This window comes from Gemmatimonadales bacterium, from assembly GCA_036500345.1.
Lineage (GTDB): Bacteria > Gemmatimonadota > Gemmatimonadetes > Gemmatimonadales > GWC2-71-9 > Palsa-1233.
In genome coordinates this window covers 227,502-284,096 of record DASYCE010000007.1, presented here as the reverse complement: position 1 = coordinate 284,096, position 56,595 = coordinate 227,502, and the positions used below count along the sequence as shown (strand labels likewise).

The 56,595-nt window shown below is 66.9% G+C and carries 58 protein-coding genes (2 of these 58 running past the window's edge); 36 read left to right on the top strand and 22 right to left on the bottom strand.

What is annotated here, in order from left to right; genetic code table 11:
• The 5 genes in view from VGM20_03965 to VGM20_03945 are tightly spaced (at most 23 nt apart) and all read right to left on the bottom strand, a layout consistent with a single transcriptional unit that may run on beyond the window.
• On the bottom strand, positions 1-710 hold the 5' portion of the coding sequence (locus VGM20_03965; GenBank protein HEY4100015.1) for an ABC transporter permease. It extends 262 nt beyond the left edge of the window; only the first 710 of its 972 coding nucleotides appear in the window; it begins with the start codon at positions 708-710; its stop codon lies off the left edge, out of view.
• 1 nt (position 711) lies between these two features.
• Positions 712-2,379 (bottom strand): peptide ABC transporter substrate-binding protein, encoded by a 1,668-nt coding sequence (locus tag VGM20_03960; protein HEY4100014.1) that lies wholly within the window; start codon positions 2,377-2,379, stop codon positions 712-714.
• A gap of 23 nt (positions 2,380-2,402) precedes the next feature.
• Positions 2,403-3,158, bottom strand: a complete 756-nt coding sequence (locus VGM20_03955; GenBank protein ID HEY4100013.1) for a hypothetical protein — start codon at positions 3,156-3,158, stop codon at positions 2,403-2,405.
• Entirely contained in the window at positions 3,155-3,748 is a 594-nt protein-coding gene (gene coaE / locus VGM20_03950) for a dephospho-CoA kinase (GenBank protein HEY4100012.1), read from the bottom strand. Before coaE ends, VGM20_03955 begins: the two co-directional genes overlap by 4 nt.
• Positions 3,748-4,359, bottom strand: coding sequence for a thymidine kinase (locus VGM20_03945; GenBank protein ID HEY4100011.1), 612 nt, complete (start codon positions 4,357-4,359; stop codon positions 3,748-3,750). Before VGM20_03945 ends, coaE begins: the two co-directional genes overlap by 1 nt.
• A gap of 174 nt (positions 4,360-4,533) precedes the next feature.
• On the opposite strand from VGM20_03945, the gene VGM20_03940 reads away from it, so the two are divergent.
• Entirely contained in the window at positions 4,534-4,824 is a 291-nt protein-coding gene (locus tag VGM20_03940; GenBank protein HEY4100010.1) for an HU family DNA-binding protein, read from the top strand.
• Positions 4,825-4,882: 58 nt separating this feature from the next.
• Here VGM20_03940 and VGM20_03935 read toward each other — a convergent pair whose 3' ends face one another.
• Complete coding sequence (locus VGM20_03935) at positions 4,883-6,334, bottom strand: DbpA RNA binding domain-containing protein (GenBank protein ID HEY4100009.1); 1,452 nt, start codon at positions 6,332-6,334, stop codon at positions 4,883-4,885.
• A gap of 107 nt (positions 6,335-6,441) precedes the next feature.
• On the opposite strand from VGM20_03935, the gene VGM20_03930 reads away from it, so the two are divergent.
• From VGM20_03930 to VGM20_03900, 7 genes are read left to right on the top strand one after another with little or no spacing between them, the layout of a single operon-like run.
• Entirely contained in the window at positions 6,442-7,656 is a 1,215-nt protein-coding gene (locus VGM20_03930; GenBank protein HEY4100008.1) for a pyridoxal phosphate-dependent aminotransferase, read from the top strand.
• The gene (locus tag VGM20_03925) at positions 7,656-8,159 is read left to right on the top strand and encodes a hypothetical protein (GenBank protein HEY4100007.1); all 504 of its coding nucleotides are present in this window, start codon (positions 7,656-7,658) and stop codon (positions 8,157-8,159) included. Before VGM20_03930 ends, VGM20_03925 begins: the two co-directional genes overlap by 1 nt.
• Before the next feature lie 9 nt (positions 8,160-8,168).
• Positions 8,169-10,100 carry a hypothetical protein gene (locus tag VGM20_03920; protein HEY4100006.1) on the top strand — a complete coding sequence of 644 codons (1,932 nt, stop codon included), beginning with the start codon at positions 8,169-8,171 and terminating at the stop codon, positions 10,098-10,100.
• Between the two features lie 3 nt (positions 10,101-10,103).
• Entirely contained in the window at positions 10,104-11,279 is a 1,176-nt protein-coding gene (locus VGM20_03915) for a metallophosphoesterase (protein HEY4100005.1), read from the top strand.
• Positions 11,280-13,694, top strand: coding sequence for an SMC family ATPase (locus VGM20_03910; protein ID HEY4100004.1), 2,415 nt, complete (start codon positions 11,280-11,282; stop codon positions 13,692-13,694). It abuts the gene before it with no gap.
• On the top strand, positions 13,681-14,643 hold the full coding sequence (locus VGM20_03905) for a GNAT family N-acetyltransferase (protein ID HEY4100003.1): 963 nt from the start codon (positions 13,681-13,683) through the stop codon (positions 14,641-14,643). Before VGM20_03910 ends, VGM20_03905 begins: the two co-directional genes overlap by 14 nt.
• Before the next feature lie 56 nt (positions 14,644-14,699).
• Positions 14,700-15,440 (top strand): DNA polymerase ligase N-terminal domain-containing protein, encoded by a 741-nt coding sequence (locus tag VGM20_03900; protein ID HEY4100002.1) that lies wholly within the window; start codon positions 14,700-14,702, stop codon positions 15,438-15,440.
• 21 nt (positions 15,441-15,461) lie between these two features.
• Here the strand turns inward: VGM20_03900 and VGM20_03895 are convergent, their stop codons facing one another.
• On the bottom strand, positions 15,462-15,755 hold the full coding sequence (locus tag VGM20_03895) for a hypothetical protein (GenBank protein ID HEY4100001.1): 294 nt from the start codon (positions 15,753-15,755) through the stop codon (positions 15,462-15,464).
• A gap of 124 nt (positions 15,756-15,879) precedes the next feature.
• Here VGM20_03895 and VGM20_03890 point away from each other — a divergent pair, with 124 nt between their 5' ends.
• The gene (locus VGM20_03890; GenBank protein HEY4100000.1) at positions 15,880-19,260 is read left to right on the top strand and encodes a hypothetical protein; all 3,381 of its coding nucleotides are present in this window, start codon (positions 15,880-15,882) and stop codon (positions 19,258-19,260) included.
• Positions 19,261-19,316: 56 nt separating this feature from the next.
• Here VGM20_03890 and VGM20_03885 read toward each other — a convergent pair whose 3' ends face one another.
• On the bottom strand, positions 19,317-19,481 hold the full coding sequence (locus VGM20_03885; GenBank protein HEY4099999.1) for a hypothetical protein: 165 nt from the start codon (positions 19,479-19,481) through the stop codon (positions 19,317-19,319).
• 293 nt (positions 19,482-19,774) lie between these two features.
• Between VGM20_03885 and VGM20_03880 the strand changes: the two genes are divergently transcribed.
• The 3 genes from VGM20_03880 to VGM20_03870 are packed head-to-tail and all read left to right on the top strand — an operon-like array spanning position 19,775 to position 21,490.
• A complete protein-coding gene (locus VGM20_03880; GenBank protein HEY4099998.1) occupies positions 19,775-20,188 on the top strand; it encodes a 6-carboxytetrahydropterin synthase in 414 nt (137 codons plus the stop codon).
• A complete protein-coding gene (locus VGM20_03875) occupies positions 20,185-20,877 on the top strand; it encodes an SDR family oxidoreductase (protein ID HEY4099997.1) in 693 nt (230 codons plus the stop codon). Before VGM20_03880 ends, VGM20_03875 begins: the two co-directional genes overlap by 4 nt.
• Positions 20,878-20,917: 40 nt before the next feature.
• A complete protein-coding gene (locus VGM20_03870) occupies positions 20,918-21,490 on the top strand; it encodes a hypothetical protein (protein ID HEY4099996.1) in 573 nt (190 codons plus the stop codon).
• 224 nt (positions 21,491-21,714) lie between these two features.
• Here VGM20_03870 and VGM20_03865 read toward each other — a convergent pair whose 3' ends face one another.
• The 3 genes from VGM20_03865 to VGM20_03855 are packed head-to-tail and all read right to left on the bottom strand — an operon-like array spanning position 21,715 to position 24,322.
• On the bottom strand, positions 21,715-23,502 hold the full coding sequence (locus VGM20_03865; GenBank protein HEY4099995.1) for a long-chain fatty acid--CoA ligase: 1,788 nt from the start codon (positions 23,500-23,502) through the stop codon (positions 21,715-21,717).
• A complete protein-coding gene (locus VGM20_03860) occupies positions 23,499-23,870 on the bottom strand; it encodes a hypothetical protein (GenBank protein ID HEY4099994.1) in 372 nt (123 codons plus the stop codon). Before VGM20_03860 ends, VGM20_03865 begins: the two co-directional genes overlap by 4 nt.
• Positions 23,867-24,322, bottom strand: a complete 456-nt coding sequence (locus VGM20_03855) for a tetratricopeptide repeat protein (protein ID HEY4099993.1) — start codon at positions 24,320-24,322, stop codon at positions 23,867-23,869. The genes VGM20_03860 and VGM20_03855 overlap by 4 nt, the downstream gene beginning before the upstream one ends.
• A gap of 177 nt (positions 24,323-24,499) precedes the next feature.
• Here VGM20_03855 and VGM20_03850 point away from each other — a divergent pair, with 177 nt between their 5' ends.
• Positions 24,500-25,009 carry a phosphoribosyltransferase family protein gene (locus VGM20_03850; protein ID HEY4099992.1) on the top strand — a complete coding sequence of 170 codons (510 nt, stop codon included), beginning with the start codon at positions 24,500-24,502 and terminating at the stop codon, positions 25,007-25,009.
• On the opposite strand, the gene VGM20_03845 is transcribed toward VGM20_03850, so the two are convergent.
• The 3 genes from VGM20_03845 to VGM20_03835 are packed head-to-tail and all read right to left on the bottom strand — an operon-like array spanning position 25,003 to position 28,408.
• The gene (locus VGM20_03845; protein ID HEY4099991.1) at positions 25,003-25,566 is read right to left on the bottom strand and encodes a 4-vinyl reductase; all 564 of its coding nucleotides are present in this window, start codon (positions 25,564-25,566) and stop codon (positions 25,003-25,005) included. The genes VGM20_03850 and VGM20_03845 overlap by 7 nt on opposite strands.
• Positions 25,567-25,604: 38 nt before the next feature.
• Positions 25,605-27,623 (bottom strand): NAD-dependent DNA ligase LigA, encoded by a 2,019-nt coding sequence (ligA, locus tag VGM20_03840; protein HEY4099990.1) that lies wholly within the window; start codon positions 27,621-27,623, stop codon positions 25,605-25,607.
• Positions 27,620-28,408, bottom strand: a complete 789-nt coding sequence (locus VGM20_03835) for a hypothetical protein (protein HEY4099989.1) — start codon at positions 28,406-28,408, stop codon at positions 27,620-27,622. The genes ligA and VGM20_03835 overlap by 4 nt, the downstream gene beginning before the upstream one ends.
• A 43-nt stretch (positions 28,409-28,451) precedes the next feature.
• Between VGM20_03835 and VGM20_03830 the strand changes: the two genes are divergently transcribed.
• Together VGM20_03830 and VGM20_03825 are read left to right on the top strand one after the other, a co-directional pair.
• Entirely contained in the window at positions 28,452-29,786 is a 1,335-nt protein-coding gene (locus VGM20_03830; GenBank protein ID HEY4099988.1) for a thymidine phosphorylase, read from the top strand.
• Positions 29,787-30,035, top strand: coding sequence for a hypothetical protein (locus tag VGM20_03825; GenBank protein HEY4099987.1), 249 nt, complete (start codon positions 29,787-29,789; stop codon positions 30,033-30,035).
• A gap of 72 nt (positions 30,036-30,107) precedes the next feature.
• Here the strand turns inward: VGM20_03825 and gyrB are convergent, their stop codons facing one another.
• Genes gyrB through VGM20_03805 form a run of 4 tightly spaced genes read right to left on the bottom strand, consistent with a single transcriptional unit; the run spans position 30,108 to position 34,241 of the window.
• Positions 30,108-32,036 carry a DNA topoisomerase (ATP-hydrolyzing) subunit B gene (gene gyrB / locus VGM20_03820; GenBank protein HEY4099986.1) on the bottom strand — a complete coding sequence of 643 codons (1,929 nt, stop codon included), beginning with the start codon at positions 32,034-32,036 and terminating at the stop codon, positions 30,108-30,110.
• Between the two features lie 21 nt (positions 32,037-32,057).
• Positions 32,058-32,372, bottom strand: a complete 315-nt coding sequence (locus VGM20_03815) for a DUF721 domain-containing protein (GenBank protein HEY4099985.1) — start codon at positions 32,370-32,372, stop codon at positions 32,058-32,060.
• Positions 32,369-33,451, bottom strand: coding sequence for a DNA replication and repair protein RecF (recF, locus tag VGM20_03810; GenBank protein HEY4099984.1), 1,083 nt, complete (start codon positions 33,449-33,451; stop codon positions 32,369-32,371). The genes VGM20_03815 and recF overlap by 4 nt, the downstream gene beginning before the upstream one ends.
• A gap of 4 nt (positions 33,452-33,455) precedes the next feature.
• On the bottom strand, positions 33,456-34,241 hold the full coding sequence (locus tag VGM20_03805; protein HEY4099983.1) for an enoyl-CoA hydratase-related protein: 786 nt from the start codon (positions 34,239-34,241) through the stop codon (positions 33,456-33,458).
• A gap of 40 nt (positions 34,242-34,281) precedes the next feature.
• On the opposite strand from VGM20_03805, the gene glpK reads away from it, so the two are divergent.
• Genes glpK through VGM20_03780 form a run of 5 tightly spaced genes read left to right on the top strand, consistent with a single transcriptional unit; the run spans position 34,282 to position 39,315 of the window.
• Positions 34,282-35,775 carry a glycerol kinase GlpK gene (glpK, locus tag VGM20_03800; GenBank protein HEY4099982.1) on the top strand — a complete coding sequence of 498 codons (1,494 nt, stop codon included), beginning with the start codon at positions 34,282-34,284 and terminating at the stop codon, positions 35,773-35,775.
• Positions 35,776-35,803: 28 nt separating this feature from the next.
• The gene (locus VGM20_03795) at positions 35,804-36,229 is read left to right on the top strand and encodes a cytochrome c maturation protein CcmE (protein ID HEY4099981.1); all 426 of its coding nucleotides are present in this window, start codon (positions 35,804-35,806) and stop codon (positions 36,227-36,229) included.
• Between the two features lie 7 nt (positions 36,230-36,236).
• Positions 36,237-38,276 (top strand): cytochrome c-type biogenesis CcmF C-terminal domain-containing protein, encoded by a 2,040-nt coding sequence (locus VGM20_03790; GenBank protein HEY4099980.1) that lies wholly within the window; start codon positions 36,237-36,239, stop codon positions 38,274-38,276.
• The gene (locus VGM20_03785; protein ID HEY4099979.1) at positions 38,273-38,878 is read left to right on the top strand and encodes a cytochrome c-type biogenesis protein CcmH; all 606 of its coding nucleotides are present in this window, start codon (positions 38,273-38,275) and stop codon (positions 38,876-38,878) included. The genes VGM20_03790 and VGM20_03785 overlap by 4 nt, the downstream gene beginning before the upstream one ends.
• A complete protein-coding gene (locus VGM20_03780; GenBank protein HEY4099978.1) occupies positions 38,875-39,315 on the top strand; it encodes a zinc ribbon domain-containing protein in 441 nt (146 codons plus the stop codon). Before VGM20_03785 ends, VGM20_03780 begins: the two co-directional genes overlap by 4 nt.
• Positions 39,316-39,339: 24 nt before the next feature.
• On the opposite strand, the gene VGM20_03775 is transcribed toward VGM20_03780, so the two are convergent.
• From VGM20_03775 to VGM20_03760, 4 genes are all read right to left on the bottom strand, one after another.
• Positions 39,340-40,581, bottom strand: a complete 1,242-nt coding sequence (locus VGM20_03775) for a hypothetical protein (protein HEY4099977.1) — start codon at positions 40,579-40,581, stop codon at positions 39,340-39,342.
• A gap of 117 nt (positions 40,582-40,698) precedes the next feature.
• On the bottom strand, positions 40,699-42,369 hold the full coding sequence (locus VGM20_03770; GenBank protein ID HEY4099976.1) for a hypothetical protein: 1,671 nt from the start codon (positions 42,367-42,369) through the stop codon (positions 40,699-40,701).
• A gap of 37 nt (positions 42,370-42,406) precedes the next feature.
• Entirely contained in the window at positions 42,407-43,162 is a 756-nt protein-coding gene (locus tag VGM20_03765) for an ABC transporter ATP-binding protein (GenBank protein HEY4099975.1), read from the bottom strand.
• Positions 43,159-44,706: a transglutaminase-like domain-containing protein gene (locus tag VGM20_03760; protein ID HEY4099974.1), complete on the bottom strand. Its 1,548-nt coding sequence runs from the start codon at positions 44,704-44,706 to the stop codon at positions 43,159-43,161. Before VGM20_03760 ends, VGM20_03765 begins: the two co-directional genes overlap by 4 nt.
• Before the next feature lie 80 nt (positions 44,707-44,786).
• Here VGM20_03760 and uvrA point away from each other — a divergent pair, with 80 nt between their 5' ends.
• The 16 genes from uvrA to VGM20_03680 form a co-directional block, all read left to right on the top strand.
• Positions 44,787-47,681: an excinuclease ABC subunit UvrA gene (gene uvrA / locus VGM20_03755; GenBank protein HEY4099973.1), complete on the top strand. Its 2,895-nt coding sequence runs from the start codon at positions 44,787-44,789 to the stop codon at positions 47,679-47,681.
• Between the two features lie 9 nt (positions 47,682-47,690).
• Entirely contained in the window at positions 47,691-47,906 is a 216-nt protein-coding gene (locus VGM20_03750; protein ID HEY4099972.1) for a hypothetical protein, read from the top strand.
• Between the two features lie 2 nt (positions 47,907-47,908).
• The gene (sdaAB, locus tag VGM20_03745) at positions 47,909-48,574 is read left to right on the top strand and encodes an L-serine ammonia-lyase, iron-sulfur-dependent subunit beta (GenBank protein HEY4099971.1); all 666 of its coding nucleotides are present in this window, start codon (positions 47,909-47,911) and stop codon (positions 48,572-48,574) included.
• Positions 48,574-49,458, top strand: a complete 885-nt coding sequence (sdaAA, locus tag VGM20_03740; protein ID HEY4099970.1) for an L-serine ammonia-lyase, iron-sulfur-dependent, subunit alpha — start codon at positions 48,574-48,576, stop codon at positions 49,456-49,458. Before sdaAB ends, sdaAA begins: the two co-directional genes overlap by 1 nt.
• 98 nt (positions 49,459-49,556) lie before the next feature.
• Positions 49,557-49,814, top strand: a complete 258-nt coding sequence (locus VGM20_03735; protein ID HEY4099969.1) for a hypothetical protein — start codon at positions 49,557-49,559, stop codon at positions 49,812-49,814.
• 3 nt (positions 49,815-49,817) lie between these two features.
• Positions 49,818-50,105 (top strand): hypothetical protein, encoded by a 288-nt coding sequence (locus VGM20_03730; protein ID HEY4099968.1) that lies wholly within the window; start codon positions 49,818-49,820, stop codon positions 50,103-50,105.
• Positions 50,102-50,386 (top strand): hypothetical protein, encoded by a 285-nt coding sequence (locus VGM20_03725; protein HEY4099967.1) that lies wholly within the window; start codon positions 50,102-50,104, stop codon positions 50,384-50,386. Before VGM20_03730 ends, VGM20_03725 begins: the two co-directional genes overlap by 4 nt.
• Positions 50,383-50,661, top strand: a complete 279-nt coding sequence (locus VGM20_03720) for a hypothetical protein (protein HEY4099966.1) — start codon at positions 50,383-50,385, stop codon at positions 50,659-50,661. Before VGM20_03725 ends, VGM20_03720 begins: the two co-directional genes overlap by 4 nt.
• Positions 50,658-51,038 (top strand): hypothetical protein, encoded by a 381-nt coding sequence (locus VGM20_03715; GenBank protein HEY4099965.1) that lies wholly within the window; start codon positions 50,658-50,660, stop codon positions 51,036-51,038. Before VGM20_03720 ends, VGM20_03715 begins: the two co-directional genes overlap by 4 nt.
• On the top strand, positions 51,039-51,386 hold the full coding sequence (locus tag VGM20_03710) for a hypothetical protein (protein HEY4099964.1): 348 nt from the start codon (positions 51,039-51,041) through the stop codon (positions 51,384-51,386).
• A gap of 55 nt (positions 51,387-51,441) precedes the next feature.
• The gene (locus VGM20_03705; GenBank protein ID HEY4099963.1) at positions 51,442-51,828 is read left to right on the top strand and encodes a hypothetical protein; all 387 of its coding nucleotides are present in this window, start codon (positions 51,442-51,444) and stop codon (positions 51,826-51,828) included.
• A 2-nt stretch (positions 51,829-51,830) separates the two neighbouring features.
• Positions 51,831-52,595 (top strand): PspA/IM30 family protein, encoded by a 765-nt coding sequence (locus VGM20_03700; protein ID HEY4099962.1) that lies wholly within the window; start codon positions 51,831-51,833, stop codon positions 52,593-52,595.
• A complete protein-coding gene (locus VGM20_03695; GenBank protein ID HEY4099961.1) occupies positions 52,592-53,668 on the top strand; it encodes a DUF1611 domain-containing protein in 1,077 nt (358 codons plus the stop codon). Before VGM20_03700 ends, VGM20_03695 begins: the two co-directional genes overlap by 4 nt.
• A gap of 13 nt (positions 53,669-53,681) precedes the next feature.
• A complete protein-coding gene (locus VGM20_03690; GenBank protein ID HEY4099960.1) occupies positions 53,682-54,173 on the top strand; it encodes a hypothetical protein in 492 nt (163 codons plus the stop codon).
• 78 nt (positions 54,174-54,251) lie between these two features.
• A complete protein-coding gene (locus VGM20_03685; GenBank protein ID HEY4099959.1) occupies positions 54,252-56,450 on the top strand; it encodes a hypothetical protein in 2,199 nt (732 codons plus the stop codon).
• Positions 56,447-56,595, top strand: partial view of a carboxypeptidase-like regulatory domain-containing protein gene (locus tag VGM20_03680; GenBank protein HEY4099958.1) — the start only. It continues 1,003 nt past the right edge of the window; only the first 149 of its 1,152 coding nucleotides appear in the window; it begins with the start codon at positions 56,447-56,449; the stop codon falls past the right edge of the window. The genes VGM20_03685 and VGM20_03680 overlap by 4 nt, the downstream gene beginning before the upstream one ends.

The following is a 56,595-nucleotide window of genomic DNA, read 5'->3' as shown; positions in this document are numbered from 1 at the left end:
CACGCGACCAGCGCCGGCCGGACGCCTCGCGCCCGTGCCGCGGCCACCCACGGTTGCCCTGCCGTCGCGAGCGCGCTGGTGCGTTGCTGACGAAGCGGTACCGCCAGCGTGGCGATGACCAGCGCGGCGAGCGGCAGCGCGATATGCCGAGCGCGGTCGGCGAGGACGGCCATGATTCCGGCCGATGGCGACAACAACGGATCGCTCACACCGCTCGGCGGGAACCATCCAAGTTTGACGGCGAAGATCCACACCAGCACGAGGCCGATGACGAAGGCGGGGAGTGCGTATCCGATCACAGTGAGCGCGCCGACCAGTCGCGCCCGGATCGATTCGGGATGAAGCGCGGACCAGACGCCGAGGGCGAGCCCGATCGTGAAGTCGACGAGCAACGTCAACCCGGCGAGCAGCAACGTTGCGGGGAGCCGCTCGCCGATCACCGTCAACACGTCGCGCTGCTCGGAGACCGACACGCCGAGATCGCCGTGGAGCAGGCCACCGCCGAAGGCGATCAATGATTGCCAGATGGTGCGGTCGGTCCCCCAGCGATGGCGCAGGGCAGCGACAACTGCCGGATCAGCCGGGTGATCGCGCAGCACCGCGGTGAGCGGGTCGCCCGGCAGGAGGTGCAGAAGGATCACGAGCACCACGAACGCCAACGCCGCGGTGAGCGCGGCTTCGGTGGCGCGGCCGGCGATCCAGCGAATCACGTCAGCGGTCGCGCGGGAGCGCGTCGGCGGGTCGCACGCGCCATTGCCAGAGCGACAGCCAGGTGCGCGACGGCCAGACGATCACATTGTCGTAGCGCCGTTGAATTGCAATCGGCGTCGTCGACGCGGCGAAGAAGATCGCGGGGCGCTCCTCCGCCATCCGTGCCAGCACTGCACGCCACGCCGCCGGTTGGTCCTTCGCCGTGGTTGCCGTGGTCACCAGCCGGTCGAAGGTCGAATCGCACCAGCGCGCGTAGTTCGTCGACCCGGCGCGGTGGGCCGCACTGCACGACCAGCTCTGCACCAGCGAACTTGGCGTCGGATCTTCCCCCACGCGATTGACGATCACGTCCCATCGGCCGGTTGGCAGCCGCGCGCCAAAGACCGGTCCTTCGACGCGATCGAGATCGACCGATGCGCCGATCGCACGCCACATCTGCTGCGCCTGCAGTGCCGCGGTGTTGCGGATGGCGCTCGACGACGGATAGAGGATCGAGAAGTGGAGCGGTACGCCATCCTTGGCGAGCACTCCGTCACCGCGGGCATCGCGCCAGCCGGCCTGCGCGAGGAGTGCCCGCGCGCGTGCCACGTCGGGTGCGGGATGCGGCGCGACGCCCGGTGTGATCCAGCTCCAGATCGCCGATTGCGCCGCGTCGGGAGCGGTCGCGCCGGGATCGAAGATCGACCGCGCAATCGTGGTGCGATCGATCGCCAGTGTCAGCGCCTGGCGGACGCGCGGATCATTGAAGATCGGATGCGGTCGCGCGGTGTCGGCCGGTGACCGGGTGTTGAAGACGAACGAGATCAGGTCATTGGATGGCACCGCGATCAGCCGGGCATCGGCGCGCGTACGGATCTGCGCCATCGCCGGCTCGGGGATCACGTCGAGAATGTCGGTTTCGCCGGTGAGAAAGAGCGTCACCCGCGCGTTGGCATCTTCGACATACCGGAAGATCACGCGCGAAATCGTGGGACGGCCAAGAAAGAAGGTCGAATCGGCGTCGAGCTCGAGCAACTGTCCCGCCACCCGGCGGCCGAAGCGAAACGGGCCGTCGCCAATGGGACGGCGCGCGAAATCGGAAGTAGTGATTCCCTCGGCGGCGACGCGCTCGAGGAGATGCGACGGGAGCGGCTGCATCAGGAAACCGAAGGTGTACACCTGCTCCGCAGAAGCGCGCTTGAAGCGGACCCGCACGCTGCGGTCGCCCGTCGCCTCGACCTCGGCGATTGGTTCGAGCCGGCTCTGATCGCTGCCAACCACCGGATTGTTCGCCAGCTGCCAGGTGAACACGACGTCGTGTGCAGTGACCGGCGCACCGTCCTGCCAGCGTGCGCGAGGATCGATCTCGAAGACGAGCGTCAGCGGATCGACGCGCCGCCAGCTTCGGGCGAGGGCGGGGATCATGGCGTGATCGCCGCTGACGCTGCCGGTGGGCCCGTAGCCGACCAGGTGGAGAAAGAGCTGATCCGAAACGTCGTCGTTGGCTTGCTCATTCCGCGTGAAGAGCGGAATCGGAATTGTCGGCTCCTTGCCGACGGCGTAAACGATGGTGGGGTTGGTCGCCGGGCGCTGTGCCATCGCGGCTGGTGCGGCGATCGTGGCAAGGATCAACACGCCACACGCCACTCGGGGCGTGCCACGGCGGCGCAATGAGTTGAAATCCGGCATCACGACCTCGGGGTATGCGGCGCTCAGCGGCGCCAGGTCCACAACGGATCGCGAAACTGGTCGGCGTGCGACGCGCTGGCTTCTTCGGCCCACGCCACGAGTCCGCCGGGGATCTCGCAGCCCCCCTCGTCAAACCAGCGATCAACGATCGCCCGGGCGAGGGTCGCATGATCCGGGAGGTTCCGCCCCTCCCGTGATCGATCGACCGACCCGGATGGCAGCCGGAATCGTGCCAGCGCGCCGCCCCGGTCGGCGCGGGCGATGGCGCCGTGCTGCAGGATCGCCCCACCGATCAACGCCTGGGCGCTGCCGATCGTTTTCCTGCCGTCAACAAGGACCTCGCCGCCGACGGCCAGGTCGAAGCAGCTCCCCGGGGCGAGCGTCGGCCGGTGCGCCCGGGGCGCGATCGTCGCGGCGAGTCCGATCGCGGCAAGCGCCGCGGCGAGCTGTTCGTGAATCACGCGATATGCGAGACGGAGCCCGCCGAGGGTCGCAGCCGGTCCGGTGACCGCGTAGGTCAGGTCGTCGGCGTCGTGCCAGACGCCTCTCCCGCCGGTCGGCCGGCGGACGCAGGGGATTCCGGCGTCGTCGAGCGCCGGCCGGTTCCAGGTGCGGCAGGCCTGTTCGTTGGCGCCAAACGAGACGCTGCTGGTGCTCCACCGGTAGAGCCGGAACACCACTGCGCCGTCGCCCACGGCACGTGCCGCGAGCGCACGGTCGATCGCCATCTGCTGCCACGCCGGACGCGAACGGTTGTCGTTCCAGATGAACGACGTCACCGCGGCAGCTGGTCCCAGACGTGTCGCGCGCGCGCGCGCAGGACGTCGCGGCTCGAGTCGTTGTCGATCACCCACGTTGCCCGGGCGCGCTTCGCCGCGGCGGGAAGTTGCGCGTCGAGCAGCTGGTCAGCTTCGCGCGGGGAGAGTCCGCGGTCGTCAATCAGGCGCCGTCGCCGCTCGGCGACGGGTGCGTCGACGACGATCACGCCGTCGTATGCTGCGGGGTCGGCGACTTCGAAGAGGAGCGGAATATCGGCGACGACGAGTGGCTCGCCGCGGGCCCGCGCCGCATCAAGCCACGTGCGGCGCCGCGGTTCGATCGCCGGATGCACGATCGCTTCGAGTGCGTGACGCGCCGCCGGATCCTCGAGAATACGCCGGCGCAGTGCCGCGCGATCGAGCTCGCCATTGGCGGCAACGATCGCCGTGCCGAACGCCGAGACGATCGCGTCGTACACCGGCTCACCGCTCCGTTGCAGATCGCGGACGACGGCATCGGCGCTCAGCACCGGTGTGCCCCACTCCTCGAAAAGCGCACCAACACTGGATTTGCCGGCGGCCACTGATCCGGTGAGCGCGAGGACGCGCATCAGAGGAGCGCCACCTGATCCTCGTCGTGGCGTGGGATCTGGAAGCAGCGCCGGCACCGCGCTTCGTAGCTCTCGCTGCCACCGACCATGACAACCGGTGAATCCCACTTCGCGGGACGTCCATTGACCAGCCGCTGGTTGCGACACGCCAGATCGCCACACACGACGCAGATCGCCTGCAGTTTGGTGACCTCTTCGGCGATGGCCATCAGGTGTCCCATCATGCCGAACGGTTCGCCGCGAAAATCGGTGTCGGTCCCGGCCAGCACCACGCGAACGCCGCGTTCGGCGAGATGCGTCGCGACCTCGACCACACCCACGTCGAGGAATTGTGTTTCATCCACGGCGACGACATCGACCACGTCGGGATCGGCAATCGCCCGCAGGATTTCCTCGGCACGATCGATCGGCTCGGCCTCGACCGAGATGCCGGTGTGGCTCGAAATCCGGTAGACGCCGTCGTAGCGTTCGTCGAGATGCGACTTGAAGACGCGCACCCGGTGCCTGGCGATCAGCGCGCGTCGCACGCGCCGGATCAATTCCTCGCTCTTGCCGCTGAACATCACGCCGGCGACGACTTCGATCCGGCCCGGACGGTGGTGAACGGTCATGGGCGTTTCGTCAAGGGGTACCCGCCGGGAATCCGCCAGCCGTGCGGGATGCAGCGGCGCGCGCCCGGGAATGTCAAGGATCTTGCGGACTTGCGGACGCGGACCGCATATTGTCGCCAGTCCGGGCCGACTGGTCCGCGATCCGATCCCACAGTCAAACCCAAGGAGCAACTCATGAACAAGATGGAGCTCATCGAGGCGGTCGCGAAGGCCCGCGAAACCTCGAAGGCAGATGCCGGCGACATCGTCGACCTCTTCTTCTCGACCGAAGGTCTGCTCGCCAAGGAGTTGAAGAAGGGCGGCGCCATCGCGATCACCGGGTTCGGGAATTTCGAAGTCCGCAAGCGTGCCGCGCGTGAAGGCCGCAATCCGCAGACCGGCGCCACCATCAAGATCAAGGCGTCGAAGGTCCCGGCGTTCCGCCCGGGCAAGGGTCTCAAGGATCTGGTCAACAAGGGCAAGTAAGCGTTTCGCCAGTCTCCACAGGACTTACGGGCCGCCCCGCTGGGCGGCCCGTCGGCGTTTAACGACCGCCGCCCCGACCGCGGTCCACCCGCGCCGAGAGCTTCCGCTTCCGGATGGTGACGCCCACAAGACGCTGGGCAATCGCCTCGGCATCCGCCGCCGGAACTTCGACCAGCGCAAAGGTATCGCGCAGGTCAATACGACCGATCTGGGTGCGGTCCATCTTTGCTTCGCGCACCAGGATGGCGACGAAATCCCCGACCGTCGCCTCGTCCTTCTTTCCGGCACCGATCCACAACTTGGCGACCCCGCTCGCGGCGCTCGTCGCGGCCGTCACCGTCGGTGGCTGAGACGGCGCGCTGCCGCCGCCGCTGCCGGCCGACGAATCCCGGGTTCGCTGCCACATCGAGAAGAGTGCGGCGGCGACGAGCTGCGGATCGTGGCGATCGAAGAGCGGACCCAGCGCATACAGCGCCCCGGCGTCGGCACCCGCGGCGATGCGCCCGGCGATGTCGCTCCGAATCGATTCGTCGCGGTCGATCACCGCACGCAGCGGAGATGTCGCCTGCAGCGGCTGACGGCTCGGTGCGATCGATTCCACATACGCCTCCGTGCCGGGGGCCATCAGCAACGTGACCGGTCCGGCCTGTCGCAGGGCCGCAAGCTGGCCCTCCGAAGGAAGGTCGTAGCACACCGTCTCGCCGCCACGGGGCACGTCTCGCGCCGCGAAGCGCCATGACGCCGGAAGCGACCCGAACGCGCGGCGAATCAGCGACTGGTCCCGTGTATCGGCGGTCCAGATCGTCACCGGATCGCCGGTGATCCGGTCGGCGATTGCGGCGAGCGCTGCCGCCCGCCCGTTCCACGATGCGGGCACGCTGCGCACCGGCGCCGGCGGCTTCGTATCAATCGCCGGCCGGGGTGATTGCACGACGACCGCCTTGCGGGCATACCGTTCGACGACGCCGTCGGCGGCGCTGGTCTGGTCGGACCGGCTGGTGATCATCAGCCGTTGGGCGTCGCGGGGACAATCCTGGAGGATGGCGCTCACCGCTTCGTCGGCGTTCCAGCTTTCCGGCCAGACGAACACGATCGCGCGAAATTGTTCGGGACGAAGGGCGGACTGGGCGTGGAACGCGAACGCCGTCGCCGGTGTGGCGATCACGATGTCGGGTGTTGGCGCGAGTGGTCGCGACGAGGCGCCTGGCCGGAGGACATCGACGAGCAGCGGCGTACCCTCGATCAGCGCTCCGACGGCGGTGACCCATTCGTCGAGGAGGGCTGGGCCGGCGAGCATCAGAACCGTCCCGCTCTTGTCGGGCTGCCCGACGAGCCCTCCGACGAGGGGAACGGCCCACGCCGGCGAGGGCGGCAGGACCGCCACGACGTTGGTGCCACGGAGCGCGGCGGGGACGGCGTCACGCACCTCGGGATCGCCGGCCTGCCAGCCAAGCCGCTCCAGGCCGGCGGCGACCGCCGGCATCATCTGCCATTCCAGAAACCCCGACACTCCCACCTCGATTGTCAAAGCGACTCGATCAACCATCGACGACGTCAACTTAGCCGGGTCGAAAATCGCGCCGGGCCGGTGCGCGGGGAAGGTGGGTATTTTCTAGGATGACCTTCCATCGCTCACCCAATCTCCAGTATCTCAAATCGTCGGAAACCGTGGCGATCAGCACCGAAGCGCAACGGCGCAAGGCTGCCGGCGACGACGTCCTCGATCTCGGCGCCGGCGAGCCCGACTTCGACACCCCCGCTGCAGTGGCGGAAGCCGGGATCGACGCGATCCGCTCCGGGAAGACGCGCTACGCACCGAATGTCGGCACGGTGGAATTGCGGCGGGCAATTGCGTCGGCTCTCTCGCGGATGAGCGGCGGACGTGCCGTTGATCCCGATCGGGTGATGGTGAGCAACGGGTCAAAGCAGTCGCTGTTCAACGCCTGCTTCACGCTCTTCGGCCCGGGCGACAAGGTGCTGATTCCCTCACCGGCGTGGGTGTCGTATCCACAGATCGTGCACCTGGCCCGCGCCGAACCGGTGATGGTCGCCGGAGACCCGGAATGGGGACTCAAGGTCAGCGTCGACGATCTGGAGCGCGCACGCGACGAGCACACCCGCGGCGTGATCCTCTGTTCACCGTGCAATCCGACCGGCTCGGTGTACACCCAGGCTGAGCTGCGCGCAATTGCCGATTGGGCGGCTGCGCACGGGATCTGGCTGCTCAACGACGAGATCTATCGGCGAATTCACTACGGCGCCGGCCCCGCTCCATCGCTCTTTGATCTCGACGACGGTGTCCTCGAGCGCGCGCTCGTCTTCTACGGCGCGTCGAAGGCGTATGCGATGACCGGCTGGCGGATCGGCGCGTCGTACGCGCCCGCCGAAGTGACCCGGGCGATGGCGGCGCTGCAGAGCCACATGACCACCGGCGCCAACCAGCCGGCGATGTGGGCGGCGACGAAGGCGTTTGGCGATCCGGCGATCGACGCCGACGTGGAGCGGATGGTCGCCGCGTTTTCCCGCCGCCGCGACTACCTCGTCGCCCGGTTCGGCGACCAGTTGCCCGGTGTGGAATTCGTCGAGCCGCACGGCGCCTTCTATTTCCTCTTCCGCGTCGACGCGCTCGCACCGGGGCGCGGTATCGGCGGCGCGGCGTTCTGCGAGCAACTGATGAAGGATGCCGGCGTGGCGCTCGTCCCCGGCGTCGCGTTTGGCGATGACCGCTGGGTTCGCCTGTCATTCGCGGTGTCCGATGCGCAACTCGAAGCGGCGTGCGATCGGATCGTGCAGTTCGTTGCGCGTCTCGGCGTGCCCGCGCTGAGTGGTTGATGGCGTTGGAGATTCACGTCCTCGCGCAGCCCGGTCCGCTCCCGACACTGCAATGGCGTTGGGATCCCGAGACCGACATTCTCACCGGAACGATCGATCCGCCGGCGACTGGCGCGGGGTATACCGGCACCGTCGAGTTGAACGATGACGACGGATCGATTGCCGTCCTCGACATCAGTGCCGGAGTGCTGTGCGGCATCGACATCGTGGTGTGGCCCGACATCACGACCCTCGCGGGGCTCGCCGCACCGGTGGAGGCGCGGCGCGGCCAGGTGCTGGTCCCGTCGCGCACGGCCAAGCGTGGCGTCGCGGCACTGGAGTTCGACACCACACTGACCGTCTCCGCCGACCCCGACGAAACCACCTTCCATCTCCGGATCGGCACCCGCCGCCCGGTGGAAGCGATTCGGGTCGCCGATCACTTCCTCGTCGAAGTCGACGGCGCGCAGCGGCTCGCCGGCTTCTGGCTCGAGCACGTCCCGCAGCCACCAGGATTGGAATGACCGGTCGTCGTGACTGAATCGATCGTCGGGCAGGTCGTCGCGACGGAAGAGCATCCCAGCACCCCGCACCAGTTTCATTTCTGGTCAGGTGCCGACGCGTCATGCGGGATCGGTACGATCGTTCGCGTCGACGCCGAAGGGCGAACCGTCTTCGGCGTCATCGTCGAGGGCTTTTCCTATCTCGATCTTGCCCGTCCGCTCGATGCCGTCCTCGCTGCCGAAGGCAATCCGGCGCGCAGCGCACGATCACGCACCGCGATTCGACTCTGGACCGTCGCCGTCGTCAGGCAACTCCCGGCCGAACCGATGCAGCCCGCGCCGTTCGGCGCGGTGGTCCTCGCGTCGGCGGAGGACGTTCGCGTCGCATTGCGGATGGAGACGTACACTGGCGGTGACGCGTCGACCGGGATTCCGATCGGACTCCTCGCCGGCGGTGCTGTCGATGCGCCGGTGTATCTCGATGCGGACTTCCTCGTCGGTCCCGAGGCGGCGCACTTCAACATCAGCGGCGTGTCGGGTCTCGCCACCAAGACCAGTGCGATCGCCGTGCTGCTGAGCGCGATCTTTCAGACGTTCCCGAAATCGAAGGGGAGCGTCGCCGCGCTTTGCTTCAACGTGAAGGGCCCCGACCTCTGCTTTCTCGACCAGCCGTCGGTCCTGAGCAAGGAGGACCTGGCGATCTGGCATCGACTCGGATTGCAGGCGGTGCCATTTGCCGATGTCACCGTCTACGCCCCCTTCAAGCCAGATGGTGTCAACCTCAACACCCTGCGCACCAATCCTGAGATCGCCGGCGCGGTGCAGCCGCTGGTGTGGGGGTTGCGCGAAGTCCTCGACTTCGCCGAAGTGGTCCTGAATCGCGACGACATCGACGCCAAGGCGGATGCGCTCCTCGATTTTCTCGCCGATCGCGTGGTCGGCAAGCGCTATCAGGCGCCCGAATTGCAGGAAAAGCCGTTCGAGGTGACGAGTCTCGCCGACCTCGACCACTTCTTCCGTTCGATCTTCGACTTCCTCGAGACCCAGCGTGGCGCCGAGGTCTGGCGGACCCACCACGCGGCGACGATTCGAAAGGTCCGCAACCGGCTCGGCAACATTGCCACGCGTTCCAAGGGGCTGGTCACCGATGACGCGCTCGTCAGCGATCTCCCGTGGGGAGCGTTCCGTGATCGGTCGGTGCACGTGGTCGACATCGCGGGCGTCGATCCGCTGGCCCAGGATCTCGTTTTCGCCCGCCTGATCGCCCGGGTTCGCGAACACCTCGAGCGGCGCGATCTCGGCGTCGATCATGTCATCGTCTTCGTGGACGAACTCAACAAGTACGCCCCCGCCGACGGTCCCGACACGTACGTGAAGCGGATGTTGCTCGATCTCTCCGAGCGGGGGCGCTACCTCGGCCTCGTGCTCTTCTCGGCGCAGCAGTTCCGGTCGCAGGTGATGCGGCGAGTCACCGGCAACGCCGGCACCAGCGCGTACGGGAGAATGGACAGCGACGAATTGGCGATGCCGGGCTACGCCACCCTGTCGCCTGCGGTGAAGGCCAAGCTGGCGTCGCTTCCCAAGGGCGAACTGATGCTTCGCCATCCCCACTTTACCCAACCAGTCTTCATCCGCTTTCCGCGCCCGGCCTCGCTTTCGGGGCGCGAGGGGGTTGATCGCTTTCCGCCGGTTCCCGACGTCGCCTTCGAGGACGGGGTGGTTCAGCGGCTCAAGCGACTCGATCCGGCGGTCAGCGCCGACAGCATCCGGAGCGCGATCGACGGGCGCCCCGAGCAGGAAGTGCTCAAGGCGCTTTCGGCGGTGGCGCTCCGGGCACCGGACGACGTCCTGGCCTTTTTCCGTGGATGTCTCAGGCGGACCATCGTCGCGCAGCCGGTCGAACCACGGCGCGGGGTGGCGCCGCTGGTGCGCGACGACCAGGACCCGTTCACGCCATATTAGAGGATGCGTCTGGCGCATCTGGCCGATCCGCATCTCGGATTCCGGCAATACCATCGGTTGAACGAGAAGGGCCGGAATCAGCGGGAAGTCGACGTTGCCAGCGCCTTTGCGTCTGCCATCGACGGCGTGATCGCGGCGCGTCCCGACGCGGTTGTCGTCGCGGGTGATCTCTTTCACAATGTGCGGCCCACCAACTCGGCCATTCTCCATGCCCTGCAGCAATTCGTGCGGCTGCAGCGCGCGCTGCCGCAGGTGCCGGTCGTTGTCATCGCGGGGAATCACGACACGCCGCGGTCCAGCGACACCGTGTCGATCTTCGGCGTGCTGCGCGAGGTCGGGGTCTACGTCGCCGCCGATCGCGCGCAGCGATTTCCGTTTCCCGCGCTCGACCTCAGCATCCTCGGTGTCCCCCACCAGGCGCTGATCGAATCACCTCGTGCGGCGTTTGAGCCGGGCGGCACCGAGCGGCACCAGGTGCTGCTGATTCACGGCGAGACCGAAGACCTTTTCCCGCACGACGCCGAAAACCTCGAGCCGGGCGGTGCGCGGCTCATGGCGGCGGACCTGCGCGACGACTGGAGCTACATCGCGCTGGGGCACTACCACGTGCAGCGTCAGGTCGGCGCGCGGCAATGGTACGCCGGGTCGCTCGACTACGTGTCGACCAATCCCTGGCGCGAGCTGCGCGAAGAGCGCGACCTGCACGTCCGCGGCAAGGGATGGTTACTGATCGATCTGGAGACGGGCGCCGTCACGCGGCAGCCGATCGCCGCGCCGCGCCGGTTCCTCGATCTTCGCTGGCTCGATGCAGAAGATCTTGCCGCGGCCGAGATCAACCGGTTGATCGCCGACGCCGTCGCAGAAGTCCCCGGCGGCATTGCCGGCGCGGTGGTCCGGCAGGTGTTGCGGGGAGTGCCCCGCGCCGTCGCTCGCGAGCTCGATCACGCACGGATCCGATCGTGGAAAAACGAAGCGCTGCACTTTCAGCTTGACCTCCGGCCGCCCGAGCGACGTCACGCTGTCGCGTCCGGCGCGCCGGGTCATCGGCAGACGCTTCCCGACATTGTCGAAGCATACCTCGGCGAACGCCAGCTCCAGGCGGGCCTCGATCGGGCGCAATTCGTTGCCGCCGGGCTCGAGTTTCTCGCCGCTGCCGACCATGCACCGGGCGAGGGGTGAGTGGAAATCGTCCGCCTGCGCCTGATCAATTTCCGGCAGCACGAAGCCACCGAGCTCACCTTCGATCGCGGTCTCACCGGCATCGTCGGACCGAACGGATCGGGGAAGACGACGCTGCTGGAGGCGATCGCCTACGCGTTGTACGGTGTGCCGGGGACCCGAGGCACCCGCGACACGCTGCGTCGCCGCGGATCGCCGGCACGGTCGAAATTCGAGGTGACTCTCGAGTTTGTTCTTGGCAGCAAGCACTACGTCGTGACACGGACGCTCACCAGCGCGGAACTTCGGGTCGACGACCAGGTGCTGGCCAACAGCACCGGGACCGTGACCGAGCGCGTCACGTCACTCCTCGGCATGGGGCGCGAAGAGTTCTTCAACACCTATTTCACGGGACAGAAGGAACTCGCCGTGATGGCGGCGATGGGGCGCACCGAGCGGGCGCAGTTTCTCTCCCGCGTGATCGGCTACGACAAGTTGCGCGATGCTCAGGAGGCGCTGCGGCACGACCGTTCGGCGCAACGCGCGACCCTCGCGGGAATCGAACAGGGGCTCGCCGATCCCGATGCCATTGAAGCCGAGGTGACGCAGGCGCTCTCCGCGCTCTCCACGGCACGCGACGCCCGGACCGCAGCGTTGCGCACCGAACAGGAAGTGAACGACCGCATGGCGGCCTTGTCGCCGGCCTGGGTCGCGGCACAGGAACGGCGAGTGGCGTGGCAGGGGCTCGACGGCGAACGGCGGTTGATCGACAAGCGCGTTGCCGTGGTGCGTGAGCAGTTCCGCGCCATCGACCAGCAACTGGTCAACGCGCTGCAGGCGAGCGAACGGATCGGGGTGCTCGAGCCGGCGATTGCCGAGTGGTCGCTGCTGGCGGCGGAGCGCGATCTGCTCGACCGCGACGCGGTCCGGTTCACGGCGCGAAGCCACAGCGCGGCACGACGCGACCTCGCCCGCACGCGGCTCACCGAGATCGAGTCGCCGCTCATGCTCCTCGCGGATACTGCACTCGTCGCCACGCTCACCACGCAGCGTGCCGATATCCTTGCCGCCGGCGAAGCGCTCGATCGCCAGCTCCAGGAGCGACGGACGCGATGGACGGAGGACATCCAGGAAGCGCGCACCAAGCTCGATGCGTTGCGCGACCGATATCGCGAACTGAAGGAGCAGCGCGAACTGGTCGAGCGGCAGGGATCCGAGGGGATCTGTCCCACCTGCGGCCGTCCCCTCGGCGATTCGCTTGCGGGGATGCTCGCACTGCTCGGGCGGCAGACGGAGGAAGTCCAGACCGACGGGACCTATTTCAATCAGCGCGTCGCTCAGCTGACCGACCCGCCGCAGGACGTCCGCGACGTAGAAGCGGCGCGGCAGGTGCTCGCCCAGGACCTGCGCCGTGCCACGGAGCGGCTCGGGGAGGCGCAGGCGCAGCTGCGGCAGCGACAGGAGCTCGAAGCGGAGCGGCACCGCCTGAGTCAGGAGATTGCTGCGCTCGATACGGACCTTGCCGGCCCCGCTGGCGAATACAATGCCGAGCGGCACGAGCAAGTGCGGACTCGTCTCGCCGAGCTCGATCGGTCCCGCCGAGAGTACGATCAGGTGGTCGGCATGGCACGGCGGGCAGAATCACTTGTGGCGGACGCTGCCGCGGCGGAACAGCGTGCGTCAGCGGCCGAGGCCGAGCTCGCGGCGATCGATCAGCGGCTGGCGGCGCTCGCCTGGGATGCCGAGACGTTCGCGACCCTCGAGGCAGCGGTGCGCGATGCCGAACTCGCGGTGCACGGGGCGCGGATCGCGGTGCAGACGACCGCCGATCAGATCACCCGCGCCGAGCGTGGTTGCCAGGTCGCGCTCGCGCGCCGCGCCGATCGCGCCGCAAAGGCCGAACTTGCCAGGAACCTCGGCCACCGGATCACCTTGCTCGACGAACTCGATCGTGCGTTCAGCGACCTGCGGACGGCGCTCAACCTGCAGCTCCGTCCTGATCTCTCCGAACGCACGTCGCAATTTCTTCGCGACCTGACCGCCGGACGCTACCTCGATGTCGATCTGGACGAAGCGTACGTCCCGACCGTCGTCGAAGACGGCGAGATCAAGCCGGTGATCTCCGGCGGCGAAGAGGACCTGCTCAACCTGGCGCTGCGGCTGGCCATTTCGCAGCTGATTGCCGAGCGCGCCGGGCAGCCGCTCTCGCTGCTGATCCTCGACGAAATCTTCGGCGCCCTCGACGAGGAACGGCGCGGCGCCGTGCTCACCCTGCTCCGGGCACTGTCGGATCGCTTCCCGCAGGTCATCCTCATCACCCACGTCGAAGGGATGCGCGACGCGTTCGACCGTGTCATCACCATGTCGTACGACGTCGAATCACGTACCACGACGGTGAAGGAATCGACACCGGAGCCATTTGATGTGGCGATCTGATCACGCACTGAACGGCCCCGTGCGCGCAACGGCGGCCGACGTCGAGGCGCTCAATCGCGTCTTCTCCGACGCCTTCACCGAGCGCTACCGGCGAGACGGTCTCTCGGGCGTGCGCGTCCCCTATCTCAATCCGGCGGTCTGGCAGTTCGCCATCGCGGATGCTGCCGAGGGCGCGATGCTCTGGCGCGACAGCCGCGGCGACGTGGTGGCATTCAACATGGTGCACCGTTCCGGCTCCGAAGGGTGGATGGGACCGCTGGCGGTTCGCACCGACCGGCAGGGGCACGGGCACGGGCAACGGGTGGTGACCGCCGGAGTCGAATGGCTCTCGGCTCAAGGGGTCCGCACCATCGGACTCGAAACGATGCCGCGGACGGTCGATAACATCGGGTTCTATTCGCAGCTCGGCTTTCTTCCCGACCACCTCACCATCACGCTGCAGCGCGAACGCCTGCGCCACGCCGGTCCTGCGGCTGACGCCGCGGCGGCACTCGAACACGATCAGCGCGCGGGTGTCTTCGCCGATTGTCTCGCCCTGACGGGGCGCGTTGCACCGGGGGTCGACTTCTCCCGCGAGATCGCGCTCACCCTCGAGCTCGGCCTGGGCGATGTCAGCATGCTGCGGACTCCGGGCGGTGCGCTGCGCGGTTTTGCGCTCTGGCATACCGCGCCGCTGGCACAGGGACGGATGCGGGATGAACTCCGGGTGCTCAAGCTCGTCGCGACAGATACGCCGGCCGCCATCGACCTGCTCGGCGCAGTCGAGCGTGAGGCGGCGACGCAGGGGCTCAGCCGCATCGCACTCCGCTGCCAGACCCGGCACGCAGAGCTGTACGCGGCGCTGATCGCCGACGGATATCGCGTCCAATGGACCGATCTCCGGATGACGCTCGGCGGGATGCCGGGGGTCGATTGCCGTGGCGTGATGCTGTCGAACTGGGAGATCTGATCCTGCGGGTGCCAACGCGACGTTGAGCGTCGTCCCTCCACCAGACGGAGGGGACAGTGGCAACCAGAAAAGGCGCGGGAACGAAGCGTTCTGCCGCGAGACCAGCTGCCAAGGGGGCGACGACGTCCCGTCGCACCAAGTCTGCCGCGACCACCACGGCAAAACGCCCTGTGAAGACGCCCCCGCTCTCCGAATACCACCGCAAACGTGACTTCACCCGGACCGCCGAGCCTCGTGGGGCCGTGGCCACAGCCGGCGTCGCCGCGCTCCGGTACGTGATCCAGAAGCACGCCGCGACCGCGCTCCATTTTGATCTCCGGCTCGAACTCGACGGTGTGATGAAAAGCTGGGCAGTGCCGAAGGGGCCGTCGCTCGATCCGGCGGTCAAGCGGCTCGCGATGCAGGTCGAGGATCATCCGATCGACTACAACACGTTCGAGGGGACGATTCCCAAGGGTGAATACGGCGGCGGCACGGTGATGCTCTGGGATCGTGGATACTACACCTTCGCTGCAGCGGATCCGGACCCCGTCGCCCGGCTCCGCGAGGGGTACGCCAGGGGCGATTTCAAGTTCATCGTGGAAGGCACGCGGCTCGAAGGGTCATGGGTGCTGGTGCGGACTCGTCGCGGCGATCCCGACAAGCCGCAATGGCTCCTGATCAAGCACGACGATGAGTTCGCGCGGCCCGGATTCGACATCGTCGCCGAAGCAACGACCTCGGTGGCGACCAGTCGAACGATGGACCAGATCGCTGCAGGGGTGAAGCCGAAACAGCGGCGGACGCGTCGCAGCTGACCACGCGCGCGCCGGAGTTTGTCAGCGCGCTCGCCGTGCCATCCGGTCCATCTTCCGGGCATGACGCCCGAGATACCAGCTCGCGGCGGTCGCGATCAGTGCCGCGATCGCAAGCGCCGTCTGGGTCTTGGATCCGATATCCGGGATGATCACGATCCCGGCAAGAAGGCAGAAGACGAGGCCGCTTGCCACACCAGCGATCCGCCGGGTCGGCGATTTGACCTGCGTGGAGCGCGGCACCACGGCGATGAGAATGACGCCGATCCCGACGGCGAAGATCAGCCAGCCGAGCGCAGCTACGGGAGATTGGTCCATGCGGTAATGTGCGCAAACCGACCGGCGATGGCCACTCGCCCGCGCTGCGCCACCGGTCAGGCTCTTCCCCTTGAGCAGCAGTCGTCCCTACTATCCACCCATCCAACCGATGCCGGAGTGCTGCATGTCAAAGGGCCTGCTCGCCGCAGTGGCGTTCGTCTCGTGCGTTACCGTGCAACTCCACGCCCAGCGCGGAGGCAGGGGAGGGAGCGGGGGGGCCGTGCCGGTCGCGCCGCCACGATTCGCCTACGTCGGTCCGGAAAATGGCGGCCGCATCGCGGCGGTCGCCGGCGTCCCGGGCGACACCTCGACCTACTACTTCGGTGCGGCGAGCGGCGGGGTCTGGAAAACCACCGACGGCGCGCGAACCTTCACGCCGATCTTCGACAATGAACCGGTGCAGGCGATCGGCGCGCTCGCCGTGGCGCAGTCGAATCCGCGGATCGTCTGGGCGGGGACCGGCGAGGCGTGGGCCATTCGCGACGCCGATGTGATGGGTGATGGCGTCTACAAATCCACCGACGCCGGCGCGACCTGGCAGAACATGGGACTTCGCGAGACCGGCCGGATCGGCCGGATAATCATCAATCCGTCCAATCCCAACATTGTCTACGTCTGCGCCCTCGGCCGCGCCACCGGGCCGCAGCAGGAACGCGGCGTCTTTCGCACCACTGACGGAGGCACCACCTGGACGCGGGTGCTGTTCGTCGATGAGAACACCGGCTGCTCCGGCCTGTCGATCGATGCCAGCGATCCGAAGACCCTCTTTGCGGGGACGTGGCAGGTGGTGATGCACACCTGGGCAATGTTCTCGGGCGGCAACGGCAGCGGCGTCTACGTCTCGCACGACAGCGGGTCGACCTGGACCCGCATCACCGACCCGGGGCTGCCGCACTCGCCGCTCGGCAAGATCGACGTGGCGGTGGCGCCGTCGAACTCCAGCCGGGTCTACGCGCTGATCCAGACCGACGACCAGGGCTCGCTCTGGCGCTCCGATGACGGCGGCATGAAGTGGAAGGTGATGAGCTGGGATCGTTCATTGATCGGACGCGCCGGGTACTACATCCGCCTCACCGTGAATCCGCAGAACGATCTCGAAGTGCTCGTCGCCAATTCGTCGTTCCACCGGTCGCTCAACGGTGGCGAAACGTTCGCCGTCACCGACGGCGGCTGCGGCGATTGCCACGACATCTGGATGGATCCGCGGAATCCTTCGCACTGGGTCGAGACCGGCGACGGCGGCGCCGGGATCACGCGCGATCACGGCGAGCGGTTCTCCCAATTCTCGCTGCCGATCGGTCAGATGTATCACGTGGCGATCGACGACCGCGAGCCATACTGGATCTACAGCAACCGCCAGGACGACGGCACCATGCGCGGCCCGAGCAATTCACCGGTGCAGGTGGCGAACGTCCCGTCCTATGCGACGACCGGTGGATTCGGCTCGGGCGCACCGGTTGCTGCCGCCGCCACGCCGGGAGGCGGTCGGGGTGGACGAGGCGGTGGTCGAGGTGGTGGTGGAGCGACCGGCGATACCGCCGGATCGGCGTCGCTTCCGGCCGGCCCATTTGTTCTCGCAGGCGGCGGCCGCCCGAATCGCGCTGGTCCCGGCGGTGGTGGTGCCCCCTGGCAGGCCAACATCGGTGGCTGCGAGTCGGGGTTCACCCTCCCCACTCCCGGCAATTCGGACATCATCTGGGCAAGCTGTTACGCCAACACCGTCACCCGCTTCGACAACATGGACGGGGTGGCGCGATCGGTCAGTCCGTGGATGCACACCCTCGACATGGAGCCGAACAAGGCGAAGTATCGCTGTCACTGGACACCGCCGCTGGCGATCGATCCGTTCGATCCGAATACTGTCTACTATGGCTGCCAGGTGATCTTCAAGACCTCCAACGCCGGCCAGAGCTGGAAGGTCATTTCCCCCGACCTCTCGACCCATGATTCCTCGCGGATCGTCTCATCCGGCGGGATTGCGGCCGACAACCTTGGACAGTTCTACGGCGAAGTCGTCTTCGCGATCGCGCCGTCGGAGATCCAGAAGGGGCTGATCTGGGCCGGGACCAACGACGGCAAGGTGTGGAACACCACCGACGGCGGAGGCAAATGGAATGACGTCACCGCCAATGTCGCCGGGATGGCGCCGTGGGGGACGATTCGCAAGATCGAGCCGTCGCGATTCGACCCGCGCACCGCGTACATGGTCGTCGACTATCACATGATGGACAATCGCAAGCCATACATCTACAAGACGACCGATCTCGGCCGCAGCTGGACGAGAATCAGCGATGGCCTGCCGCAGGACGATCCACTCGCATACGCGATGTCGGTCGCCGAGAATCCCAATCGCAAGGGGATGCTCTTCGCCGGCACCGGCAATGCGATGTACTGCTCGATGGACGATGGTACGACGTGGACCCCGCTTCACACCGGCCTCCCGGCAGCGCCGGTCACCTGGATCGTGGTCGACAAGCAGCAGCACGACGTGATCGTGTCGACCTACGGACGTGGCCTCTACGTGATGCGCGACATCACCTCGCTCGAAACGGCAGACCACGTCGCCACCGGGCCGGTGCGCATCTATCCGCCGCTCCCCGGTGTCCGCAACGCCCGGAACGGCACCGCATCCGTGACTTTTGCACTGGCATCGGTGCCGCGGGATTCGGTGCACGCCGAATTCATCGACTCGGCCGGTGCCGTCGTTCACTCCGTGACGTTCGCCGGGCGCCCCGGCGCGAGCCGCGTCGCGTGGGATCTGCGGTATGATCCACCGATGGAACCGACGCTGCGAACCACACCGCCCGACAATCCGCATATCTGGGACGAGCCGCGATACCACAATCGAACCACGCGCCAGGTGGTGCACTGGGGAATCCAGCAGCCGCAGCGCGCCGGACCGCTCGCCGCGCCCGGGAAGTACACGTTCCGGCTCACCGTCGACGGCACCGCGTACACCGCGCCGCTCACGATTGCCAAGGACACCCAGCTGCCGTCGAGCGCTGCCGACCTGGAGCTGTCGACGCGCACGCAGGTCCGCGTCCGCGATGACATCTCTGCGACGAGCGACCTCATCGACACCATCGAGGTCGTGCGCAAGCAGATCGAGGACGACCTCAAGTCTGATGCGGTGACCGCCGACGCAAAGCAATCGCTCAAGGGACTCGATCAGAAGGCGCTGGCGGTCGAGATGCAGCTGCTGACCAATTCCGACCTCAACAGCGACGACAAGTGGTACGTCGAGAAACCGCGAGTCTATCTCGACCTGATCTGGCTGTACGGAGAGGTTGGCACCGGTGCCGGGGATGTCGCGGGCGGCGCCGACTACCGCCCCACCGACGCGTCGCTGGCCGATCTCGGCGAGATCGAGTCGAACCTCGCGGCGGCGAAGACCGCATTCGCCGCGTTCGTTCGAACCGACCTGCCGTCGTTCAACGCATCAATGGCGGGGAGGGTTGCGCCAATTACCAGGGAGATGCCGAAGAAGAACGCGCTGGTGCCGTGATCTCGTTGGGGAGTGGGGTGCGGCGTGTTGCGGCGGAATCAATTGCCACTCCCGAATCACTGCGAACGTGGCGTTCCCCACTTCGACGCGACGATACCGCGGATGATGAACACCATCCCGGCACCGAGTGCCAGATGGATCCATCCGGTCGCCGGGCGCACGACGAATTGGAGGATGATCCACAGGGCAACCAGGGCGAGGCCCACGACAAAATCGACCATTGTGCACCGCCGCTCGTGCTGGTGAGAGAAGGGTATCGCGCGACCCGCGTGCCCGCGACAAATCTGTTTGACTGCGTTGGAGCGCCGCCGTATAATAGCGTCGGCCGTGCGGTGGTGGGGAACCACGTTATTGAGCCAACAAGTCCGATTGAAGGGCCCGAATTCCGTGTCCGACGTCATGCCCCACCAGGGGAAGACGGACGATGTGGTGAGGGTGCCGAACATTCATCCGGGCTTCAAATAACCTCCTCGCCATCGCACGACCTACCCCGCCATCCGTAGTACCTTTCGCCATGCCTCGCGCCACTGTCGTCCGTCGCGTTCACTTCAACGCCGCCCACCGGCTGCACAATCCGGCGCAGTCCGATGCGTGGAACCGCGCCACCTTCGGGCCGTGCAACAATCCCAACTTCCACGGCCACAATTACGAGGTCGAGCTGTGCGTCGATGGCGCGATCGACCCCGACACCGGCTACGTCGTCGATGTCGGCGTCCTGAAGTCGCTCTTCGACGAACACGTCCACGCGCATCTCGACCACCGCAACCTCAACCTTGATGTCCCGTGGTTTGCGACGCGGCTGCCGTCCACCGAGAACATCGCGGTATTCATCTGGACGCAGCTGGTGGATCGCGTTCCCGCGGGACGGCTCTCGCTGGTGCGTCTCTGGGAGACGCCGCGCAATTTCGTCGAGTTCCGCGGCGAATGACGCCGCTCGAAGGGAAGACGATCGTCGTCACCGGCGCGTCGCGCGGGATCGGGGCCGCGACCGCAGTCGAAGCCTCACGCCTCGGCGCGACCGTGATCCGCCTCGCTCGATCGCCGATGCCGTCGCTGGCCGGTGCGATAGACCTCGCCGTTGATCTGGCCGACGGGCACGCTCGTGCCGACGCCTTCCGCGCAATCGTCGATCGGCACGGCGTTCCGGACGGAGTGGTCAGTGCCGCGGGAACATTCGTGGTCGCCTCGATCGAGGAGACCGACGACGCCACTCTTCGGCGCCAACTGGAACTCAATGTCGAAGCCGCGTTCGCACTGGCGAGACACTTCCTGCCGCTGATGCGCGCTCGCGGTCAGGGGACTCACGTCCTGATCGGAAGTGTCGCCGACCATCGGGCCTTTGCCGGAAATGCCGCCTACGCAGCCTCCAAGCACGCTGTGCGCGGGATGCACGACGTGCTCTGCGAGGAATTCCGCGGAACTGGCGTGCGATGCACCCTGATTTCACCCGGCCCGACCGACACCACGATCTGGGATCCGGTCGATCCGGATCACAACCCCGGGTTCACCCCGAGATCGCGGATGCTTCGCCCCGCCGACGTCGCCGCTGCAGTGCTCTTCGCCCTCCTGGCGCCGCCCCACGTGCAGCTGGAGTCGATCCGGCTCGGCCCGGTCTGACCGGCTGGCTCCCCGACTGCCGGCGATGACGGATTGACCTGTGCATATCGAACTCACTGATCACCTCCGCTGTCCGGAGTCGCACGAGGAGGCGTACCTCGTCCTTCTGCCCGACAAGATGGATCACCGCGATGTTGTCGCCGGCCACCTTGGCTGTCCGATCTGCGGTTGGAGTTGCGCCTGGACTGACCGCGTTCCCGATTTTGGTGGCGGATGGCGATCGGAGGTGGCGTCGCCATGTGCGTCGGGATCGGACGCGCAGGCGCTGCTCGGGATCGACGGTCCGGGAGGATGGATCGCCCTCGCCGGAGCGGCCGGGCGGCTCGCATCCGAGCTGCAGGGATCCCTCCCCGGGGTCGGAATCATTGCCATCAATCCGCCGGCTGACCTCCAACCGTCGGGCACGATCAGCGTGCTGCTGAGCGGTGCCTGGGCACTCAAGACGCACGCGATTCGCGGCGCTATCCTCGGGAGCGACGCGGCCGGGTGGACTGCGTCGGCCCTCATGAGTGTCCTTCCGGGGCTTCGCATCGTCGGCACCGGTACGCGCCCCGAGAGTGGGGCCGAGGTGATCGGCGAAGCTGACGGTGTCTGGGTGGCAAAGCGACGCTAGCCGCGGCCCCGAATGCGCGAACGGCCGCCGGGCGACGAATCACCTCGGCAGCCGCCGGCTATGTCCCATCTCTGGAGCTGAATAGTGCAGGCGACGTGCCACGATTTGCCGACGGGCACCCGCTTCTTCTGTAACGCTTGTTGTCTCAGCGGGTTACGGCGGCGTGACACGCACCTGCGGCAGGATGGCGCTGCCGAATCGTCGCGCCGATTCGGCTGAAATTCCTACGATTCGGCGTACGCTGCTTCAATCGCGTCGTGGAAATGCTCCTCGACGACTTTCCGCTTCACCTTGAGCGTCGCCGTCAGTTCGCCCGATTCGATGGTGAAATCCCGCGGGACAAGAACGAACTTCTTGGGCATTTCGAACTGTGCCAGATCTCGCAGACTCTTCCGCGCTTCGCGTTCGACTCGATCCTGGACCGCGGGCATCCGCACCAGCTCCTCCGGCGACAGCGAGGCGATCCCTTCGGCAGCAAGCCATTCAGCCAGTGCCGCGAAGTTGGGGACGACCAGCATGATCGGGAATCGCCGCCTGTCGCCGAGCATCACGGCATTGGCGAAATGCTTGTTGAGCTTGAGCAACCCTTCGATCGGCTGAGGGGCGACGTACTTCCCGCCCGACGTCTTGATCAGGTCCTTCTTTCGATCGGTGATGCGCAGCGAGCCCTCGGCGTCGAATTCTCCGATGTCGCCGGTGTGGAACCAGCAATCCCGATCGATCGCCTCTGCTGTCGCCTCGGGCTTGTGATAGTACCCCTTCATCACATTCGGTCCGCGCACCAGGATCTCGCCGTCGCCCGCAAACGACACCTCGACGCCGGTCAGCGGCAGGCCAACCGTCCCCGGGCGCAGCCGGTGGACATCGTTGAATGCGATCACCGGGGAGGTCTCGGTGAGTCCGTATCCCTCGATCAGCGGCAGCCCGGCCGCGATGAAGAAGCGGCAGATATCGGCGCTGAGCGGAGCGCCCCCCGAGACCAGGAAGCGAATCCTGCCTCCCAGCCGCCGGCGCAGCTTGGAGAACACCAGCGCATCGGCGATCTGGTTGCGAAGCGCCAGGCCGAGGGGCACCGGCTTGTCGAACAACGTGTACTGTAGTCGATCGCGGCCGACGTCTTGTGACCACGCGAAAATCGCCCGCGCGAGTCCGCCGGCGCTATTCGCGGTGTCGGCGACGCGGGTGAAGATTTTCTCGTAGAGCCGGGGTACCGACGCGACGATCGTCGGCTGGATTTCGGGAAGCTCGGTCACCACGGTGTCAAACGAGGTGGCGTAGCTCACCACCGCCCCTGCCTGCATCATGGTGAAATGTCCGACCATCCGTTCGAAGATGTGGCAGAGCGGCAGGAAGGAGAGGTATTCGTCGGCCGCACCAACCTGCAGAAGGTTGAGGGATGCGACCACGTTGCTGGTGATGTTCCCGTGCGAGAGCATCACCCCTTTCGGTTCACCGGTTGTCCCTGACGTGTACACCAGCGTGGCGAGGTCGTCCGGTTGCACCGCCCCTGCCTCTGCTTCCCAGCGATTCGCATCGATCCCGGCTCCGCGCGACTCGAGCTCGTCGAGCATCATGACGTCGGGCCCGGGTGCGGGGCCGTCGAAAAGGATCAGGTGGGTGAGGTCGGGAAGTTGCGAGCGGATTTCGAGGATCTTGTCGAGATAGGTGCGATTGGCGACGAAGATGGCCCGCGCCCCCGAATCGCGCAGCATGTACGCGATCTGGTGCGGGGTGAGCGTGGTGTAGATCGGGACATCGACCAGTCGGGTGAGGAGGCAGGCGTAGTCGGCGACCGCCCACTCCGGCCGATTCTCGGAGATGATCGCGACGCGATCACCGGCAACGAGGCCGAGCGATTGCAGCGCCAGGCCCAGATGGCGAACCCGCGTGCGCAACGCATCGTAGGAGATATTCTGCCACATGCCCTCGATCTTGCGCCGCATCGCCGCGGGTCGGCCGGCGAAACGTTCCGCACCTGAGAGGAAGATCTGATTGAGTGTGGACGGCGTCACGGCCGGGCTCGGAGCCCGGCCGTGGTCGCGGTGTCACGCAGCGTGATGATCACGATATTCGACACCAGCGCACCGGCCGTGGCCTGGACGTGCGCCGATGCCGCGGTATCAACCAGGGCGGTGACGACGCCGGCGGCATCGACCGAAACGAGGGTGGGATCCGAGGTCCGCCACTCGATCTCGGCCGGCACCGTCTCGCCCTGAAGATTCTCCGCGTGGGCTCGGAGCGTGAGCGAGTCGCCGACGGTGAGGTTCAACGAATCGGGCGTCGTGACCACCAGCGCCACCACGCCGTTGTCGGAAGCAGGGAGACCACTGCACGCCGCCACGATGGCGACGATGCCGATCATTCCGATCCATCGCTTCATCGCGGCGCCTCCGCATCCGAGACCGGGCTCGCCCCGGATTCGATCTGCGTCAGCGTCTCGCGGGCGAAATCGACCCATCGCGCCATCTCGGGGTCGCGCGGAGGCTTGGCCAGGAAGGTCCGGAGGTGATCGGCAGCCCGCTCGGTGTCGCCGCGCTTGATCAGGAGGAACGCGAGGCCGTAATGGGCGCCGGCGAGATCAGGCGCCAGTTCGATCGCCCGCCGGTAGTGCCGGATCGCCTCCTCGCGACGCCCGGTCCGCGACAGCGCAATCGCGATGTACTGCAGCGTCTTCACGTTGGTCGGATGATCGCGGAGGGCAAGCTGGTACGACGTGATCGCCCCTTCGTAGTCGCCCTGGCGTTCGAGCGCGAGACCCTCGTTGAGGTAGTCGAGGCGCTGCGGTTTGACCGCGGCCTCGTCACCCGTGAGGATGCGTTTCCACCAGCTCACGCGCGGAATGCCAGGTTGGGTCGGGACATTCCGCGAAAGTTAGGAGATCGGCGGGTTCCGGGCTACCGTGGCGCCCGCGACACCGGTGTGTGGCGCCGCCTTGTGGCTTGCTCTGCGACTCGCTAGTTACCTGCTGTCCGCGATCGTCGAAGCATTCGCCCCCACGCGGAGGTCATCATGTCACGCTCCCGTGCCACACCGGTCCGCGAAATCCTCGAAGTCGACTGGCCGTTCTTTGGTGAACTCTGTCGTGCGCTCGCGCTCCATGTCTCGCGAGCCTACGATCCCGAAGTGATCGTCGGAATCGCCAAGGCCGGGGTAATCCCCGCCGCGATCATCGCCTCCATCCTGCAGCGCGAGCTGCGCACCATCGTCATCGGTCGTCCGCACGACCACGGCGATCCCGAGCTGATGAGCGATCCGCCCACGGCGCTTCGCGGCAAGCGCGTGCTCCTCGTCGACGAGACCTGCGACAGCGGCGATACGATGAAGCTTGCCGTGCACGCGGTTCAGGGCGTCAAGCCGGCGAGCGTTCGGACCGCGGTCTCATTTCAGACCGGCAACTGGCAGCCGGATTTCCACGCCTTCATGAGCGAGAAGGCGATCGTACTGCCGTGGGACCGCGAAGTGATCGAGAATGGCGAGCTGGTGATGCGCGCGGATCTGCGCGCGGAGTTCGGTCACTGAATGGAGCGATCGGCGGGCGCCGGCGCGAACGCCTCGCGCCAGTCCCGTCCCGCGGCCATGAGGTCGTAGACCGCGGCGAGTGCATCGCGACCCGCCGCGAGGAACGAACAGCGGTCATCGCCGCGGGAGCGGCACGCCACCTCGATCACCGCGATCGGTGACGCGCTCCCCGATCCGGCGACCGCTGTGAAGAATGCCGCGAGGGCACCGCAGCTGAAGTAGCATGCCGGTTCGACGGTGGCGCCGGGCTCGGCCTCCGCCCAATCCACCGACGACACGACCAGGGCGCGCTCGTCGATCGCCGCCAGTTCGAGCGACCCCCAGCCCATCTCCCGGCAGAGTTCGGCGAGGAGCGGACCGAGCCATCCGGCATCGAGCTCCCCGGGATCGCTCAGTCCGGTCCGCTTCCTGACATGCTCGGCCCACGCCGCCGCCAGCGCTTCGCCGGTGCCATACCCCGCCTCGTGGAGAATCTCCGCGGCGACACCGGGCCCCGCGGCGAGAAGGCGCCGGCGCAGGCGGTGCAGGGATGTCGGTGCGATGAGGTAGCGCTGCACGGGACCGCCGAACCTGCTGGAATGGAGGGGAAGCGAACCTACGACGCCGAGTCGAGACGCCGCAAGAGCTCCGCCTCGTCGATGATTTCGATGCCGAGGGACGTCGCCTTGTCGAGCTTGCTCCCGGCCTCATCGCCTGCGACGACGGTGGAGGTCTTCTTCGTCACACTCGAGGCAACTGTGCCGCCGGCTCCCTCGATCCGGGCCGCGGCCTCGCCGCGGGTGAGCGTCGGCAGCGTTCCCGTGAGGACATAGGTTTTTCCCGAGAGGGCCCCCGGGGTGGTCCGCTCGCCGGGTTCGATGGTGGTGAGTCGATGCGCGACGAGGGCGTCGAGCAATGTCCTGCTCCGCGGATCGTCGAGCCAGCCACGGACCGTCATCGCAATCGTCGGCCCCACGCCGTTGATAGCACCGATCGCGTCGGCGTCGGCGGCCTGGAGTCGTTCGAGCGAGCCGAAATGACGCGCCAGCAACTGCGCGACCGACCGACCGACGTGCCGGATTCCCAACGCGTAGAGCAGCACCGAGAGCGGTTGCTCTCTGGACGCATCAATCGCCGCAACGAGCTGCGCCGCCGATTGCTTTGCGAACCGATCAAGGGTCACCAGCTGATCGACCGTGAGGTCATACAGTTCGGCGACGTTGTGAATCAGATCGGCGGCGATCAGCTGCCGGACCCGTTCGTAGCCAAGGCCGCGAATATCCATCGCATCGCGCGACGCGAAGTGGACGATCCCCTCGACCAGCCGTCCCGGGCAGAGGGGATTCGGGCAGTAGCGCATCACTTCATCGGGATCGCGGACGGCGAGGGTACCGCACGCCGGGCAGTGCGCCGGCGGCTCCCACGGCGTCTCCGATCCATCGCGCTGCTCCCGGACCGGGCCCACCACCTGCGGAATCACCTCTCCGGCGCGGATCACCTCGACGATGTCGCCGACGCGCACGTCCTTCTGCGCCACCACCTCATCGTTGTGCAGCGTGGCGCTGGAGATCGTGACGCCGCCGAGCTCCACTGGTTCGAGCACGGCGTACGGCGCGAGCGCGCCGGTGCGGCCGACGCTCACGCGGATGTCGAGAAGGCGCGTCGTCGCGACATCGGGCGCAAACTTCCTGGCGATCGCCCACCGCGGCTCGCGATCGCCGATGGTGCCGAGCGCTTCCTGGAGCTCCCGGGAATCAACCTTGACGACGACTCCGTCGGCGCCGAACGGCAACGACGGAAGCTTCGCTTCGAGCGTGCTGATCCGCGCGATCGCCTCGCCGAGCGTCGGCACCCGCGCGTGATGCGGTTCCACCTGGAAGCCCCAGCGCGCCAGCGCGGCGAGGGCGTCATCGTGGGTCGGTGCGTCGAGCGATCCGTCGATCGGGACGACCTGGAAGGCGAAGCAGCGCAGGCGTCGGCTGCGCGTCGTCGCCGGGTCGAGTTGTCGCAACGCGCCGGCCGCCGCGTTGCGCGGATTCGCAAACGGCGGCTCACCTTCGCGCTCGCGTCGCACATTGAGTTTCCGGAATGCTTCGAGAGGGAAATACACCTCGCCGCGCACTTCCATGAGCGCCGGCCACCCCGACCCGCGCAATTCGAGCGGGATGTCATCGATGGTCCGGAGGTTCGCGGTGACGTCCTCACCGACCGCGCCGTTGCCGCGCGTGGCGCCGGTGACCAGCGCTCCGTCGCGATAGGTGAGGCAGACCGCCGTGCCGTCGATCTTCACTTCAACAGTGTACCCCACGTCGCGAACGGTGGGCGCCAGCTTCGCGTTGCGCTGCTCCCACGCCTGCAGTTCGTCATCGGAGAAGGCGTTGGCCAGCGAGAGCATCGGGCGGAGGTGGGTGTGCTTCGGCAGGTGCGTCGCCGGCGCGCCGCCGACTCGTCGCGTCGGAGAATCGGCGGTGGCAAGTTCCGGGTGCTCGGTCTCCAGCTGTTGCAGCCGGCGAAAGAGCCGATCGTATTCGGCATCGCTCAGTTCGGGGGTGTCGAGCTCGTAATAGGCGCGGTTGGCGCGGCCGATCTGCTCGCGCAACGCGTCGACTTCCCGGTGAAGATCCTCGCGGCTCATTCGTGCACCTTCTTGCCGACGGTCCCTTCGAGCGTCTGTGCCTGCCGCTTGTACGACGGATCGGAGACGTCCGTGGCCGGCATCGCAGCAATGGCGTCTAGCTGGACCTTCGCTTCGGACCATTTCTTTCGCCAGATGAGCACCTCGGCCAGATCCAGCCGGTGCACGATTCTCGTCGGCGCGTACTTCACTGCGAGGCGGAGGTCGCGCTCCGCTTCATCCCACGAGGCGGCGTTGAACACCGACGCGCCGAGGAACTCCTTGGCATAGAATCGCTGAAGCGCCGACAGCCGCTCGACTTCGGCGTTCCACCGGCCAAGGATGTGCCACGCGCCGTCGTGGTGCGGATCGATCTCGATGGCCCGGAGCGCTTCGGCGCGCACTTCCGTCGCGCGCTTCACCCGGTCGCGGGCACTCATGCTCAGCACGGACCTGCCGATCGCGTTGGCGAGGGCAAAGTGCCCCTCGGCGCCGTTGTCGTTCGCGGCGACCGCCCGCCGCGCGTACCTTTCGGCATGCACGTAGAGCGTGTCCCTCGTCGGACTCGGCGCGTTGTCGGGAAACTGCTTGGCGATATCGATGAGCAGCAATGCCAACCGCCAGTTCGCCTCGTACGACCCCGGATCGTGCGCCAGCGCCGCCTCGAAGTGTCGGCGCGCACCTTCCAGATCGTGCGCGTCGCCGGCCTTGACGCCCGCTGCGATCTCGCTGCTCTGCGCCGCGGCGCGATGCGTCACGGCGATGCAGACGAGGAGCATGGTCACAGCAAATCGGCGGAGCGACACGGTCGGGATCCTTCCGGAATCAACACACAGGCGCGAGGGGTGAATGGTCGTTCCGCGCCTGATTGAACGCAAGCGAGACGGCGGCACGCTCTCGGAAGATGAGTGGCGGGCGTTGATCGCAGCCTACACCGCCGGCGAGGTCCCCGATTATCAGATGGCCGCGATGGCGATGGCGGTCTTCTTTCGCGGCCTGACGACCGACGAACTCGCCGCGCTCACCGATGCGATGCGTCGTTCCGGCGATTCGTTGCGCTTTGACGGCGAGCACCGCCCAAGAATCGACAAGCACTCGACCGGTGGCGTCGGCGACAAGACCTCGCTGCTTCTCGCGCCGATGCTCGCCGCGTGCGGCGTCCTCGTCCCGATGATGTCGGGGCGCGGCCTCGGCCACACGGGGGGAACCCTCGACAAGCTCGAAGCGATTCCCGGAATGCGCACCACGCTGCCGCTGCGCGACGCCGAACGACAGGTCCGCACACTTGGGGTCGCGATGATCGGGCAGACCGACGATATCGCTCCCGCGGACCGGAAGCTCTACGCGCTGCGCGACGTCACCGCCACCGTCGAATCGATCCCGCTCATCAGTGCCAGCATCATGTCGAAGAAACTGGCTGAAGACCTGAACGGCCTCGTCCTCGACGTGAAGATCGGCTCCGGGGCCTTTCTTCCCGATCCCGAGCGCGCACTCGAACTCGCCCGCACGATGATCGCGCTCGGCGAGGCGCGCGGCTGCCGGACGGTCGCACTCCTCACGGCGATGGACCGGCCGCTCGGGATCGCCTGCGGCAACGCGCTCGAAGTGGTCGAGGCGATCGCCGGCCTCCGGGGCGACGGCCCGGCCGACCTCATGGAAGTCACCTTTGCCCTCGGCACGGAGATGCTGCTCCTCGCCGGTGCGGAGGACGACGCTGCGGCAGCGCGGCGCCGGCTCGAATCGACGATCAGTTCCGGCCAGGCACTCGAACGCTTCGTCGCGATGGTCGAGGCGCAGGGCGGTGACGCTGCAGCAGTGGAGCATCCCGGGAAGCTTCCTGCCGCGCCGGTACGCCTCGATGTCCTCGCGTCGCGGGCCGGCATCGTCACCGTGGTCGAGCCTCGCGCGCTCGGCCGGATCATCATCGACCTCGGTGGCGGCCGTCGAACCGTCACGGACACGGTTGATCCCGCCGTGGGACTCGAGGTGCCGGTCAAGCCGGGGATCGCAGTGCAACGAGGCCAACGGGTCGCCACGATTCACGCCAGGAGCCACGATGCCGCGGCCGCGGCGGCTCGCGCCATCGAATTGGCGATCGACATTGGCGATGTCGCGCCGGAGACGCTGCCGCTCATCGCCTGGCGCGTCACGGCGGGTGGCACCGCATCATACCGAGGAGGATGAATGGTAGGGATCTGGGTGACAGTGGCTCTGATCGGCGCGTTCCTGATCTGGCTCCTGGGGCTGGGGAAGGGGAAGCCGATTGCGCCCGAAGACGACGTGGATACGCCGGTCGACGCCGACGAACTCACCGAGGCGGAGCGGGCGGTGAAGGACGATCCCGATGCGCGCGCCGCGGCGGACGCGGTCGACGACGACACCGACGATTGGGGCCCCGGAAGCGGGCACTCGCCGATGCCGGGGATACTGTAGTAACAAAAACGACAGCAGCGAACCAGTGTCGTTCGCTGCTGTCGCTACTGGTCCTCCCGCCGCGCGAGAGCGCTAGACGTCGAGTACGCTGACGAACTTCGCGTTCGCCTCGATGAACATCCGGCGCGGCTCCACGTCGTCGCCCATCAACTCGTCGAAAAGTTTCGACGCCTCGACCGCGTCTTCGAGCGTGACGCGGAGGATCGTCCGCGTGTTCGGATCCATCGTCGTCTTCCAGAGCTGATCGGGGTTCATTTCGCCCAACCCCTTGTAGCGCTGCACGCCGACATTTCCCTTGGCGCCCTCGGCGAGCCGCTTCTGAAACTCGCCGCGCTCCTCCTCGGTGTAGGCGTAGTACTCTTCCTTCCCGCGCGCGACGCGATAGAGCGGCGGCTGAGCGATGTAGATGAACCCTGCCTCGATCAGCTCCGGCATCTGCCGGAAGAAGAAGGTCAGCAGCAGCGTCCGGATGTGCGCGCCGTCGACGTCGGCGTCGGTCATCAGGATGATCTTGTGGTACCGTGCGTCGGCGATGTTGAAGTCCTCGCGCACGCCCGCGCCGATCGCCGTGATGATCGCCCGGATCTCCTCATTGCCGAGGATCCGGTCGATGCGGGCGCGCTCGACGTTGAGAATTTTTCCGCGGAGTGGCAGGATCGCCTGGAACGAGCGGTCGCGTCCCTGCTTGGCCGAGCCACCGGCCGAGTCACCCTCGACCAGGTACAGCTCGCACATCGCCGGGTCGTCGAGCGAACAATCGGCGAGCTTGCCGGGAAGGACGGCGTTCTCGAGGCCGGATTTCTTGCGCACCAGATCGCGGGCCTTGCGCGCTGCTTCGCGGGCTCGCGCGGCGCTCACGGCTTTTTCGATGATGGCGCGACCGACACCCGGATTCTCCTCGAGATAATTGCCGAGGTGTTCGTTGACGACGGTGCGCACGATCCCCTCGACCTCGCCGTTGCCGAGCTTGGTCTTGGTCTGTCCCTCGAATTGCGGCTCGCGGACCTTGACGTGAATGACGCAGGTGAGTCCCTCGCGCGCGTCGTCGCCGCTGAGGGTGAAATCGGCTTTCTTCAGCGCATTTGATTTCTTGGCGATCTCGTTGATCGTCCGCGTCAGCGCCGACCGGAACCCGGTGAGATGGGTGCCACCCTCGTGGGTGTTGATGTTGTTCACGAAGGTGAAGGTGTTCTCGTTGTAGCCGTCCTCGTACTGCAGCGCGATATCGACGTCGACATCATCGCGCGTCGCCGAGAAGTGCACCGGCTTCGGATGGAGCACCTTCTTGTTGCGGTTGAGCCACGACACGAACTCGACGAGGCCCCCCTTGTAGTAGAAGGTCTCGTTGCGCGGCTCGTCACCGCGTTCGTCGGTGAGCGTGATCTTGAGGCCGCCGTTGAGGAATGCGAGCTGCCGCAGGCGGTCGGCAAGGGTGCTCCACGAAAACTCGAGGACCGTGAAGATCTGCGGGTCGGGCTTGAACGTGACCGTCGTCCCGGTCCCGGCCGCGATGCCGATCACCGTGAGCTTCTGCGTGGTCTTGCCGCGGACGAACGACATCTGATGCCGCGCGCCGTCGCGATCGACCGTGACGGTGACCTTTTCCGACAGCGCATTGACGACCGACACGCCGACGCCGTGCAATCCCCCCGACACCTTGTACGAGTTGCGATCGAACTTGCCGCCGGCATGCAGGACGGTGAGCGCCAGTTCGACGCCGGGGATCTTTTCGGTGGGATGGATATCCACCGGGATGCCGCGGCCGTTGTCGGTGACGGTAATCGAGTTGTCCTTGTGGATCGACACGTCGATCGTATCGCAGAAGCCGGCCAGCGCTTCGTCGATCGAGTTGTCGACCACTTCGTAGACCAGGTGGTGCAACCCGTTCTCGCCGGTCGACCCGATGTACATCGCCGGGCGCTTGCGGACCGCCTCGAGTCCCTTGAGCACGGTGATGCTCTGTGCGCCGTAGTCGCCGTTCGGTGCTGTGTCGTTCGCCATCGTTCCTCGCAAGTAAGCCGTTCAGGGTCGGTCGAGCGGACCAACCAGCCAGCGGATGTGCAGCACGCGTCCACGTTTCGACCCGTTGAGCCGGGCCAGGATCCGCGGGGCCATCAAGCCGAGCTCGGTGGCCCAGGAGTGCGTCGTCACGCGAACCATCAAGGTGCCGTCCGGCGCGACCGAGATCGCCCGGGTGACAGCGGCAATCTGCGGACCGACGGCGTCAGGCCACGCCTCGACGGCGTTGACCAGGTCGAAGCGCCGCGCCATGCCGTGCCGCGCGATCCAAGTGCCAAGAACATCGCCGATCGGGAGAGGGCCCTTGGTCTCCTTCACGCCGCGGTCCCTTCACCGGCACGGAGGACGCCGTGGTGCATCGTCCACCGGGGGAGATCGAGTTCCGTCGGGATCTCGGCTGCGCGCGGTGCGGTGACGATCCGCTGTCCCGGCTTTGCCGCGAGCCGCGCAGCGAGCCGTCGTTGCCGGTCGACATCGAGCTCCGCAAAGACATCGTCCACCAGCAGCGTCGGGCGGACGCCACGTGACGTCGCGAGCGTCTCGAGTTCCATCAGGCGCAGCGCCACAGCGGCCGAGCGCTGCTGACCGGTCGATCCGTAGTCGCGCAGTGCATGGCCGCCGAGGCCGAGGACGACGTCGTCGCGATGCGGGCCGACGTGGGTCTGTCCCCGCTGCAGGTCTCGCGGCAACGCACTCTCCAATCGTTCCTCCCATGCGGCGGCGTCCTCGAGTGCCTCGTCGCCGCGATACCGCAGCGCCACCGGCGTTCCTTCGCCCAGCGCGTCGAGCTCCTGCCGCCAGGTCGTGTCGGCACTGCGTACCCACTGCCGGCGCCGGCTCGTCACGAACGAACCGCCGCGCGCGAGCGCAGGATCGAACGCCACCGCTGTTGCCGCATCGCCGTGACGCAGCGCCGCGTTCCGTTGCGCCAGCGCAGAGCGATACCGGAGCAACGCATCGAGGTACTCGCGATCGGCGAGTGACAGCATCCGGTCGATCCAGCGCCGCCGCTCCGACGCGCCGCCCTGCACCAGGGCAAGGTCGGTGGGAAAGAAGCCCACCACCAGCCATTGCCCGATGGCGGCGGTGATCGTCGGCTGCTCCTCGCCGTCGACTGCGATTCGCTTCCTGCGTTCCGCCGCGGCGTATGTTGCGGCGATCGTCGAGCCGGCATCTGTCGTGACGGCCACGTGAAATCCCGGTCCGCCGAATCGCGGGATCTCCCGATCTGCAGCACCGCGCACCGACCGGAAGAGGACCGGATAGGCGAGCGCCTCGAGACAGTTCGTCTTCCCCTGGCCGTTGGGCCCGACCAGCGCAATGCCGGATTCCGGAAGGTCGATCGTGGCGTCGGCAAGATTCCGGAACGACCGCACCACGAGCGAGACTGCCCGCACCGGGTCACCGACCGCGAAACACCGCGGGTCGCTTCTCCAGGAACGCCCGCGTGCCTTCCGCCTTGTCGGCACTGGCACAGGCATCGCCGAAGAGCTTCGCTTCGAGGGCCAGCGCCTCGTCGAGCGGACGGTCGAGGGTGCCGTCGACGGCCTGCAGGCAGAGCCGCACTGCCAGCGGACCCTGCGCGAGAATGGTGCGCATCAGCGCGCGCGCGTCATCCACCAGCGACTCGGCGGGGACGACGCGGTTCACCAGCCCGATGCGCGCGGCTTCCTCGGCGTCGATCATCGCACCGGAAATCAGCAACTCGGTGGCGCGGCCACGACCGACGAGTCGCGGCAGGCGCACGGTGCCACCGAATCCCGGGATCAGCCCCAGCTTGACTTCGGGCTGGGCAAACCTGGCGTTGGGCGCGGCAAGCCGGATATGGCACGCCATGGCAAGCTCGCAGCCGCCGCCAAGGGCAAAGCCGTTGATGGCAGCGATCACCGGTTTCGGGAGCCGCTCGATTTCCCGCAGGACCCGCGAACCGCGCTTCGCAAGATCGATCCCTTCACTGCCATTGACCTCTGCCAGCTCGGAGATGTCGGCCCCGGCGATGAACGCCTTGGGGCCGCTTCCGGTGAGGATCAATCCGCGTACGCCATCGTCGCGGGAGGCGTCCTGGATCAGGGCGCCAAGTTCGGCGATGACCGTCGCGTTGAGGGCGTTGAGTTTGTCGGGACGGTTGAAGGTGACGAGCCCGATCCCGTCGTCGGTGAGGTCAAAGAGCAAGGTTGAATAAGGCACCCACAAAGATAGCGGATTGCTATCTTCGCGATGGACTCCAATGCCCAATATCGTCGCGCTCGATCAGGGAACCACCGGCTCGACGGCGCTCGTCTTCGGCGCCGACGGGACGGTCCTCGGCCGCGGCTATCGCGAGATTCCGCAGTCGTATCCGTCGCCGGGTTGGGTGGAGCATGATCCGGAGATCCTCGTGACGGCCACCGTGGCGGCGGGACGGGACGCGCTGGCTGCGGCGGGTGTCGCGATCGCGGCGATCGGGATCACCAACCAGCGCGAGACCGTGGTGCTCTGGGACCGGCAGACGCTGGCTCCGATCGCCCCGGCGATCGTGTGGCAGGACCGGCGCACCACCACGCGCTGCGCCGGGCTGCGTGCCGCCGGGGTCGAACCGCGGGTGCGCGCTCGAACCGGCCTGCTGCTCGATCCCTATTTCTCAGCCACCAAGCTCGAATGGCTCCTGCGCGATCCCGATGTTGCGCGCCGGGCGGTTCGCGGCGAGCTCTGCGCCGGGACGGTGGAGACGTGGCTGATAGCGCGACTCACCGGTGGCGCGGTGCATGTGACCGATCCGACCAATTCGTCGCGAACCTTGCTCGCCGACCTCGCGACCGGCGACTGGGACAACGAGATGCTCGAGCTCTTTGGTATTCCCCGCGCGATCCTTCCGGCGGTGGTGCCGAGCGCCGGACACGTCGGTCTGGCAGAGGCGACGTGGTTCGGCACGCCGATCCCGATCACCGGGCTCGCCGGCGATCAGCAGGCGGCGCTCTTCGGCCACGGATGCACCGAGCCGGGATCGAGCAAGATCACCTACGGGACCGGGGCCTTTCTTCTCCGCCACAGCGGCGACGCGAACCCTCCCGCACCCGCGCCCGGGATCCTTGCGACCATCGCGGCGAACCGCTCTGGCGCGCGCGCATGGGCACTCGAGGGGAGTGTCTTCATTGCCGGCGCGGCGGTGCAGTGGCTGCGCGATGGTCTTGGTCTCATCGAGAGCGCCGCCGAAACTGCGGCACTCGCGGCGAGCGTCGTCGACGCAGGTGGCGTGACCTTCGTCCCCGCGCTCGCCGGCCTCGGGGCGCCGCACTGGAACGCCGAGGCGCGCGGCGTGATCACCGGTGTGACGCGAGGCGTCGGCCGGGCACATCTGGTCCGGGCGACGCTCGAAGCGATTGCGCACAGCGCCGCGGATCTCGTCGAGGTCATGGGGGGCGTCACGGTGCTGCGCGTCGATGGCGGCGCGGCGCAGAATGACTGGCTGATGCAGTACCAGGCCGACCTGCTGGGTATTCCCGTCGAGCGCCCCGCCGCGATCGAACTCACCGCGCTGGGTGCTGCCCGCCTCGCCGCCATCGGCATCGGCGCGTCGCTCCCATCGGCAGCCGAGAGCGGGGAAACAACGGTGTTCGAGCCACGGCGGGACGCGTCGTGGCGGGAGCAGGCACGCCGTGAATGGCGCCGCGCAGTCGACACCGCACTCGCCTGGGCGAGCTGGCCGGGCGGCGTTGCGGACGGTCGGGCGCGGACACGCTAGCGCGCACCACGGCACTATATTCCGGGCCATGAAGCCAGGGACGAAGTTCGCAGTCGGTGCAACCGTGATTGTGGCCTGCGTAGTGCTGATGATCACCGAAGGTATCAAGCAGACCGGCACCTACTTTCTCACCCCCACGCAACTCGCTGCGCGCAGCGCCTCGGATCCGCATTTCTACGATGTCGGCGTCAAGGTGAGCGCGAAGGTCGTGCCGGGATCGATCCATCGTGATCCGGCGCACGAGCGGGTTGATTTCTCCATCAGCGATGGCATCCGCACCTTTCCGGTCACCTATGTCGGTCTCGTTCCCGACACCTTCACCGACGCGAACGATATCGACGTCGTCGTACCGGGAAAGCTCGGACGCGACGGAGTCTTCCACGCCACTGACGTGATCGCCAAGTGCGGCTCACGGTACGAAGCGGCATGGAAGGACCAGCCCAAGTCCACTTGATGCACCGATGACATTTCTCGGGACCTTTGCACTCTGGGCGGCGTTGCTGCTCGGATGCTGGAGTGCCGCGATCGGCCTGTTCGGGAACTGGAGAGCGCGACCGGTCCTGGCCACCGCGGTGACCCGCGGATCGTATGCCATCTGTGCGGCGCTGCTGGTGGCGTCGGCGGCGCTCTGGAAGGGAATTCTCGGCCACGACTTCAACATCGAGTACGTGGCTTCGTATACGTCGCGCAATCTCCCGACCTACTATCTCGTGTCGGCGTTCTGGGCAGGACAGAAGGGCTCGCTCCTCTTCTGGGCGGTGATCCTTTCGATTTTCGGCGCGCTCGCCCAGGCGCTGACATCGTCGCGGCACCGGGCGTTGCTGCCGTACGTCGCGGCGGTCGTCAATCTGGTGATCGCGTTCTTCCTTGCGGTGATGCTCTTCGGACATGCGTCACCGTTCGAGCGGCTGCCATTTACGCCGGCCGATGGCCGCGGCCTGAATCCGCAACTGCAGAACCCCGGGATGGTGATGCATCCCCCGATGCTCTATCTCGGCTACATCAGCATCACGATTCCGTTCGCCTTCGCGATCGCCGCGCTGCTGGCCCGCAAGCTCGACACCGGCTGGATCATCGCGATGCGGAAGTGGGCGCTGGCGTCGTGGCTCTTCCTCTCGATCGGCATCACGCTCGGCATGTGGTGGGCGTACGTCGAACTCGGCTGGGGCGGCGTCTGGATGTGGGACCCGGTCGAGAACGCACCGCTCCTGTCGTGGCTCACGCTGACCGCGTTCCTTCACTCGGTGATGATCCAGGAAAAGCGCGGGATGCTCAAGCGATGGAACGTGTCGCTGATCATTGGCACCTTCCTGCTGTCGATCTTCGGAACCTTCATCACGCGGTCGGGGGCGATTTCCTCGATCCACTCGTTTACCCAGTCCGACATCGGCTACTTCTTCCTGGCGCTCCTCCTGGTGGCGGCGGTCGTGTCGTTCACGCTGCTCTATACCCGCTGGCCGATGCTCGAGGCCGAGGTCCAGCTCGAGTCGCTGGTGAGCCGCGAATCGGCGTTTCTCTTCAACAATCTCGCGCTGGTCGGCATCGCCTTCTCGGTGCTGTGGGGTACGCTCTTTCCAATTCTCTCGGAATGGGTGCGCGGCACCAAGATCACGGTCGGCCCGGCGTTCTTCAATCGCGTCAATGTTCCGCTCGGTCTCTTTCTCCTCGCGCTGACCGGCATCGGGCCGCTGATCGCGTGGCGCAAGGCGTCGACCGCGAACCTCCGCCGGCAATTCATCGTCCCGCTCGCGACAGGGGGAGTAACCGCCGCGGCGCTGCTCGGTGCTGGGATGCGCGACGTCTACGCCATCATGGCGCTGGCGCTCGGCGGCTTTGTCGTGGGGACGATCGGGCAGGAATTCTACCGTGGCATTCGCGCCCGGATCGCGCTGCACGGTGAGGGCGTGCCGGCGGCGCTGGTCCATCTGATCGCCAGAAACCGGCGACGGTACGGTGGTTACATCGTCCATGTGGGCGTGGTGATCTACTTCGTCGCGTTCACCGGTCTCGCCTTCCAGGTGAAGCGGGAGGCAGTGCTCTCGCCGGGTGAGACGGTAGAACTGCGTTCGCCGTTCGGTCATACCTACCAGTTGACGCACCTCGGCGTCTCGCAGTATGAGCGCCAGAATCGCCAGGTCTCCGCGGCAACGTTGCAGGTGCGACGCAACGGCAAGCTGATCGGCACCATCGAATCCGAGCGGCGCCAGTACGTCGACTCATTCGACAATCCCACGTTCGAGCCGTCCACCGTGGTCGGGATCCGCAGCGATCTTCGCGAGGATCTCTACGTGGTGTATGCCGGTTCGCCGGACGGCACCGAGCGCGCGCGGTTCACGCTGATCATCAATCCGCTGGTGAGCTGGTTCTGGATCGGGGGCGCGGTACTCGTCCTGGGCGGCCTCATCACGATGTGGCCCGGTGGTCCGCAGCTCAAGACGCCACGCCGGCGTCTCGCGCCGCAGGCCGGGTACGCGGTGCCGCTTGCGGGAGTTTCCGAATGATCGTCAGCCGGCGGAGTTTCCTGCGATTCACCGCGGCCGGCCTCGTTCCGGCGGCGGTGCGCGGGCCGCGGTCCCAATCGCCGAAGCTCGCCCAGCGCCCTGATACTGGCCGAGTCGCCGCCGACACGCTGGTCGCGCCGATCGGCGGGATGAGCCGCCCGCTGGGCCCGCTCGACAATGATCCCGGCGTGGTCGCGATCGAGCGGCGCCTGCGTTGCTCCTGCGGGTGCACGCTTGATGTCTACACCTGCCGCACCACCGATTTCTCCTGCACCTTCTCCCCGGAGATGCATCGACTGGTCGTGCAGCAGGTGCAGCAGGGCGCCAACGCGGATCAGATCCTCGCGTGGTTCGTGGCGCAGCCGGAGTACGGCGAGAAAGTGTTGATGTCGCCGCCGGCACGAGGCTTCAACCTCGCCGGCTATCTCATTCCCGGGCTGCTCGTCGCTGCTGTTGCGCTGGCGCTCGCAGCGTGGCTCGCTGCCCGACAGCGTCCTGCACTGGCGGCGGCCGGCGGTGACGGCACCGCGGCACCGCCGGGATCGCCCGACGCGGAGCAACTCGAGCGGCTGCGGCGTGCGCTCGACGACGTGGAGTCGTGACCTATCTCGAACCGATCGCAGCGGCGGTCATCGGGATCGCGCTGCTCTGGCTGGTGCTCCAGCCGATCCTTGCGCCCACCACGATGCGGCCGGTCGATCTCGACATTCCCGACCCCGAAGAGACGCCCCGGGGCCAGGCGCTTCTCGCGCTCAAGGAAATCGAGTTCGACCGCGCCACCGGAAAGCTCTCGGAATCCGATTACGCGGCGCTGCATGCCAAGTACGCCTTGATCGCGGTCGCGACGCTCGAGCCACGCGACGCCGCGGTCCATTGCCTCGTGCACGGACACTGTGATCTCCCCGAAGCGGCGTTCTGCCCGATCTGCGGCTCCGGCCTCGTCACCAGCGAGGGCGCCTGCGTCGGATGCGGCCGGTCGCTCCCATCCGACGCTGCATTCTGCCCGGGATGCGGTGTGGCGGTTCGGCCCGCGCCGTAGCGCCGGCCGCGTTGTGCGGCGCCGTTAGGGCATCCGCACCGTCGTGAACCATCCCGACGTCAACGTGCCGCCGGTCTTCAGCACCCAGTTGGCGCCGTTCGGTGCATCGCCGGTGATCGACGCGTCGACGGCGTTCCCGATGAAGTCGTCATTGGTCAGGATCACGTTCCGCACCGCCTTGTAGAGCGAGAAGATCGACGGCGCGCCCCGCAGGCCGCGCTGGTACCAGGGATCGCTCTTGCCGCTGGTGAGCGCGTTGTACGCATTGTCGACCGCGGTGATCAGGGCGGAAACGCCCGTCGCGTCGGCGTGGTCGACGCACGCTTCATCGTCATCTTCCCAGGCCACGATGCGCACCGGTGCTCCGGGGTGCTTCACCTGATACTGGTTGTATACCGAGTCTGCCAGCAGCAACGCCGTCCCGGTCCACTCCGCGCTGTTCTGATCCCAGGTATACGGTCCACCGGCATGTTCGCCGGTACACGACAGCAGGACCGACGCGCCGTTGTCGTCGATGCCGTAGACGTGGTACTCGTATTCGGGCGTTCCCTTGAGCCACCCCTCGTGCGAGTCGGTGAAATGGCTCTCTACCAGGTAAACCCCCGGAACCGTCGGGGCCTTCGGCGGATCGGAGCTTCCCGGTGTCCAGCCGCCGCCGGACCCGACACCCGGGTTGTCGGGGCAGCTCTCAGTGCACGCCGTCATGTTGGCGGGACGGCCCTGCGTGAAATCCGTCTCCTGCGGGACCAGCGCGATCACCGGAATATCGGGGGGCGTTCGCGGGTCGAGTGCAACCGGATTTCCGTCCGGTCCGAAGCCGACGGGAATCTCTCCGTCGTTGCCGATCGTCCCGACGAGATACCGCGCGTCGCCGGTCCACGCGCGGCGCTGGGCGGCAACCGGCAGATAGAGTTCCAATCCTCGCGCCGCATCGAGTTCGCTCAGCAACTGCTGCGGCGTGGTGGCGCCGGCGCGGGTCAGTGCGCCGACGAACCAGCTGGACTGCTGTTGCACCAGCGCCTGGAACTGCAGCTTCCCTTCGGGTGCGGTTGACGCGTCGAGCAATCGCTTGACGGCCCCGCGCGTCGCCGGGTCGGCCAGTGCGACAGCGACGGTCCGCGCCAGCGCTTCGCGAGCGGCTCGCGCCGTCGAAGCGACGGTCACGGAGGCGGCGAGGGGTGGTGCCGATCCGGTGGGAAGGCTGGGATCGGAACAGGCGGTTCCGCTCAGGGTCAGGGCAAGGAGCAACGCAACACGGCGCGACATGGGGTCCTCCTGGAAAGGGCGGCGACCGGCGGATTTGCCGGGGCACGCAGGAGGATGTCGAGGTGAGCGGTGTCAACTGGGCGCGTTGTGATGCGCTGCGGTACGCCTTTTCGCGCGTCAGATCTCCAATGATTCCAGGCGCGAGCGCGCGAGCTTGAACGGGACGATCCCGGCGATGAGACAGAGTGCAGCGACGGCGGCGAACGCGCACCATCCCTCGGGCGACACCGACATCCCGGCCGCACCAGCCTGCCGGGCGCGCAATTCCTCGGTCACCGGAAGGGCCTCGAGCATCACCACGGCCACGAGCAGTGTCACCGCGACGAGCATGAAGACGAGTCCGCCGAGCGACGTCGCAATCTGTGCGGCATTTTCGGTTTCGAACTGCGGGAACAAGGTGCCCATGCCGAGGGCGAGGCCGCCGACGGCGAGGGTGTAGGCGACGACGGTGCAGACGCTCACGATCATCATGAAGTCCGACGCGTGCAGCAGATGGTTCGTCGTGATCGTCAGCGTGAACGCGAGGATGAGCAGCGGCATCACGCCGACGAGGTACTTGCTGCGCAGCATCGCCAGGGAATCAAGCGGCGACGACCGCAGCAGCCACAGCTGGCGCCCTTCCAGCGACACCGACGGAAAGACCAGGCGCTCTGCGGTCCCCGCGATGACGAACCCCGCCAGCCCCTGGGTCACGAAGATGATCGCGATCACCAGCAGCGGTGGCACCTTTTCGCCGCTGAACAGCGGCAGCATCTGTACGTTGAGCAGCATCACCGGCACCAGCACCGCCAGCAGAATCAGCTGGCTCCATTGGGTGCTGTCGCGGAAGAAGATGCGCAAGTCCTTGAGGACGAATTCGCGCCGCATCGCCGGCATGCCGACCAGCAGGCGGCGCGCCACCGCGTTCCAGCGCGCGCCCCAGACGAAATGATCCGCGCCTTGCTGCGCTTTCGCGAACCCCTGGACGTACCACCGCCGATGCAATGAGGCACCGATCACGACCAGTGCACCGGCGGTTGTCCAGAGCAGCGCGATCGGGAGTGGATCACCCACTCGGCTGAGCCAGTTCATGATCATCGCCGATGCCCACTCGCTGGGAAACAGCGGGTGCGACGGTGTCCGCAGGACCGCGATGAAATCAACCAGCGATCGGAACCCTTCCGGGCGCGCCAGCTGCTCCGGAGCGGCGAGACGAATGAAGATGACCAGTCCGCCGGCGGCGAGGACGGTGACCAGGCCGAGAATGTCGCGGGTCCGCCGCGCGGGGAAGACGTTGACGAGGAGCAGCGTGATCGCCGATCCGATCACGCCGGGAATGATCAGGAGCGGCACCAGCGCGCCGATCACCACCAGCGGGAAGAGCGGTCCGCCGTGCCATGCGATCCCGTACGCGGTGAGCAGCGGCACGGAGAGCAGCGCCACCATCCACGAGGAATGCACCACCGTCTCGACCAGCCGGGCGAGATAGAACCGCCCCCACTCGAGCGGTGCCGCGACCAGCATGTCGAGATCGCGCGCGAGAAAGAAGGTGGAGAGCGCGCCGATCAGGTTGGAGAGGAGGAGGATCGCGGTGAAGGCGAGGAGCGCCAGCGAGAGCATCTTGCTCGCGAGGAGCGGGCCGATTTCCGGAACCCCCTTGAAATAGGACACCAGCCGCCACGCGATCCAGAACGTCGCCGTGAAGAACATCACCCCGGCCGAGCCGAGGAGCACGTTGCGCCACGTCACCGTCTGCCCGCGATGCGCGCGGAAGCGCGCCCAGGCGCTCCGCCACTTCGGCGACGTCACCTCGAGGAAGGACGCTTGTCGCGCTGGTCCGGTCGAATCAGCCAAGGACCTGGTCCAGATCGTGGTCGACATGGCCGCCGGTCAGGCGCAGGAACAATTCTTCGAGGTCGGCATCCTGGGATGCGGCGCCGTGGCGCAACTCGTCGAGCGTCCCGCACGCCGCGAGCTCTCCCTGGCGGATGATGCCGATCCGGTCGCAGAGATCCTCGACGATCTCCAGCGTGTGCGTGCTCATCAGCACCGTCCCGCCGCGATCGACGAACCGGCGGAAGATCAGCTTGAGGAGTCGCGCGCTCTTCGGATCGAGCCCGATCATCGGCTCATCGACCACGATCACCTTCGGCTTGTGCACCAGCGCACTGGCGATGATGAGCTTCTGCCGCATGCCGTGACTGTACGACTCGGTCAATTCATTCTTCCACCGCGTCAGCTCGAAGAGATCGAGCAGCCCGTCGAGCCGCCGCTCGACTTCATCGCCGTCCTGTCCGTACAGCGCCGCCGTGAACCGGAGGAACTCCGCGCCGGTGAGCTTGTCGTAGACAAAGGGACGGTCGGGTATGAATCCGAGATTCGCCTTCGCCTCGATCGGCTTGCGCATCACATTGATGCCGGCGATCTCGATGCGGCCGGACGTCGGGGCGAGGATCCCGGCGATCATCCGGAGCGTCGTCGTCTTCCCGGCGCCGTTGGGACCGAGCAACCCGAACAGTTCGCCGCTGCGGATCTCGAGATCGATGCCGCGAACCGCTTCGAACCGCCCGTAGCGCTTGACCACCTTCTGCAATTTGATCATGGCAAACCTCCGGCGCTCGCGGTATCGACGCGGGCGTTGGCCAGCTGCATCATCATCTCCTCCGGGCGGCTTGAGCCGGCGAACGCCAGGCGGATCAATCCGGTGCTGGCGAAATTTCCGGATGCGGGATCGATCCCGATCCACCCGCCGTTCTGCGGCGCCCACACCTCGACCCATGCATGGGTCAACAACGCCGTCCCGCGCGGATAGACGCCCACCACGTAGCGCGCCGGCATCCCGGCGCGCCGAAGCACCGCGACCATCAATCTGGCGATCCCGTCGGGTGAACCAGCCCGCACTGCGAGCGTGCCGAGCGCATCCTGGGCGGCGTCAATCGACGTGTCTATGGAGATCGCCGCACGGACCGCCGCGAGCAGCGCCGGAAGACGCTGCGCCGTGAATGGTCCGCCCACCAGGCGGTGTTCCCAGCTCACGATCAAGCCGGCGTGTTCCTGGATCATCGGATCGGGAACCGTGTCGGATGTGCGCTGATCGTGTCCCGTCCCGATCCGCTGGACGATGATGGTGTCACCGCGCACTTGCTGTCGACCGCCCGTGAGCATCGCAAGGAGTCGATCGTCGACCGCTGATCCATCGCGATGGGAGACCACGAACCGTCGCGTCATCATGCCGGTGTCTGCGACCGGAAGGGCGGCGTACCGGCCCAGCTCGGGGAGTGCCGTGCGAATGGTGTCGACGTGTGAGGGAAGCGCGTCGCGAAAGTTGGTGGTGCTGAGGTCGAAGTCGGTGCGCACCCATCGCACGCCGAGAGGACGAGCGAGGCCGGCGACGACTCCGCGTCGATCGATCCAGATCCTGACCGGTCCGGTCGCGGCATCGACCGCCACTGACACTGCGCGGACCGAATCGAAATGCACCGCCACCCGTCCGGTTCCACCCGGTGTTGCGACAGTGCTGTCGGCGAATCGGATTTCCGAATCACCTTCGGCCTTGACCGCAATGACCCGGACTGACGGCGGCCAGCCGTCGATCGGTGCAATGGTGCGAGTCCGTCCCGGAGCCAGCCCGTCGGTCAGCGCCAGCCGATAGGGGATCGCGACGGCAGCGGTGGGAGCCTCGCTGAATCGCGCACTACCCTGGGCGCGCGAAGTCGCCGAAAGGAATCGGGTGGTGACGGTGTCGCCGCTCACCTCGACCTTCCAGTCGCTGTGGTGCCCGCCCACGCCAAGTCCCGATTCCATCCGCTGCAGTTCCAGCGTCGCCGCGAGCCACGCCACCGTCCGCCGGGTCACCCGCTCGGTCGCCGACGCCGATGGCATCTCGATCGCCGTTGCCTCGGTGACCCGGTAGCCGGGCGACAACGTGTCGAACGTGATTCCGGCGTAACCGATCTGGACCGGACCGGCGGTGATCGCGTACCAGGTTGTCGCCGGCGCGAGCCGGAGCGTCGCCTCGGCCGACAGCGTTGATTCCTCGGACTTGCCCAGCTGGCGCTTGCCAAGCCACCCCAACGACGCCGTCCAGGCGATCAGGATCGCCACGGCAACACTGGCTCTGGCGGACGGGCGGTAGAGCTCAAGCATTGGGGTCCTTGCAGCAAGGGTCGGGCCTGACGAAGGGAGACCGCAGCACCCGACGCCGGTCCGCTGTACTCTTCACGGCTATGCCCGAAGAGTACCTGACCGTCCGCGGCGCGCGCGAGCACAATCTCAAGAACGTCAGTGTCCGCCTTCCGCGAAACGCCCTGACCGTCGTGACCGGCCTCTCGGGGTCGGGTAAATCCTCGCTCGCCTTCGACACGATCTACGCCGAGGGACAGCGTCGCTACGTCGAATCGCTCTCGGCGTACGCGCGGCAGTTCCTCGGCCTGATGGAAAAGCCCGACGTCGATTCGATTGAAGGGCTCTCGCCGGCGATTTCCATTCAGCAGAAGACCACGGGACAGAATCCCCGGTCGACGGTCGGAACCGTGACCGAGATCTACGATTACATGCGGCTCCTGTGGGCCCGCGCCGGGATTCCCCTCTGTCCCAACGATGGGACGCCGATTTCCCGCTCCAGCGCCACGCAGATCGCTGATACCGTCCTCTCCTGGCCAGCCGGCACTCGCATCGAGATTCTCGGCCCCGTGGTCCGCGGGCGCAAAGGCGAATTCAAGGAGCTGCTCGACGACCTTCGGAAGCAGGGCTTCGTTCGTGTCAGGATCGACGGGACCACCATCGATCTATCGGAGGCAAAGCCGTTGTCGCGGCGCCAGAATCACGACATTGCCGTCGTGGTCGATCGCCTGGTGGTGAATCCGGCCGATCGGGCGCGGCTCGCCGATTCGATCGAGACCGCGCTGCGGGCGGCGGAAGGAATTGTCGAAGTCGTCCGCCAGGGGTCCGGGGCGCGCTCGGGGCAGCCGATCCCGGGAGAGACGCGGCTTTTTTCGGAAAAGTTTTCCTGCCCGGTCTGCGGCCTCTCGCTCCCCGAGCTCGAGCCGCGGCAATTCTCATTCAACTCGCCCTTCGGCGCGTGCCCCGAGTGCCACGGCGTCGGAACGGCGCGCATTCCGAATGTGGAACTGGTGCTCGGCGACCCGCGCATCTCGCTCGTCGAAGGGGTCGTTCTCCCCTGGGGCGAGCCGACCGGTTACCTGCGAAAAGTCGTCCTGCCGACGCTGGCGAAGGCGTTCCGCTTCGATCTCGCGGCGCCGTGGGGCGAGCTCCCCGCCGCCGCGCGCAAGGCGCTCCTCTTTGGCGCACCCGGGAAGACGCTGCACTACGCTCCCGAGAGTGGAGCGAAAGGCCGGTCGGTCGACGGACCGTGGGAAGGAATCCTCGCCAATCTTTCTCGGCGCTATCGCGAGTCCAGCAGCGACGCCGTTCGACAGGCGCTCGAAGCGTACATGGTCGAGCAGCCATGCCCGGCGTGTCACGGGCGGCGGCTACGCCCCGAATCGCTCGCCGTCATGGTGGCGGGGCGTGGCATCGGCGAGGTCGTCGATCTTCCGATCAACGATGCCGTGGATTTCTTCAAGGAGATTCCGGTGGGCCGCGGCGGGGGAGGAATGGTCGACCCCGACATCGCCGGACCGATCCTCAAGGAAGTCGTCGAGCGACTCTCGTTCCTGCGCGATGTCGGTCTCGACTACCTCACCCTCGGGCGTTCGGCGGGGACGCTCTCCGGCGGCGAGGCGCAGCGGATCCGGCTGGCGACGCAGATCGGGTCGCGACTCGTCGGCGTGCTCTACATCCTCGACGAGCCAAGCATCGGGCTCCACCAGCGTGACAACGCGCTCCTCCTCGAGACGCTCCGCGGGCTGCGCGATCTCGGCAACACGGTGATCGTCGTCGAGCACGACGAGGACACCATTCGCGCCGCAGATCACGTCGTCGATCTCGGCCCGCGAGCCGGGCGCTTTGGCGGCGAAGTGGTGGTCGAGGGAAGTGTGGAAGAAGTGGCTCGCCATCCGGAATCGCTGACGGCGCGCTACCTCCGCGGCGAGCTGCGCATCCCGGTCCCATCACCGCGCAGGCCGCGAGCCGGTGCCCGCGAGCTCCGCATCATCGGCGCGCGCGAGAACAATCTTCGCAATCTCGACGTCGAGATTCCGCTCGGCATGTTCGTCGCGGTCACCGGAGTGTCGGGCTCGGGCAAGTCGACACTCGTCACGGATATTCTCTACCGCTCGCTGGCGCGCCATTTCTTCCACGCCAAGCTCATCCCCGGCGCGCACACGCGCATCGAGGGCCTCGACGCGCTCGACAAGGTGATCGATATCGACCAGTCGCCGATCGGGCGCACGCCGCGGTCGAACCCGGCGACCTACACCGGACTCTTCACGCCGATCCGCGAGCTCTTCACGCAGCTTCCCGATGCCAAGATCCGCGGCTACGGCCCCGGCCGCTTCTCGTTCAACGTCAAGGGCGGCCGCTGCGAGGCGTGTCAGGGGGATGGGCTGGTGAAGATCGAGATGCACTTTCTTCCCGATGTGTATGTGCCGTGCGACGTCTGCAAGGGGAGACGGTACAATCGCGAAACCCTCGAGGTGCGATACAAGGGACGCAGCATCGCCGACGTCCTCGAGCTGACGGTCGAGGATGCGCTGGACTTCTTCTCGGCCCAGCGGCGGATCGCCGAGAAACTCGATCTGCTCAACGATGTCGGCCTCGGCTACCTCCATCTCGGGCAGGCGGCAACGACCCTCTCGGGCGGCGAAGCACAGCGGGTCAAGCTCGCAACCGAACTCGCCAAGCGTGATACCGGCCGGACGTTGTACATCCTGGATGAGCCCACCACCGGGTTGCACTTCGAGGACGTGCGCCTCCTCCTCGATGTCCTCCACCGGCTGGTGGCGAAGGGGAATTCGGTCGTCGTGATCGAACACAACCTCGACGTGATCAAGACCGCCGACTGGATCATCGATCTGGGGCCGGAAGGCGGCGTCCGCGGCGGCGCGATCGTCGCACAGGGGACCCCCGAGCACGTGGCCGCGACGCCCGGCTCGCACACCGGCGAATTCCTCCGCCGGGTGCTCACCACGAGTCACGCCGCCGCACAGGCGATCGGGTAGATTACCGATATGGATTCCGCGGCCCTCGTGTCGCTGCTCACCGTCGCGCAGAACGAACTGCGGCCCGTCCGCCTGCTGCTTCGCGACGGGACCGAAGTCGTCGGCACACCGTCGAGCGTCGACACGCATCCGACGGCCTATGAAGCGTTCCTCCATCCGGCCGGCGACGATGAAATCGAAATCGGCGTGTCGCTGAGCGCCGTCGTGTCGGCGGAAATGATCTGACCATGGTTTCCCTTCTCGATATCATCGGCCCGGTGATGGTCGGCCCGTCATCATCGCACACGGCTGGAGCCTCACGGCTCGGGCTGATCGCCCGTGCCCTGATCGGCGGGACGCCGGAGACCGCGCGCGTCGAACTGCACGGATCATTTGCTCGGACCGGGATCGGGCACGGCACCGATCGCGCCATCGCCGGTGGTCTCCTCGGCTTTCAACCCGATGACGTGCGGCTCCGCGAGTCGCTGGATGAAGCGACGCGAGCGGGTCTGACGATCACCTTCGAGAACACCACGCTGCGCGGCAATCATCATCCCAACACCACGCGCATTACCGCCGCCCGTGAGGGGCGGAGCGTGGTCATGATCGGTTCGTCGATCGGGGCCGGCCGGATCGTGGTGACCGCGATCGACGGCTTCCCGGTCGACATCACCGGCGCCTACACCACCCTCGTGGTGGTGGCGCACGATGAGCCGGGGATCGTGGCGAAACTCGCCACCGCACTCGCCGAGGAAAGCGTCAACGTGGCCACGATGCGGGTGTCACGCCGCCAGAAGGGCGGCGACGCCATTCACATCTACGAACTCGATTCGCCGCCGGGTCCCGCCGCCCTCGAGCGGATCCGTGCACTCCGCGCCGTGAAGACCCTCCGCGTCGTCGACCGGGTCGCCTGATGTTCGAATCACTGATCGAAGCGGTGCGCGCGGCCGAAGAGCAGCAGCTGTCGCTCGGCGAACTGGCCATCCTCACCGAAGCAGCCGAAGGGATGCGCACGCGCGAGGAGATCGAGGGCGGCTTGCAGCGGGCCCTCGACGTGATGCGCGGCGCGGTCGACCGGGGCCTGGTCGGCGACCTGCACAGCGTGTCGGGACTCGTCGGCGGCGATGCAGCAAAGCTCGCCGCGTCGCATGGACCGCTCGCCGGTACCGTCTTTACGTCGGCGCTCGCGTCGGCGCTCGCCGTGCAGGAAGTGAATGCCGCGATGGGTGTGATCGTCGCCGCGCCCACGGCCGGCGGCGCAGGCGTCCTGCCGGGCGTTCTCCTCGGACTCGCCCAGCACCATCAGCGCAGCGACGCCGACATGATCCGCGCGCTCGCAACCGCCGGGGTGATCGGCGCCGTCGTCGCGGTGCGCGCGTCACTCTCCGGCGCAGAGGGCGGCTGTCAGGCCGAAACCGGTGCCGCGGCGGGGATGGCGGCTGGCGCCGGGGTCGAGCTGCTCGGCGGCTCCCCTCGCCAGGCGATGCATGCCGTGGCTGTCACGATGCAGGGCACACTCGGCCTGGTCTGCGATCCGCTCGGCGGCCTGGTGGAAGTGCCGTGCGTCTATCGGAACGCGACCGGCGCCGCCATGGCGCTGGCCGGCATCGAAATGGCGCTCGCCGGGATCGAATTCCCGATCCCCGTCGACGAAGTCGTCGATACCATGGGCCAGATCGGCCGGGAAATGGACGTGCGATACCGGGAGACCGCCGGCGGCGGGTTGGCGGCGACGCCGACCGGGCGAAAGCTCGCCCGGGAGCGCCTCGTCCAGCTCAAGCCGCGGAAGAGCCGATAGTCGATCCCGTTTCCTCATGAAACATTTGGCGGCGCCGCTTCGTAGACGATGAACAAGTTTGCGAAGGGCCATGACGGTGGGCCTCTGGCGAGGGAGCAATGGAAGACATTCTGGCGATCATTCTGATCTTCGGTGGATCCGGCATCGTGGCGCTGGCGTTCTCCCCGATTGGACGCGCGATCGCCGACCGGCTGCGGCATGGCAAGGCAATTCCGCCCGCCGGTCCGGACACCGACCCCGCCATCTATGACGAACTCGATCGCCTCCGTGCCGACGTGAGCGAATTGCAGGAACGTCTCGACTTCGCCGAACGGATGCTCATGAAGCCGCCTGAGCAACCTGCGGCAACGGAGTAGACCATGTGGTTCGTCGTCATCATCATGATCCTGTCGATCCCGATCCTGGGGATCGTGACCCGGAGCGAGATCGGCCGCTCGATCGCCGATGCGATCCGCCACAACAGTGGCGCCAACGAGGGCGCTGCCGTGCGTCGTGACCTGGAGCAGATGCGCACCGATCTCGATCAGCTGCGGGCCGAGCTTGATGATGTCCACGCCCAGCTCGCCGAATCGCACGAGCGCCTCGATTTCGCCGAGCGGATCCTCCTCAAGCCTGGTGACTCGGTGCCCAATGGGAATCGCGTATGACCGACGGACAACAGACGGCGATCATCATCGTCACGATCGGCTGTGTAACCGGACTCATATTCCCGATCGTTCGAGGCGTGGTGCAGCACGCGCAACGTCGTGCCGCGCCGCACGACGAATTGACCGAAGACGTGGCGCAGCTCCGCGACCGGGTCGCCGAACTCGACGCTGTCAGTCTGCGGGTGCAGGAGCTCGAGGAACGAGTTGACTTCGCCGAGCGGTTGCTCGCTCAGCGAACCCAGGCTCCGGAACTTCCCGCCGCGCACCGGACGCCAGTATGAAATCCGATGATGTCACGATGCTTGCGATCGCGACGCTCGTCGTCGCCGCTATTCTCTTGCTGCCGGTGTTTCGCGCGTGGGCTCGGCGGATCGACGCACAGGCTGGCGACGGCGGCGCCACCCGAGCACTCGATGACCTCCGGCAGCGTGTCGCCGATCTCGAGGCGTCGAACGATCGGATCCTCGAACTCGAGGAGCGGGTCGATTTCGCCGAGCGGATGCTCGTCGGTCGAACCGAAGACGCTCCTCCCTCACTGCACAGGACACCCGTATGAACAGCACCTGGTCCAAAGTCGTCGGCGGGGTGCTGACTCTTGGCCTCACCGGCATGGCGATCGGCTTCCTGATTGCCATGGTCGAGGAAGCTCACACCATTCGTGATCCGACCCCGGCCTTCGGCATGGTAGCCGGTGCTGTCATCTTCGGTGTCCTTTTTCGAGGGCCGGTCGGGCGCGCGATCGCGAAGATGCTTGACGGCGGCACCGCCGACGATTCGCAGCTGGTCTCGCGATTCGATCACGTCGAGGACCGCGTCGCCGATCTCTCGCTCGATCAGCACCGCATCGCCGAACTCGAGGAGCGGCTCGATTTTGCCGAGCGACTGCTCGCGCAGCGCGATTCGCTCGGCGCCCTGCAGAAGCCGGAGCGATAGATGGCACGTGATCGCAGCAACGAGTGGATCGGTTCGGCCTTCGTCGGATTGGGCTTCGGCGCCGCCGGTGTCGCGGGCGCGCTCGCGTGGGTCACGTCGAGGATCGGGCCGGCGTCGATTCCGATCTGGGCGATCGCCGGCTGGGCCGGTATGATGATCTTTCGCGGGCCGCTCGGACAAGCGCTGGCGACGCGGATCAGCGGCCATTCGCCGGCCGACTCGCCCGAACTTCCCCAGGAAGTCTATGGCGAGCTCGACGACCTGCGGGCCCGGGTGTCCGAACTTGAGGAGCGCGTCGATTTTTCGGAGCGGATCCTCACCAAGCAGAGCAGCGAGCAGCAGTCGTGATCAGGATCGCACGCAACGATGACCAACATTCCGGCCACCCGGAGGAATCCTCTCGATGACCACGCGTGAAGACGTCCGATCGTTTCTCGATCGGCTCAACCTGCCGGTCGAACTGCTGACCGAAGACATGTGGCTGGTGCGCACCGCCGAAGGCGCGGAACTGGTGGTGCACTACGCGCCGCCGGTGCTGGTGCTTCGCGTGCGCGTCATGCCGCTGCCAAGCAACGTCACCCGCGCCAGCGAGCTGAGCCGGCTCCTCCTCGAATTCAACGCGAGGGACCTGGTGCACGGGTCGTACGGAATCGAGGGTGATCACATCGTGCTGACCGACGCGCTCGAGCTCACCGATCTCGACTTCAGCGAGTTCCAGTCGAGCGTCGATTCGCTGGCCCTCGCGCTGGCGTCGCATCTGACGGCCCTGGCGCCGTACGGGGAGAAATAATCATGGGGATCTTTGATCGATTCGCGACGATGGTGCGGTCGAATCTCAACGACCTGATCTCGCGGGCCGAAAACCCCGAGAAGATGCTCAACCAGCTGATCGTCGACATGCGCAGCCAGCTCGACAAGGCGCGCCAGCAGGTGGCGCAGGCGATCGCCGACGAGAAGAAGCTCGAGGCCGATTCGATCGCGCAGCAGAAGCAGGCCGAGGACTGGGAACGTCGCGCCATGCTCGCGGTGCAGGAAGGACGCGACGACCTCGCCAAGCAGGCGCTGATGCGCTACAACGAAGCGCTGCAGGGCGCGCAGCAGCTGCACGAGACCTGGGTCAAGAGCAAGCAGGAAACCGAGTCCCTCAAGGGCTCGCTCCGCCAGCTCAACGACAAGATCGAGGAAGCAAAGCGGAAGAAGAACATCCTCATCGCCCGCGCCCGCCGCGCCGAGGCGCAGCAGCGGATCCAGGAAACACTGTCCGGCATGGGTGACAAGAGCGCCTTCGAGTCGTTCGAGCGGATGCAGGAGAAGATCGAGGCCAACGAGCGGAAGGCGATCGCGTCGGCCGAGCTCAATGAGGAGATGACCGGCGATTCGCTCGCCAAGCAATTCGAGCAGCTGGAATATCACGGCTCGTCCGATCAGCAACTGATCGAACTCAAGGCGAAGATGGCGATGATTGCCGGAGGCAAGGACGCGCCGAAGCAGCTCGGCGACGGCGGCAGCGTGCCGGCCAAGACGGCGACACCGGTGGAGGAGTCCAAGTCGTCGTGATCGAACCGAAATACCTCATCCTGGCGGACCACGACTTCGGCATCATGACGTCGAAGACCGCCAACGCCGTGATCCGCTATCAGCCGTCGCGCGTCGTCGCGGTGCTTGATCGGCAGTTGATCGGGAAGACGTCGGAAGAAGTGCTCGGGTTTGGCGGCGCGATTCCCGTCGTCGGATCGGTCGCTGACGGGCTCGCCCGCGGAGCCAACGCCGTCCTGATCGGCATCGCTCCGCAAGGCGGCGCGCTCCCCGAGGAATGGCGCGGCTGGATCAAGGAAGCCATCGCCGCCGGCTGCGACGTCGTCAGCGGATTGCACACCTTTCTTGCCGACGACCCCGAGCTCGCGGATGCGGCGCGCCGCCACGGCCGGAAGATCCTCGATGTCCGACGCCCGCCTGCCGATCTCCAGGTCGCCACCGGTCTCGCGCGCGACGTCGATCCGCTCGTTGTCCTCACTGTCGGGACCGATTGCAACGTCGGCAAGATGACCGCGCAACTGCAACTGGTGGAAAAACTGAATGCGCGCGGCCTTCGCACCCGCTTCGTTGCCACCGGACAGACCGGCATCATGATCGAAGGATGGGGGATCGCCGTTGACGCCGTGGTTGCGGACTTCATCGCCGGCGCGACCGAGCAACTCGTCCTGCAAGGCGCCGCCGATGCGGACGTCGTGCTCGTGGAGGGGCAGGGAAGCATCAACCACCCCGGCTACAGCGGCGTCACCCTGGGCCTGCTGCACGGCTCGTGTCCGGACGCCATGATCCTCTGCCATCAGCCGTCGCGCGAGTCGCTCGGCGACTACCGCGCTGCCTCGTGGGTGAAGATCCCGCCGCTGTCGCGATACATCGAATGGTACGAGAGCCTGGCGGGGGCTGTGCGACCGTCCCGGGTGATCGGCGTCGCACTCAACACCTTCGATCTGGACGACGTCGCCGCGCGGGCTGCGTGCGATGCGGCAGCGAAGGAGACCGGGCTCCCCGCGACCGACCCGGTCCGCTTCGATCCCGGCGTGCTGGTCGATGCCATCGCGCGCCGGAGCGAGACGAAGCGAAGCAAGAGGAACGTCGCCTAGCCGAGGAGCGACCATGCCGCACATCACGCCGGCGCATTTGCACGTTCTGGTCAATCACATTCCGATCATCGGCCTTCCGATTGTCGCCCTCCTCCTGGCCTGGGGGCTGGCGCGCCGGGAAGACGCGGTGGTGCGCGCGGCGCTGCTGCTCACCATCCTCGTGGCGATCGGGACCTGGTACACTGACTACACCGGTGACGACGCCAAGCACGACATCCGCAACAACACCTGGTACAATCGCGCGGTGGTCCAGCGCCACGAGCACGCCGGCGACAACGCCAACATCGCCGGGATCGCCGCAGGAGTGCTCGCGATCGGCGCGCTCATCCTGGCGCGAGGGGGCAAGCCCGTTCGGCGCAGCGCATCGGCGGCGGTGCTCATCGTGCTGATCGTGGCGTCGGGGCTCGCGGGATGGGCGGGGTACCAGGGAGGGAAGATCCGGCACGACGAGTTCGGACTGACGCCCCCGCCGACAGCGCCGCCGCCGACCACCACACCGCCGTAGCCGCCGGGTTTTTTCGAGTTATGATAGATCCTTCCGGACAGTCGCAATGCCACTCCCCCAGGCACCTGAGGTGGCCGGATGATCCGACTCGTCGTCGCGCTGATGCAGGCACTTCCGGTTCAGCACTTTCCGACCCTTGAACATCCAGGCACCGCGCCGGCGCTTCGATCGGCTGCGGACGCCATCTGCGACAATCCCGCCGGCCTCGATCGGAATCAACTCCTCGCGCGAGAGAACCGCCTCGCGATCGACGCGGCGCGTGCTTCATCACAGGCGGCGGGGTGGCTTGCGCTCGGCTGCGCCCGCGCCGCGCTCGACGGCGACGGCGCGCTGTCCCACGACGGACCGCTCATGGTCGTCGGGAATTCGTGGGCGACCGGCAGCGAACGGGCGCTTCTCAAGGCGCTCGCGATCGACCCGCGGAACGGCCGCGCCGCCGAAGCGCTGGCGACGCTCGCGCTGGATGATCTTGAACCGGATGACGTCGCCGCGACGGCATCCGCCATCGTCAAGGCGACGGCGGCCGGCGTCTCGACGCCAGCAGCACTCCGCGCCTGCGACGAGCTCGCGCTGCGGACCGGCGACATTGCGTCGGCTCGGAGGTGCGTCGCCACCGGCCTGGCGCGCGGCAGCGATTCGACCTGGCACCTGATCCGGCGCGCGCGCCTCGATTTCCGTTCCGCCGACACCGTCTCGGGGACCCGCGACTTTCTCGCCGCGGCGGGGGCCGCACACGACACCGCGGCGCGCAGTGAGATTGACTGGCAGCTGCAATGGTTTCTCTCGCCCGACGAACAGGCGACGGCGAGCCGGATCGCCGACAGTGCCCGCGCCAACTGGATCCGCGACCGTCTCGTCGAGCGCGACGTGCGCGACGGCCAGCCCCGCGGAGCGCGCCTTGCCGAGCATTTCAACCGGCTCGAGTACGCGCTGGCGAACTTCCGGCTGGAGATTCCAGCCGCGATCAGGAGGAAGGGCGGGTTGCTCGCCCCGACGCCGGAGAGCCATTTCTCTCCCGATTCGCTCCACATGTTCTGCGAACCGGGGCTGATTCCTGCCGATCCGGTTCGCGATTACCATCGCTGGCAGAGCGATATCGATGATCGCGGAGTCGTCTGGCTGCGATTCGGCGCGCCGGAGAAGCGAATCCGGTCATCACCGAGCTGCGCCGATACGGTGATCACCGATCCCCAAACCCGCGGCATCCCGATCAATCCTCGTGAGGTCTGGTATTACGAGATCGACGGCAAGCCGCTCCTCCTCAATTTCGAGGGGGAAGAATTCGACGGCTCGGAGGAAGCAACGCGACTCGTGACCGGGGTGCTGGGATCGTACCTCTGCGATGTCGATGCGTTGCGGTGTGGTCTCACCCAGCTTTCGATCGCAGACTGGAAGGCGCACACGGCCAAGCACGGGACGCCACCGTCGTCGCCACTGGTGAAAGTCGAGGATATCGAACACGTCCGCCAGGACGACCGCGCCTACATCTCTGCCGCTACAACCGCGGACGACAACTCGGTCCGCGGCGAGCGGAACATCGCGATCGTCTCCCGGTTGCACCGTCTCTGGGATCCGATCTCCGCCGCACCGATCGCACTCATCACCTACGCCTTTCCCATCAAGGATCTTGCAGTGCAATCGGGAGGGGCCGGTGTGTCGACCACGGTTGATCTCACGGTGCGGCAGTGGGATCGCGACGCCGATCGCTGGCAGGACACCTCCGTCTCGCGGCATTTCCAGATCGCCGACACTGGCTCCAAGGCGACCAATCTCGTGGGTTACGTCGTGACCCCTTCGTCGTCCGGCGTCTCGGCCTGGAGCGTCGTCGCCACGCAACCTGAGCAGCGGCGAGGTCGCGCAATGGACGTCACGACAGCGGGGCTCGACCCCGGCCCGGTTGCGATCTCGGACCTGGTGTTCGGTTCGTCCGCGCAGGGTCTGTCATGGCGACTGCATGGAGAACCGATTCCGCTTGCGCCGACCAACGCCGTCGATCGCCGCGACACCGTCTCGATGTATTACCAGATTCGCAGCGAGACCCAACGCGATGGCCTTCGCACGACGGTAGCGCTCTATCCGATCCGGGATGGCGTCGTCAGCGATTCGGCGGCGCTGCAGGTGACGTTCGACCAGGCGGTGCACTCCGGGATCAATGAAGTGGCGCCGATCGTCGATCTCTCCAATCTCGACCGCGGTTCCTACCGCGTCGAAGTGCGGTTGGTCGATGCTGCGGGCCGCGCGCTCGTCCGCCGCCGGGCGGGGCTCGATCTCCGATGAGAATCTCTCGTTGCGTGCAGTTCGCTGCGATCGTCCTCTTCGCGACACCGCTTCGGTCGGTCGCTGCGCAGACGATCCGCGGCCGCCTGGTCGACAGCATGTCGCACGCGCCGATCTCGGGAGCGCTGGTCGAACTGTTCGACCC

What these genes read in the sequence shown, in the direction of transcription:
- VGM20_03960 (HEY4100014.1), bottom strand. Translation starts at nt 2,379, where the DNA reads ATGCCGGATTTCAACTCATTGCGCCGCCGTGGCACGCCCCGAGTGGCG.
- coaE (HEY4100012.1), bottom strand. Translation starts at nt 3,748, where the DNA reads ATGCGCGTCCTCGCGCTCACCGGATCAGTGGCCGCCGGCAAATCCAGT.
- VGM20_03945 (HEY4100011.1), bottom strand. Translation starts at nt 4,359, where the DNA reads ATGACCGTTCACCACCGTCCGGGCCGGATCGAAGTCGTCGCCGGCGTG.
- VGM20_03940 (HEY4100010.1), top strand. Translation starts at nt 4,534, where the DNA reads ATGAACAAGATGGAGCTCATCGAGGCGGTCGCGAAGGCCCGCGAAACC.
- VGM20_03930 (HEY4100008.1), top strand. Translation starts at nt 6,442, where the DNA reads ATGACCTTCCATCGCTCACCCAATCTCCAGTATCTCAAATCGTCGGAA.
- VGM20_03925 (HEY4100007.1), top strand. Translation starts at nt 7,656, where the DNA reads ATGGCGTTGGAGATTCACGTCCTCGCGCAGCCCGGTCCGCTCCCGACA.
- VGM20_03915 (HEY4100005.1), top strand. Translation starts at nt 10,104, where the DNA reads ATGCGTCTGGCGCATCTGGCCGATCCGCATCTCGGATTCCGGCAATAC.
- VGM20_03905 (HEY4100003.1), top strand. Translation starts at nt 13,681, where the DNA reads ATGTGGCGATCTGATCACGCACTGAACGGCCCCGTGCGCGCAACGGCG.
- VGM20_03895 (HEY4100001.1), bottom strand. Translation starts at nt 15,755, where the DNA reads ATGGACCAATCTCCCGTAGCTGCGCTCGGCTGGCTGATCTTCGCCGTC.
- VGM20_03890 (HEY4100000.1), top strand. Translation starts at nt 15,880, where the DNA reads ATGTCAAAGGGCCTGCTCGCCGCAGTGGCGTTCGTCTCGTGCGTTACC.
- VGM20_03885 (HEY4099999.1), bottom strand. Translation starts at nt 19,481, where the DNA reads ATGGTCGATTTTGTCGTGGGCCTCGCCCTGGTTGCCCTGTGGATCATC.
- VGM20_03880 (HEY4099998.1), top strand. Translation starts at nt 19,775, where the DNA reads ATGCCTCGCGCCACTGTCGTCCGTCGCGTTCACTTCAACGCCGCCCAC.
- VGM20_03875 (HEY4099997.1), top strand. Translation starts at nt 20,185, where the DNA reads ATGACGCCGCTCGAAGGGAAGACGATCGTCGTCACCGGCGCGTCGCGC.
- VGM20_03860 (HEY4099994.1), bottom strand. Translation starts at nt 23,870, where the DNA reads ATGAAGCGATGGATCGGAATGATCGGCATCGTCGCCATCGTGGCGGCG.
- VGM20_03850 (HEY4099992.1), top strand. Translation starts at nt 24,500, where the DNA reads ATGTCACGCTCCCGTGCCACACCGGTCCGCGAAATCCTCGAAGTCGAC.
- ligA (HEY4099990.1), bottom strand. Translation starts at nt 27,623, where the DNA reads ATGAGCCGCGAGGATCTTCACCGGGAAGTCGACGCGTTGCGCGAGCAG.
- VGM20_03830 (HEY4099988.1), top strand. Translation starts at nt 28,452, where the DNA reads ATGGTCGTTCCGCGCCTGATTGAACGCAAGCGAGACGGCGGCACGCTC.
- VGM20_03825 (HEY4099987.1), top strand. Translation starts at nt 29,787, where the DNA reads ATGGTAGGGATCTGGGTGACAGTGGCTCTGATCGGCGCGTTCCTGATC.
- gyrB (HEY4099986.1), bottom strand. Translation starts at nt 32,036, where the DNA reads ATGGCGAACGACACAGCACCGAACGGCGACTACGGCGCACAGAGCATC.
- glpK (HEY4099982.1), top strand. Translation starts at nt 34,282, where the DNA reads ATGCCCAATATCGTCGCGCTCGATCAGGGAACCACCGGCTCGACGGCG.
- VGM20_03795 (HEY4099981.1), top strand. Translation starts at nt 35,804, where the DNA reads ATGAAGCCAGGGACGAAGTTCGCAGTCGGTGCAACCGTGATTGTGGCC.
- VGM20_03790 (HEY4099980.1), top strand. Translation starts at nt 36,237, where the DNA reads ATGACATTTCTCGGGACCTTTGCACTCTGGGCGGCGTTGCTGCTCGGA.
- VGM20_03785 (HEY4099979.1), top strand. Translation starts at nt 38,273, where the DNA reads ATGATCGTCAGCCGGCGGAGTTTCCTGCGATTCACCGCGGCCGGCCTC.
- VGM20_03775 (HEY4099977.1), bottom strand. Translation starts at nt 40,581, where the DNA reads ATGTCGCGCCGTGTTGCGTTGCTCCTTGCCCTGACCCTGAGCGGAACC.
- VGM20_03765 (HEY4099975.1), bottom strand. Translation starts at nt 43,162, where the DNA reads ATGATCAAATTGCAGAAGGTGGTCAAGCGCTACGGGCGGTTCGAAGCG.
- VGM20_03760 (HEY4099974.1), bottom strand. Translation starts at nt 44,706, where the DNA reads ATGCTTGAGCTCTACCGCCCGTCCGCCAGAGCCAGTGTTGCCGTGGCG.
- uvrA (HEY4099973.1), top strand. Translation starts at nt 44,787, where the DNA reads ATGCCCGAAGAGTACCTGACCGTCCGCGGCGCGCGCGAGCACAATCTC.
- VGM20_03750 (HEY4099972.1), top strand. Translation starts at nt 47,691, where the DNA reads ATGGATTCCGCGGCCCTCGTGTCGCTGCTCACCGTCGCGCAGAACGAA.
- sdaAB (HEY4099971.1), top strand. Translation starts at nt 47,909, where the DNA reads ATGGTTTCCCTTCTCGATATCATCGGCCCGGTGATGGTCGGCCCGTCA.
- sdaAA (HEY4099970.1), top strand. Translation starts at nt 48,574, where the DNA reads ATGTTCGAATCACTGATCGAAGCGGTGCGCGCGGCCGAAGAGCAGCAG.
- VGM20_03735 (HEY4099969.1), top strand. Translation starts at nt 49,557, where the DNA reads ATGGAAGACATTCTGGCGATCATTCTGATCTTCGGTGGATCCGGCATC.
- VGM20_03730 (HEY4099968.1), top strand. Translation starts at nt 49,818, where the DNA reads ATGTGGTTCGTCGTCATCATCATGATCCTGTCGATCCCGATCCTGGGG.
- VGM20_03725 (HEY4099967.1), top strand. Translation starts at nt 50,102, where the DNA reads ATGACCGACGGACAACAGACGGCGATCATCATCGTCACGATCGGCTGT.
- VGM20_03720 (HEY4099966.1), top strand. Translation starts at nt 50,383, where the DNA reads ATGAAATCCGATGATGTCACGATGCTTGCGATCGCGACGCTCGTCGTC.
- VGM20_03715 (HEY4099965.1), top strand. Translation starts at nt 50,658, where the DNA reads ATGAACAGCACCTGGTCCAAAGTCGTCGGCGGGGTGCTGACTCTTGGC.
- VGM20_03710 (HEY4099964.1), top strand. Translation starts at nt 51,039, where the DNA reads ATGGCACGTGATCGCAGCAACGAGTGGATCGGTTCGGCCTTCGTCGGA.
- VGM20_03705 (HEY4099963.1), top strand. Translation starts at nt 51,442, where the DNA reads ATGACCACGCGTGAAGACGTCCGATCGTTTCTCGATCGGCTCAACCTG.
- VGM20_03700 (HEY4099962.1), top strand. Translation starts at nt 51,831, where the DNA reads ATGGGGATCTTTGATCGATTCGCGACGATGGTGCGGTCGAATCTCAAC.
- VGM20_03690 (HEY4099960.1), top strand. Translation starts at nt 53,682, where the DNA reads ATGCCGCACATCACGCCGGCGCATTTGCACGTTCTGGTCAATCACATT.
- VGM20_03685 (HEY4099959.1), top strand. Translation starts at nt 54,252, where the DNA reads ATGATCCGACTCGTCGTCGCGCTGATGCAGGCACTTCCGGTTCAGCAC.